This is a genomic window from Paenibacillus sp. CECT 9249, assembly GCF_918697855.1.
Lineage (GTDB): Bacteria > Bacillota > Bacilli > Paenibacillales > Paenibacillaceae > MSJ-34.
This window is the reverse complement of record NZ_CAKKLI010000004.1, coordinates 1-57,671: the sequence shown is the minus strand read 5'-3', so window position 1 is coordinate 57,671 and position 57,671 is coordinate 1. Positions and strand designations below refer to the sequence as shown.

At 50.4% G+C, this 57,671-nt stretch carries 48 protein-coding genes and 2 pseudogenes (1 of these 50 running past the window's edge); 5 read left to right on the top strand and 45 right to left on the bottom strand.

The window, feature by feature from the left end:
- Window positions 1-413 carry the end of a spore photoproduct lyase gene (splB, locus tag LQ229_RS05220; protein ID WP_230191113.1) on the top strand. Its footprint begins 655 nt before the window's first position, so the window shows 413 of its 1,068 coding nt (coding positions 656-1,068); its start codon lies off the left edge, out of view; its stop codon occupies window positions 411-413.
- Here the strand turns inward: splB and LQ229_RS05215 are convergent, their stop codons facing one another.
- The 22 genes from LQ229_RS05215 to adhE form a co-directional block, all read right to left on the bottom strand.
- Entirely contained in the window at window positions 414-1,127 is a 714-nt protein-coding gene (locus LQ229_RS05215; protein WP_216538786.1) for a cytochrome c biogenesis protein CcdA, read from the bottom strand.
- Window positions 1,128-1,182: 55 nt separating this feature from the next.
- Window positions 1,183-1,986 carry a metal ABC transporter permease gene (locus LQ229_RS05210; RefSeq protein ID WP_216538813.1) on the bottom strand — a complete coding sequence of 268 codons (804 nt, stop codon included), beginning with the start codon at window positions 1,984-1,986 and terminating at the stop codon, window positions 1,183-1,185.
- 43 nt (window positions 1,987-2,029) lie between these two features.
- Window positions 2,030-2,797: a metal ABC transporter ATP-binding protein gene (locus tag LQ229_RS05205; RefSeq protein ID WP_230191112.1), complete on the bottom strand. Its 768-nt coding sequence runs from the start codon at window positions 2,795-2,797 to the stop codon at window positions 2,030-2,032.
- Between the two features lie 36 nt (window positions 2,798-2,833).
- On the bottom strand, window positions 2,834-3,874 hold the full coding sequence (locus LQ229_RS05200; protein ID WP_230191111.1) for a metal ABC transporter substrate-binding protein: 1,041 nt from the start codon (window positions 3,872-3,874) through the stop codon (window positions 2,834-2,836).
- 144 nt (window positions 3,875-4,018) lie between these two features.
- Window positions 4,019-6,019, bottom strand: a complete 2,001-nt coding sequence (metG, locus tag LQ229_RS05195; protein ID WP_230191110.1) for a methionine--tRNA ligase — start codon at window positions 6,017-6,019, stop codon at window positions 4,019-4,021.
- Window positions 6,020-6,395: 376 nt separating this feature from the next.
- Window positions 6,396-6,629, bottom strand: coding sequence for a membrane protein insertion efficiency factor YidD (yidD, locus tag LQ229_RS05190; RefSeq protein ID WP_230191109.1), 234 nt, complete (start codon window positions 6,627-6,629; stop codon window positions 6,396-6,398).
- A complete protein-coding gene (locus LQ229_RS05185; protein WP_216538815.1) occupies window positions 6,629-7,039 on the bottom strand; it encodes a Fur family transcriptional regulator in 411 nt (136 codons plus the stop codon). The genes yidD and LQ229_RS05185 overlap by 1 nt, the downstream gene beginning before the upstream one ends.
- A gap of 82 nt (window positions 7,040-7,121) precedes the next feature.
- Window positions 7,122-9,281: a copper amine oxidase N-terminal domain-containing protein gene (locus LQ229_RS05180; protein ID WP_230191108.1), complete on the bottom strand. Its 2,160-nt coding sequence runs from the start codon at window positions 9,279-9,281 to the stop codon at window positions 7,122-7,124.
- A gap of 169 nt (window positions 9,282-9,450) precedes the next feature.
- Complete coding sequence (gene nagZ, locus LQ229_RS05175) at window positions 9,451-11,067, bottom strand: beta-N-acetylhexosaminidase (protein ID WP_230191194.1); 1,617 nt, start codon at window positions 11,065-11,067, stop codon at window positions 9,451-9,453.
- Between the two features lie 14 nt (window positions 11,068-11,081).
- Window positions 11,082-12,677, bottom strand: coding sequence for a response regulator (locus LQ229_RS05170; RefSeq protein WP_230191107.1), 1,596 nt, complete (start codon window positions 12,675-12,677; stop codon window positions 11,082-11,084).
- Complete coding sequence (locus tag LQ229_RS05165; protein ID WP_356709676.1) at window positions 12,646-14,502, bottom strand: sensor histidine kinase; 1,857 nt, start codon at window positions 14,500-14,502, stop codon at window positions 12,646-12,648. Before LQ229_RS05165 ends, LQ229_RS05170 begins: the two co-directional genes overlap by 32 nt.
- 21 nt (window positions 14,503-14,523) lie before the next feature.
- Window positions 14,524-15,351: a carbohydrate ABC transporter permease gene (locus LQ229_RS05160; protein WP_216538792.1), complete on the bottom strand. Its 828-nt coding sequence runs from the start codon at window positions 15,349-15,351 to the stop codon at window positions 14,524-14,526.
- Window positions 15,351-16,235: a sugar ABC transporter permease gene (locus tag LQ229_RS05155; protein ID WP_216538793.1), complete on the bottom strand. Its 885-nt coding sequence runs from the start codon at window positions 16,233-16,235 to the stop codon at window positions 15,351-15,353. The genes LQ229_RS05160 and LQ229_RS05155 overlap by 1 nt, the downstream gene beginning before the upstream one ends.
- A 103-nt stretch (window positions 16,236-16,338) precedes the next feature.
- Complete coding sequence (locus tag LQ229_RS05150) at window positions 16,339-17,754, bottom strand: extracellular solute-binding protein (protein ID WP_230191106.1); 1,416 nt, start codon at window positions 17,752-17,754, stop codon at window positions 16,339-16,341.
- 127 nt (window positions 17,755-17,881) lie between these two features.
- Window positions 17,882-19,642 (bottom strand): ABC transporter ATP-binding protein, encoded by a 1,761-nt coding sequence (locus tag LQ229_RS05145; RefSeq protein ID WP_216538795.1) that lies wholly within the window; start codon window positions 19,640-19,642, stop codon window positions 17,882-17,884.
- A 252-nt stretch (window positions 19,643-19,894) separates the two neighbouring features.
- Window positions 19,895-20,512, bottom strand: coding sequence for a hypothetical protein (locus LQ229_RS05140; RefSeq protein ID WP_216538796.1), 618 nt, complete (start codon window positions 20,510-20,512; stop codon window positions 19,895-19,897).
- A gap of 26 nt (window positions 20,513-20,538) precedes the next feature.
- Window positions 20,539-21,081 (bottom strand): MauE/DoxX family redox-associated membrane protein, encoded by a 543-nt coding sequence (locus LQ229_RS05135; RefSeq protein WP_356709807.1) that lies wholly within the window; start codon window positions 21,079-21,081, stop codon window positions 20,539-20,541.
- Window positions 21,082-21,093: 12 nt separating this feature from the next.
- Complete coding sequence (locus LQ229_RS05130; protein WP_230191104.1) at window positions 21,094-21,297, bottom strand: hypothetical protein; 204 nt, start codon at window positions 21,295-21,297, stop codon at window positions 21,094-21,096.
- A 125-nt stretch (window positions 21,298-21,422) separates the two neighbouring features.
- Window positions 21,423-22,202, bottom strand: a complete 780-nt coding sequence (locus tag LQ229_RS05125) for a response regulator (protein WP_230191103.1) — start codon at window positions 22,200-22,202, stop codon at window positions 21,423-21,425.
- A gap of 832 nt (window positions 22,203-23,034) precedes the next feature.
- On the bottom strand, window positions 23,035-23,769 hold the full coding sequence (pflA, locus tag LQ229_RS05120) for a pyruvate formate-lyase-activating protein (protein ID WP_230191102.1): 735 nt from the start codon (window positions 23,767-23,769) through the stop codon (window positions 23,035-23,037).
- Between the two features lie 78 nt (window positions 23,770-23,847).
- A complete protein-coding gene (gene pflB, locus LQ229_RS05115) occupies window positions 23,848-26,112 on the bottom strand; it encodes a formate C-acetyltransferase (protein WP_216538803.1) in 2,265 nt (754 codons plus the stop codon).
- A 230-nt stretch (window positions 26,113-26,342) separates the two neighbouring features.
- Window positions 26,343-28,958 carry a bifunctional acetaldehyde-CoA/alcohol dehydrogenase gene (adhE, locus tag LQ229_RS05110; protein WP_216538804.1) on the bottom strand — a complete coding sequence of 872 codons (2,616 nt, stop codon included), beginning with the start codon at window positions 28,956-28,958 and terminating at the stop codon, window positions 26,343-26,345.
- Between the two features lie 290 nt (window positions 28,959-29,248).
- On the opposite strand from adhE, the gene LQ229_RS05105 reads away from it, so the two are divergent.
- A complete protein-coding gene (locus LQ229_RS05105) occupies window positions 29,249-29,968 on the top strand; it encodes a Crp/Fnr family transcriptional regulator (RefSeq protein WP_230191191.1) in 720 nt (239 codons plus the stop codon).
- 536 nt (window positions 29,969-30,504) lie between these two features.
- On the opposite strand, the gene LQ229_RS05100 is transcribed toward LQ229_RS05105, so the two are convergent.
- The 14 genes from LQ229_RS05100 to LQ229_RS05035 form a co-directional block, all read right to left on the bottom strand.
- On the bottom strand, window positions 30,505-31,281 hold the full coding sequence (locus tag LQ229_RS05100) for a formate/nitrite transporter family protein (protein WP_216538805.1): 777 nt from the start codon (window positions 31,279-31,281) through the stop codon (window positions 30,505-30,507).
- Window positions 31,282-31,331: 50 nt separating this feature from the next.
- Window positions 31,332-31,703, bottom strand: a complete 372-nt coding sequence (gene nirD, locus LQ229_RS05095; protein ID WP_216538806.1) for a nitrite reductase small subunit NirD — start codon at window positions 31,701-31,703, stop codon at window positions 31,332-31,334.
- A 16-nt stretch (window positions 31,704-31,719) separates the two neighbouring features.
- Window positions 31,720-34,146: a nitrite reductase large subunit NirB gene (gene nirB / locus LQ229_RS05090; protein WP_230191101.1), complete on the bottom strand. Its 2,427-nt coding sequence runs from the start codon at window positions 34,144-34,146 to the stop codon at window positions 31,720-31,722.
- Window positions 34,147-34,349: 203 nt separating this feature from the next.
- Complete coding sequence (locus LQ229_RS05085) at window positions 34,350-34,796, bottom strand: hypothetical protein (protein ID WP_216538808.1); 447 nt, start codon at window positions 34,794-34,796, stop codon at window positions 34,350-34,352.
- A gap of 132 nt (window positions 34,797-34,928) precedes the next feature.
- Window positions 34,929-37,151: a heavy metal translocating P-type ATPase gene (locus LQ229_RS05080; protein WP_230191100.1), complete on the bottom strand. Its 2,223-nt coding sequence runs from the start codon at window positions 37,149-37,151 to the stop codon at window positions 34,929-34,931.
- A gap of 1,225 nt (window positions 37,152-38,376) precedes the next feature.
- Complete coding sequence (locus tag LQ229_RS05075) at window positions 38,377-38,937, bottom strand: FAD-dependent oxidoreductase (RefSeq protein WP_216541109.1); 561 nt, start codon at window positions 38,935-38,937, stop codon at window positions 38,377-38,379.
- A gap of 92 nt (window positions 38,938-39,029) precedes the next feature.
- Window positions 39,030-39,698 (bottom strand): hypothetical protein, encoded by a 669-nt coding sequence (locus LQ229_RS05070; RefSeq protein WP_216541108.1) that lies wholly within the window; start codon window positions 39,696-39,698, stop codon window positions 39,030-39,032.
- A gap of 4 nt (window positions 39,699-39,702) precedes the next feature.
- Window positions 39,703-40,563 carry an inositol monophosphatase gene (locus tag LQ229_RS05065; RefSeq protein ID WP_216541107.1) on the bottom strand — a complete coding sequence of 287 codons (861 nt, stop codon included), beginning with the start codon at window positions 40,561-40,563 and terminating at the stop codon, window positions 39,703-39,705.
- Between the two features lie 51 nt (window positions 40,564-40,614).
- Window positions 40,615-41,415 (bottom strand): GNAT family N-acetyltransferase, encoded by an 801-nt coding sequence (locus tag LQ229_RS05060; protein ID WP_230191099.1) that lies wholly within the window; start codon window positions 41,413-41,415, stop codon window positions 40,615-40,617.
- 18 nt (window positions 41,416-41,433) lie between these two features.
- Window positions 41,434-41,724 carry a hypothetical protein gene (locus tag LQ229_RS05055; protein ID WP_216541105.1) on the bottom strand — a complete coding sequence of 97 codons (291 nt, stop codon included), beginning with the start codon at window positions 41,722-41,724 and terminating at the stop codon, window positions 41,434-41,436.
- A gap of 138 nt (window positions 41,725-41,862) precedes the next feature.
- Window positions 41,863-42,540 carry an HAD family hydrolase gene (locus LQ229_RS05050; protein ID WP_230191098.1) on the bottom strand — a complete coding sequence of 226 codons (678 nt, stop codon included), beginning with the start codon at window positions 42,538-42,540 and terminating at the stop codon, window positions 41,863-41,865.
- 213 nt (window positions 42,541-42,753) lie between these two features.
- On the bottom strand, window positions 42,754-43,011 hold the full coding sequence (locus tag LQ229_RS05045; RefSeq protein WP_216541103.1) for a hypothetical protein: 258 nt from the start codon (window positions 43,009-43,011) through the stop codon (window positions 42,754-42,756).
- Between the two features lie 153 nt (window positions 43,012-43,164).
- Window positions 43,165-44,298 carry a HAMP domain-containing sensor histidine kinase gene (locus LQ229_RS05040; RefSeq protein WP_230191097.1) on the bottom strand — a complete coding sequence of 378 codons (1,134 nt, stop codon included), beginning with the start codon at window positions 44,296-44,298 and terminating at the stop codon, window positions 43,165-43,167.
- Window positions 44,288-44,977 (bottom strand): response regulator transcription factor, encoded by a 690-nt coding sequence (locus tag LQ229_RS05035; protein ID WP_230191096.1) that lies wholly within the window; start codon window positions 44,975-44,977, stop codon window positions 44,288-44,290. The genes LQ229_RS05040 and LQ229_RS05035 overlap by 11 nt, the downstream gene beginning before the upstream one ends.
- 190 nt (window positions 44,978-45,167) lie before the next feature.
- On the opposite strand from LQ229_RS05035, the gene LQ229_RS05030 reads away from it, so the two are divergent.
- On the top strand, window positions 45,168-46,031 hold the full coding sequence (locus LQ229_RS05030; RefSeq protein ID WP_230191095.1) for a transglycosylase domain-containing protein: 864 nt from the start codon (window positions 45,168-45,170) through the stop codon (window positions 46,029-46,031).
- 80 nt (window positions 46,032-46,111) lie between these two features.
- On the opposite strand, the gene nrdF is transcribed toward LQ229_RS05030, so the two are convergent.
- The 6 genes from nrdF to LQ229_RS05000 form a co-directional block, all read right to left on the bottom strand.
- The gene (nrdF, locus tag LQ229_RS05025) at window positions 46,112-47,107 is read right to left on the bottom strand and encodes a class 1b ribonucleoside-diphosphate reductase subunit beta (RefSeq protein ID WP_216541098.1); all 996 of its coding nucleotides are present in this window, start codon (window positions 47,105-47,107) and stop codon (window positions 46,112-46,114) included.
- A 92-nt stretch (window positions 47,108-47,199) separates the two neighbouring features.
- Entirely contained in the window at window positions 47,200-49,254 is a 2,055-nt protein-coding gene (gene nrdE / locus LQ229_RS05020) for a class 1b ribonucleoside-diphosphate reductase subunit alpha (protein WP_230191094.1), read from the bottom strand.
- A 10-nt stretch (window positions 49,255-49,264) separates the two neighbouring features.
- Complete coding sequence (nrdI, locus tag LQ229_RS05015; RefSeq protein ID WP_216541096.1) at window positions 49,265-49,645, bottom strand: class Ib ribonucleoside-diphosphate reductase assembly flavoprotein NrdI; 381 nt, start codon at window positions 49,643-49,645, stop codon at window positions 49,265-49,267.
- Between the two features lie 964 nt (window positions 49,646-50,609).
- Window positions 50,610-51,881, bottom strand: coding sequence for an MFS transporter (locus LQ229_RS05010; RefSeq protein ID WP_230191093.1), 1,272 nt, complete (start codon window positions 51,879-51,881; stop codon window positions 50,610-50,612).
- 406 nt (window positions 51,882-52,287) lie between these two features.
- Complete coding sequence (locus LQ229_RS05005) at window positions 52,288-52,758, bottom strand: GNAT family N-acetyltransferase (protein WP_216541094.1); 471 nt, start codon at window positions 52,756-52,758, stop codon at window positions 52,288-52,290.
- A 35-nt stretch (window positions 52,759-52,793) separates the two neighbouring features.
- Entirely contained in the window at window positions 52,794-53,621 is an 828-nt protein-coding gene (locus LQ229_RS05000; RefSeq protein WP_230191092.1) for a type II CAAX endopeptidase family protein, read from the bottom strand.
- Between the two features lie 239 nt (window positions 53,622-53,860).
- On the opposite strand from LQ229_RS05000, the gene msrA reads away from it, so the two are divergent.
- Window positions 53,861-54,835 carry a peptide-methionine (S)-S-oxide reductase MsrA gene (msrA, locus tag LQ229_RS04995; protein WP_230191091.1) on the top strand — a complete coding sequence of 325 codons (975 nt, stop codon included), beginning with the start codon at window positions 53,861-53,863 and terminating at the stop codon, window positions 54,833-54,835.
- Between the two features lie 222 nt (window positions 54,836-55,057).
- Here the strand turns inward: msrA and LQ229_RS04990 are convergent, their stop codons facing one another.
- The gene (locus tag LQ229_RS04990; protein ID WP_230191090.1) at window positions 55,058-55,357 is read right to left on the bottom strand and encodes a Fe-S cluster assembly protein HesB; all 300 of its coding nucleotides are present in this window, start codon (window positions 55,355-55,357) and stop codon (window positions 55,058-55,060) included.
- Window positions 55,358-55,562: 205 nt separating this feature from the next.
- Between LQ229_RS04990 and LQ229_RS04985 the strand changes: the two genes are divergently transcribed.
- On the top strand, window positions 55,563-56,516 hold the full coding sequence (locus tag LQ229_RS04985; RefSeq protein WP_230191089.1) for an L-lactate dehydrogenase: 954 nt from the start codon (window positions 55,563-55,565) through the stop codon (window positions 56,514-56,516).
- Window positions 56,517-56,651: 135 nt separating this feature from the next.
- Here LQ229_RS04985 and LQ229_RS04980 read toward each other — a convergent pair.
- Together LQ229_RS04980 and LQ229_RS04975 are read right to left on the bottom strand one after the other, a co-directional pair.
- A pseudogene (locus LQ229_RS04980) lies at window positions 56,652-57,257 on the bottom strand (zinc-binding dehydrogenase); the annotation flags it as partial.
- Window positions 57,258-57,341: 84 nt separating this feature from the next.
- Window positions 57,342-57,671 (bottom strand): annotated as a pseudogene (locus LQ229_RS04975) (IS110 family transposase); the annotation flags it as partial.

The window sequence follows — 57,671 nt, the reverse complement described above, 5'->3', positions numbered from 1 at the left end:
TCGAGCCCGGTACGTCGCGCTTTATGGAACGAATCGAAGCGGCGGGGAAAATTGCCAAAGCAGGCTACCCGTTAGGGTTTATTATCGCCCCCATTATTTGGTTTGACGGATGGGAACAAGGCTACGGAGAACTGTTGCAGCGGCTCGGGGAAATATTGCCGCCGGAGGCGGCCCAAGACTTGACGTTTGAGCTCATTCAGCATCGGTTTACAAAAACGGCCAAAAACGTCATCGAACAGCGTTATCCGAAGAGCAAGCTCGAGATGGACATCGCCAAACGCAAATATAAATGGGGGCGCTGGGGGCAGGGCAAATACGTCTATCCGGACGAAAAAGCAAACGCCCTGCGGATGTTTCTCGCAGAGCGGATTTTCGAGCATTTTCCGGCGGCAGCCATCGATTATTTCACGTAATTAAAACTTGAGCCATTCCGGCGTAATGGATTGCAGCCAAATCGTAATTTTGGTCATTTGATCCGTAAATAGCAAAATTCCCATAATAATCATTAAAACGCCGCCGATTTTCATCAGCATGTTCGAATATTTCAAAATCCATTTGGTCGAACCGATGAAAAAAGCGAAAATAAAGAACGGCAGCGCAAAACCGAGCGAATACGCCGTCGTCAAGTTAAACCATGCGGTCGGTTCCGTTGCGGCCAGTCCGATAATGGCCGTTAAGATCGGGCCGATGCATGGGGACCAACCCGCGGAGAAGCCGATGCCGAATACAAAAGAGCCTATGTAACCGGCCGGTTTGAATTTCAGGTTCAGCTTGCGTTCCCTCATCAAAAATTGAGGCTGGAACAAACCGGTCAAGAAAAGACCCATCGCGATAATTAAGACGGCGGCAAGTTGGCGGATCAAGCTTTTGTATTGTACGAACACATCGCCGATGAGGCTTGCGCCGTAGCTTAACGTATAGAACACGACGGAAAAACCTAATATAAAAAAGAATGTATGGGATAGCGTGCGGAACCGCACCTCTCTCTTATTTTGCTCCGTTTTGAGCGTATTGACGGACATGCCCGTAATAAAGGATAAATAAGAAGGATATAACGGCAAGCAGCATGGCGAGATGAAAGAAGCGAGTCCCGCCCAAAAAGCGATCCATATATTTACGTTAGACAAGAATGTTTCCCACCTTTATGCAAAACGAGAGTCTATTTGATGCAACCTCTACTGGTTATATTTTCATACCTCGTTTTACTATAAGTGTAACAATCAAAATCGCGATAAGCAACAACACGATTGTCCCGCCAGGCGCGAGGCTCCATACGCCGGCAATGAGCAGTCCGGCGATCGCCGCGATTTCGGCGATGAGCGCCGCGAAGAAGACGGATTGCTTGAACCCGCGCGCAATAAGCAAGCTGCATGCGACAGGAATCGTCAACAGCGCGGAAATAAGCAGCGCTCCCACAATTTTGATCGAAGCGCTCACCACGAGCGCGGTCAACACCGTAATCAACACATTCAAATACCGTACCGGCAGCCCGTTCACGGCTGCGGCATCCTCGTCGAACGACATCAGGAACAGTTCCTTCCATAACAAAGCAACGACGAGCAGGACAACCGCCGATATGCCGCCCACAACGTAAAGATCGGTGTTCGTAAGCGTATAGATGCTGCCGAATAAATAACTTGAAACGTTCAAGTTATAGCTCATGCCGAGCGTAAACAACAAGGAGGCGAGCGCCACTCCCCCCGACATTATGATGGCGATCGACAACTCCGCATAGGTTTTGTACGCTTTGCGCAATCTTTCGATCGCAAACGACGCGGCGAGCGCAAATAGCAGCCCGACCGCCAGCGGATATACCCCGATGAGAAAACCGAGCGCCACGCCCGCGATCGTCACATGCGCAAGCGTATCGCCGATCATCGACAATCGTCTCAGTACGAGAAACGTTCCCATCAAAGGCGCCATCAGCGCTATCAAAATTCCTCCGGCAAGCGCGCGTTGAAAAAAGCCGCTGGCCAATATATCCATCAACATGTCCGAACGTCTCCCCTTTTACTCCTCAGCGACTCCATTATACAAAACTGTGCCGCAAATCCGTCTGTTCGCAATTTTCCACCTCATGGGAATGCTTGACGTAAAATTTTAATTTGCCGCTTTGCAGCAGCGGTTCTTCGCCGATATATTCCTCCACCATCTCGATATCATGCGTAACCATAACGATCGTCATTCGATGATGCTGGTGCATATGGCGGATTAATTGAAAAAAATTATGCTGCGTTTCCACGTCGATTCCTACGGTCGGTTCGTCGAGAATTAAAAGGTCGGGTTTGTTAATGAGCGCCCGGGCCAAAAAAACGCGCTGTTGCTGCCCCCCGGACAATTGCCCGATCCTCTTGCCGGCCAAATCCTCAATCCGCATGACCTGCATCGCATCTTCCGCCTTGCGCAGATCCTCTCTCCCAATCCGCCGAAACATCTTTCGTTTGTTGTACATTCCCGACATGACGACTTCCTTCACCGTAGCCGGAAAGAGCGGATTGAACGAATTTTTTTGCGGGACATAGCCAATTCGTTCCCAATCGCGGAATTGCGCGATCGGGCTGCCGAACAAGTCGATCCGTCCGGCGCTTGGAGTCAGGAGCCCGACAATCATCCGCATCAACGTCGTTTTGCCGGCGCCGTTCGCCCCGACCAAACCGACAAAATCGCGCTGCTTGACAACGAAATCCAAATTTTGAATGACGATTTGATGTTGGTATGAGAAATTCACTTGTTCCAATGTAATGACAGGATCGTGGCAAGCCGCCGTTCCATCCGTTTGCGCCGTCCGAATCGTCATCCCCACATTCTCCTTCTTGAGCGTTTATCGTATTTTTTATTGTAATGCCTTCATTAAATTTTGCAAATTTTGCTCCATGACCGATACGTAATCTTCCCCGGCGTTCGCTTGCTCTTTCGTCAGGCCTTCCAACGGATTCAGCACCAAAGTCTCCACATTCGTCTCATTGGCCAGCGTACGGGCCAACTGATCGGATACGAGCTCCTCGAAGAAAATATAACGTACATCGTTCTCTTTCACGAAGGCGATCAAGTTCAGCAAATCCTGGCTGCGCGGCTCCGCTTCCGGCGACAAACCCATAATCGCTTTCTGCGTCAGTCCGTAATCCCGGCATAAATATCCGAACGCTTGATGCGATACGACGATCTCCTTCCGGGCGGCGGAAGCAAGGGAGGATCCGAATTCATCGTCCAATTGCCGCAACCGCTGCGCCAACGCTTCGTAATTCGCTTCGTAATCCGCTTGATGCTCCGGGTCGGCCTCGACGTAGCTGCGGTAAATATTGTCCGCCATCTTGAGCGCCGATTTCGGGCTTACCCAAGTATGCGGATCGACATGCAAATCTTCGTGATCGTGCCCGCTGCCCTCATCTTTATGATCCCCATCTTCGCCATGGGCATGTTGCTCGTCTTCATGCTCATGCGCTTCCCCGGTTCCCTCTGGGCCGTGCTCATGCCCGTGGTTATGCCCGTCGTCTTCCGCCGTATACAGCAGTTCGATTCCGCTGCTGACTTCCACCGTCTTCAAGTTCGAGTTTGGATCCAATCCTTGCAGAAACGTAGGCACCCACCCTTCAAAGCCGGCGCCGTTGTACATAAAGAGCTGCGCCTTGGAAGTCACCAGCAGTTCCTGGCTGTTCGGGCTCCATTCATGCGGCTCGACGCCCGCCGGAATCAAATTCATCACGTGAGCGTGCTCTCCCCCGATTTGCCGCGCAAAATCGTAAATCGGATAGAAGGTGGTCACGACATTGATTTTGCCTTCTACAATATTCATTTCGTTCGAGCGGCCGCAGCCTGCAAGTATTACGGAAATGGCCAGCGCAAGCAGCAGCGCCGTCATCGTCATTCTTTTCATGATCTAAAATCCTCCGCTCATTAATCGTAATTATTACAAATAAGATTATAGGAGGTAAATTGCACGATTGTCAACATAAAAAACTTCCAATCGCCAAAAACGCCGTCCTCTTCCTTGAAAGGAAGAAGCGGCGTTGGTATATCGTTATTTCACTTTCGCGCCGTTCGGCATGCCGTCAGGTACGGTAGCGAGCGTCAATTGATCGCCTTGCGACGCAGCCAAAATCATCCCTTGCGACAACTCGCCGCGCAATTTCACCGGCTTCAAATTCGTCACGCAAATGACTTTCCGGCCGACGAGCTGTTCCGGCGTGTAAAATTTGGCGATGCCCGAGACGACTTGCCGTTGCTCGTAACCGAGGTCGAGCTGCAATTTCAACAATTTATCGGCTTTTTTGACCGGTTCTGCGTGAATGACCTGCGCAACGCGCAAATCGACCTTCATAAAATCGTCGATCGAGATTTCTTCCGCTTCCTCCGCTGCCGCCGGAGACGCGCCCGCGGAGCTTGCGGACGTCGATCCCGGCTCGTTCCCCGCCGCGTCAGCGGACGGAGCCGTTCCGGACATCGCCTCTGCGATCGCCGCCACTTCTTGTTCCGCGTCCAGCCTCGGGAAGATCGGCTCCCCTTTGCTCAGCTTCGTTCCCGCCGGAATGATGCCGAAGGTGCGGATGCTGTCCCACGACGTCAATTCCCCGGCGGAGATGCCGAGCTGCGCCCACACTTTCTGCGGCGCTTGCGTCAGGAACGGCTGCAGCATGACCGAGGCAATGCGCAGCGATTCGATCAGATGCGCCATGACCGAGGCTAGTTCGCGGCGCTTCGCTTCGTCTTTGGCGAGAACCCAAGGCTGCGTCTCGTCGATATATTTATTGCTGCGGCTAATAAACTGCCAGATGGCGGATAAGGCGACGGAGAACTCCATCTGCTCCATCGCTTCTTCCATTTTCCGCACCGCCGTCTCCGCCGCCTCGACCAGCGCCGCGTCGTAAGGCGTCACATTCGCCTCGTATTGCGACGTTACGCCGTCGAAATATTTATCAACCATCGCTACCGTCCGATTGAGCAAATTGCCCAGATCGTTGGCCAAATCGGAATTGACCCGGTCGACGAAGCTTTCCGGGGTGAACGTCCCGTCCGCGCCGAACGGCACTTCGCGCAGCAAATAATAGCGCATCGCGTCCAAGCCGTACCGGTCGATCAGCATGACCGGATCGACGACATTGCCTTTCGATTTGGACATTTTGCCGTCCTTCATCAACAGCCAGCCGTGGCCGAATACTTTCTTCGGCAGCGGAAGATCCAATGCCATCAGCATAATCGGCCAATAAATCGTATGGAAACGCACGATTTCCTTGCCTACCAAATGGACGTCCGCCGGCCAATACCGGTCGAACAGCTCCGTGTCGTCCGAGCCGTAGCCGAGCGCCGTAATATAGTTGGACAAAGCGTCGATCCATACGTAGACGACATGCTTCGGATCGCCCTTCACTTTGACGCCCCAATCGAACGTCGTCCGCGATACCGCCAAATCTTCGAGACCCGGCTTGATGAAGTTGTTGATCATTTCGTTCTTCCGCGATTCGGGTTGAATGAAGTCGGGATGTTCTTCGTAATACTGCAGCAAACGGTCGGCGTATTTGCTCATCCGGAAGAAATAGCTCTCCTCTTTCACCCGTTCCACCGGACGGCCGCAATCCGGACAATTTCCGTTCACCAGTTGCCGTTCCAGGAAGAACGATTCGCAAGGCGTACAATACCAGCCTTCGTACGTCCCTTTATAAATATCCCCCTGTTGCAGCAAACGGTCGAAAATGATCTCCACGGCTTTCTTGTGGCGTTCATCCGTCGTACGAATAAAATCGTCATGGGAGATATCGAGCTTGTTCCACAATTGCTTGATGCCCGCGACGATGTCGTCGACGAATTGTTGAGGCGTCTTGCCGCTCTCCTTCGCCTTGCGCTCGATTTTTTGCCCATGCTCGTCCGTCCCGGTTAAATACCGGACATCGTATCCTCGCAGGCGCTTATATCTTGCCATCGCATCCCCGGCCACCGTCGTATAGGCGTGCCCGATATGCAGTTTATCGCTCGGATAATAAATCGGCGTCGTAATGTAAAACGTTTTTTGGCTTTGTGTTGCCATGCCGCTCTTCCTCCTTAAACATAATTAAAATGACAAAAAAACCCCCGTCCCATTATGGGACGAGAGTCTCGCTCACGTGTTACCACCCAAATTCCCGGCATCTTCGCAGATATCGGCTCCGTAAGTCCTTCCTCGGGACTGCCCCGTTAACGCCGGGTCGCGCCGTCCTCTTACGACAGCTTCGGATTCCCGCCGATCGGGCGTATCCATCATGAAGCAAGCCGCTCAAAGACGGTTCCTCCGGGACCATTTTCCAAAGTCATCCTATACCGGTTTGCAGCTCCCCCGGCTCTCTGGACTAGGCTGGCGCTTTGTACTTATCCTTTCACTGGAACGATATATATGAAGATAATATACCGAATCGGGACATCGATTGTCAAGATTCTCCTTCTCCGCGCCGCGGCGGGACCGGATCGAATCCTCCCGGATGGAAAGGATGGCATTTGCAAATCCGCTTGACGGCCAAATAGCTCCCTTTCGCGGCGCCGTGCAGTTCGATCGCTTCCAATGCGTAGGCCGAACAGGTCGGATAGAACCGGCATGTCGGCGGCTTTAACGGCGAAATGCATTTGCGGTAAAAATGAATCAACCCTTTAAACACCGGTTTCATCATCTGCAATCTTTACAATACCCGAATACTTCGAATTTATGTTTGACCACTTCGAACTCGTCCGGCACGTCCGTTAACGGCATCGGACAAAATGTAATCGGATATGTCTTCTCGCATTGCAAGCAAATCATATGGTGATGATGATGGGGTTCCGCACAATGCACTTTGAATTTCACGCCGTCTTCGAAAACGACCTGCTCCAGCACGCCGAGTTGCTGCATGACTCGCAAATTGCGGTATACCGTATCGAAACTCAGGCCCGAATAATGCTTGCCCATGTACTCGTATACGTCCTTCGGGGTTAAATACCCGGACGATTCCGCGAACAGTTTGGCCAACGTTTTCCGTTGATCGGTAATCCGCAATCCTTGATTCGACATAATTTTCGTGATTTGCTCCGTTGTCAACAACATCGTTACCCCCGTCGCAATTGCTCGTTTCTTTTAATAATGCAACAAAACAAATGGGACGTCAAATCGGAGCCCTATTACTCTAGTCTTTTTTGTCAGGCAAAGGATAGAACAATAGATTTACAGGCAAATTGCTGCCGGATGCCGGCGAGAACACAATCGTCACTTTCTCTTCTCTCGATCCGGTGCGGTACAGAACGCTGGCTTCGTCCCGATTGTTCAAATTGCCCGATTCAGGCGCGGGAACCAGCTCCCCGTTCACCATGAATACGCCGGAGTACAAGCCGCCGCGCGGATTGAAGGAGATGAGCGTGTTCGGCGCTACCTTTTCCAAATAAATCGTATAATAGACTCCATAGTTTCCAAGATTTACGCTATCCATGCCGTTCATGAAGTCTCTTCCGACGAGGAACGGATCGTCCGTCTTGTCGGCAAGCATCATGCGGGCCGGTTGATCCCCGATCGTTTCCGCAATGCTGATCGTGCGGTTGGAACCTTGATACGTGCCGCGAATGTGTACGCCGTCGCGGTCAAGCAACGTCAAGTACGGAAGCGAAGCCATGACGTCTTTCGATTCGTCGACCGCAACGACGCGGTAACGAACCGGAGCGTCGGAATACAAATCGGCCATCATGCTGACGACTTGCCCCGGTTTGGCCGCTCTTGCGCTCAAGTCGGTCAAAATGAGCTTGCTTTCGCCCGGAGCTAAATTCACGGTCTGCCGCACGCCGCCTTTTTGCAATGACTCAAAGTAACGTTGCAACGATTTTTGTCCCGTAATCGATTCGAATTCATTCGGACCGGCGAACCCGACATGCTCGATCCCAAAGGCGACGTCAAAATCGTACGGGTTGGTGGCGATCACATAAAACTTCAAATTTTGGTTGGAAATATTTTTATGATGGATCAAGAAGCGCATGTCGCCGTTGATCGTATCGTCGTATACGACTCCTTCGGTCGTTACGCTTTCCGGGCTGTTGCTGCGAAGCAGCACTTTGCCCCAATCCGTGCTTTTGAATTGAATTTTCGGCAATTCGAGCACGCTGCCGCCGTTGAATGTATATTTTTCCCCGACAGGGGTATACAGTTTATTAAAATCGTCTCTTGTGTACAATGTTTCTTCCGTAATGGTAATCGTTTTTTCGTATTCGCTGCTTAAGCCGTATTTATCGGTAACCTTCAATTTAATCGTTTTTTGTCCCGGGGTAAAAAAGGCACGCTCTTTATTTTCCCATTTGCGTTCGACGATCGAATCTTCTTCATCGGTACTTTGATCTTGAATGCTGATCAATTCGCCCATCCGGTACGTATCCTGATTGGTCACGAAACGGGCGACAGGCGGTTGTTTCGCCGGTCTGACATAGACCGTCACGGAATACGGTTTACTCCAAACGCCGTTCTCGTCGCGAACCCAGCGGGTAATCACATGCAAGCCCGGCTCTTGGAAAATCTCTTCTTTCCCTTCCCAGCGTTCTTCGACAATGGCTAAACCGCGCGGGTGGGAAGAGCGGTCCTCGTATTCGACTCTCGTTTGTTCGGCGCGAATATCTTGCGTTTTCACGATAAATTCCGCGCTTGGAGCGGAGTATAAGTTAAGTATAATTTCTTTCGTCTCCGCATTGAACGTAAGCGGAATATTCAACGCTTGCGTAATGGTCGTCAGCGGCACCATAAATATATTATGTTGCGAGTAGGCCGGACCATGCGCTTTTTTCTTCACGCCGTCAACCGTATAAGTTGCGCTGTCCATTTTGAAGCGTATTTCATGGCCCCCGCTTTGCAGCACCGTTTCTTTCGTCGAATTGTCGAACGAAACGTTGATGCCGACACGTTCCGCCAAAGAGCGCAGGGCGACATAAGAATTACCGTCCTTGACCGTTAGCGGCTGAAGCGCGGTATATTCCGTGCCATTATGAATCATTTTATCGCTGTTTGCTTTTAAGATCAGCAGATCTTGCTCCTCTTGCGCTTCGGCCGGATCGACCGTCGCCGAACCGTTCCCCGCCGTTTCCTGCGGATCTGCCGTTTGTTCCGTATCAGGCGCTTCCTCCGTTACCGGCGTTTCCCCCGGTCGTTCCGCTTGTTCTTCCGTCATGTCCGTTTTAGCTTCGTTCTGCGGATTGGCGGTCGTTTGTTCCGCCGCGGATTGCGACGCATCGGCCTGCTCTGCCGAAACGGCGGATGCCATTAATAATTGCGAAATAATTAGTGTAGAAATGAGCATCGTTTTAAATAGTTTCATCATAGACTCCCTCATATCCGTTATCGTGTCAGTGTTGACAATGTATAGACGCAGGAAAGGTCGAAAAGTTTCTTCGCTAGTGCAAATTTCTCAATAAATTCGGGAAACGCGCAAAAAAGCCGGGACGATACGATCGCGCCGGCTAAAGTACGAAATATCTTTGTTCTCGTTACGATTGCAATGTTGCGGAATGCCCGAACGGATACTCGGCTGCAATGGCGACCGGAAGCTTTCCGCGAGCCGGAATGGCGCCTGTCAATACTTTGCCGAGCGCCGCCATCGTCATCGGTCGATTTTCATAACAGCATAAATAAGTCGCAATGTCCGGAAATTGGTTCAAATCGTACGGATTTCTTGTCGAGGCGACGACAAGTTTCACGCCGCTGCGCGCCGCAAGCTCGCGGACGATCTCCACTTGCCCTTCGTGCAGCGTCGATACCGCATTATAGGTGGCGACGACGATTTGCTTATACCCGGCGCAAGCTTCGATCGCATTGCGCACTTCTTCCGGTTCGGGATTCGTTCCGATTCGTAATTCTTGAACGTTCGCCATCGATTCGGATAAAGCGGCAGCCAGCGCATACCTTTGTTCGACCGGTTCGTCGACTTCCGTCCTCTCTTTCACTTCCGGCCAAATGACGATCGTAGGCTCATTCTTGTCCAAAGGCAACTGGCCGTCATCCTTCACAAGCGTGACGCTCTGTTCGCAAATTTGCCGCACGATATCTTTCCTTGCGGTTGTGCCGAAACGAGAGGCAAAGTCGGCCGTTGCCCGGCTAAACCGATCCATTTGGCGCTTGCGTTTCAACTCCATAATTCGCTTGACGGACTCGTCGATTTGCGCTTCCGGCACCCTGCCCGACTCGACGGCGGCGATGACCGCTTCGATGGAAGCGACCTGGCTTTCGAACGTATGGCTGACGAGAACGAGATCGGCGCCCGCCTCGACCGCCATAACCGCTCCTTCGGCAACGCCGAAATGTTGTGATATGGCATGCATCTCCATGCAATCCGTAATGATGACGCCGTTATACTTCAACTCTCCTCGCAGCAAATCCGTCAGCACACGACGCGATAACGTCGCCGGTTTCGATGCGGGTTCGAAGGCGGGAAACATGACATGGGCCGTCATGATCGCATCCACCCCTTCTTCGATAGCCCGTTTAAACGGAACGAGTTCCAGGTTGAATAATCGTTCCCTCTCATGCGGCACTTCGGCCAATCCGTAATGCGTATCGGATTCCGTGTCCCCATGACCCGGAAAATGCTTTGCCGTCGCCGCGATCCCCGCTTCCTGCAAACCCCGAATCGCCGCCGCCCCCATCTCCGCTACCAGATCGGCGCGTTCGCCGTACGACCGGACGCCGATCACCGGATTGAGCGCATTGTTGTTCACATCGACGCTCGGCGCGAAATTGACATTAATACCCAAATCTCGCAGCTCGAGCCCGCATATTCGCGCGGCTTCATAAGCCAGATCGGTATTGCGCGTCGCGCCGATCGCCATATTGCCCGGAACGAGCGTTACTTCATCGCTATCGATTCGCGCCACCATTCCGCCTTCCTGATCGATACTGATCAATAGCGGAATATCCGATTGTTCCTCATTCCACTTCTGCAAATCGTAGGACAGCCCGGCGATCTGCCCGACTTCGCGCACATTTCTGCGGAAATAAATAATGCCGCCCAAATGATAGTTCGCAATCAGCGCCTTAATGTCATCATTCGGGACATAGCCTTCAAAACCGCAAACAAACATTTGGCCTACCTTTTCCGCCAAGGACATGGAATTGATCTGTTTCAAATGCCTGCATCCTTTCTTTCCCGGTATTCTGAAGGTGTCATGCCAGTATATTTTTGAAAGACTTTCGTAAAATACCTTCTCTCCAAGTATCCCACAAGCGAGCCGATTTGGGTAATGCTTTTATCGCTCATCAGCAGGAGAGATTTCGCCAATTCCATTCGTTGTTTCGTTAAATATTCCACGAACGTTTCGCCGAAATGATTTTTGAACAATAAGCTGAAATAGCTGCAACTGATTCCGAGATGATCGGCAATCTCTTCGATGCCGATGTCGGAGGACAGATTGCGCGTAATATAATCTTTGGCGGAAATCATCAGCAGTTCGCTCGATTTTTTGTTCAGCGCCGCGTCGGTCGAACGATGCACAAGTTCCGCGATCATTTGCAGCAAATCTTTCACGCTGACGCTATGCTGCAAATTTTTCCATACGGCTTCTTCTTCCTTCGTCGAGATGACGTCCATCTCCCGCATTTCCCGCAGCAAATGGATGACGACATAATGCAGCAGCCGTTCGGCGCGGACAAGCGACTGCTCCGACATCGCAAGCAAATTCGATTGCAGCGATTGCAGCGTCCGTTCGATTTTCGCGCGGTCGCAATGCCGCAGGCCGGACACGATATCTTCGATTAATTGCCACTCCGAAACGGTCGGATTGGAATGGTCGTGCGACTTGTTTTTGACGGAAATAATCTGTTCGCTAAGCGGATTGACGAGCAGCAAGCGCTGAATGTTTTTGTAAGCTTCCGAGAGTCCGTCCAGCCGGATCGGCCCGTGCTCGATTCCGACGCTAACCGTAAATTTCACATTTTGCTTGACGGCTTCCCGCAGCTTCGCCGCCCAGGACATCGCCTTCTCTTCGCGCAAAGGCAGCATCCCTTTGAAAAACTGGACGATCAAGCACCATTCGCCTTCCCGCGTCTGCAATGCCGCGTATTTAATATGACAATCGTGAAGCGCTTCCTGCAGCACATTATTCACCGCGAAATTCCACAGTTTCCGTTCGTTGTCGTTCCATGCGGTCGACCTTTGCGAATATCCGTCCAAATCGACCAAGAACAGCGCGTATTCCAAATCGTCCACATTCTGGTCCGCTTCCGAAATGACATAACGTTCATTAATTAAGGAATAACCCATCAATTGATCGAACATCATCTTTTCGTACGCCAATCGTACGACCCGGCCCCACCTGCGCTCCGCCACCATCTTTTCCAGCTTATGCGCACGGATCAGGCCGACAATGTTCCGCACCGTTTCTTCCAATTCCTCGTAATTGATCGGTTTCGAGATATAGTCCCGAACGCCGTGCTGCAGCGCGACTCTAGCATATTCGAATTCTTCATAGCCCGTCAGCATAATAATTTCGCAATCCGAATCGATTTTGCGGTATTCCCGCAGAAAAGCCATGCCGTCCATGACGGGCATGCGGATGTCGCATAATATTAAATCCGGGCGCTCGGCGGACGCGAGCTCAAGCGCTTCCATCCCGTTGCGGGCCAAAAATACTTCGATATCCAACTCTTCCCAAGGAATGACTTGTTTCAAATTATTTAAAATATGAACTTCATCGTCGACCAACATCGCTTTCAGATTCATTAATATCACCTAACCCGTACCTAGGGATTATACACTGAATGATTGTTCCTTGATTAACCTCGGAGCAAATAAACAATCCGTATCCCGGACCGTATTGTATGCGTATGCGGTCGGCGACGCTGCGCACGCCTAACCCGCGGCGTTCCGCATTGGCCTCTGCCGGTGCGTCCTTCGATGGATCGTCGCTTTGCAAATAGCGGAAATTTTTGAGCTGCTCGCCCGAGATGCCGATCCCGTTATCTTCCACGAAGATGACGACCTTATTGCCGTCAAGCCGGCCTTTAATATGAATAAACCCTTTATATTGAATCCCTTCAAACCCGTGTTGAATGCAATTCTCAACCAGCGGCTGCAGTGTGAGCTTCAGAATGGTGCATCTCATCACTTCGTCCGGAATGGAAATTTCATAATCGAACAAATCTTCAAAACGAAATTTTTGAATTTCCAAATAACTGCGCAAATGTTCGATCTCTTGTTTTATTGTAATTTCTTCTTTGTCTTGAATGCTGATTCGCAATATATTCCCGAGACGGTGCACCATTTGGCTTACAATACGTCCCTTATTCTGAATCGCCAGCACATTAATGGATTCCAAAGTGTTAAAGAGAAAATGCGGCTTGATTTGCGCCTGGAGCACGCGCATTTCCGCTTTGTTCTTATGGTTTTGCTCCAATTTCACTTGTTCGAGCAACTGATTAACCCGGTCGATCAAGCTGTTGAACCCTTTCGCGAGCAAATGCAATTCGTCGTTCCCTTTCTCATTCACCCGCACTTGCAGATCGCCCGTTTCCACCCGCCGCATAAAACGCACGATGCGGATAATCGATCGGGTGATTCGGTTCATAAATAACAAGAAAAATAGAAATGCGGCCAATAAACTGACGGTTGTTATCGTACCGATCCACTTAATAAACAAAGTGATGTCTTCGGACAATGATTTCCATGAAGTCACGGATACGAGATACCAGTTCAAATCGGGCATCTCGTTGACGGAGATAACGCTTTCCGAATTGTTGAAATTGCCTCGATAGCTTTGGTAACCCGGCGCGAGATTCAAATTGGCCGGAATATATTTTTGCAAATATTGTCCGTCGTCTTGCTGAGAACTGTCATACAATATTAATCCGTGCTTATTGACGAGAAAGAAACGGATTTGCTTCAAATTATCATTATAACGGAAACTATTAAAAATTTTTTCCAGTTCCCAATTTTTAATTTGAACGACCAAAATCCCCATATTTTTGAGCGTCCATAAATCTTTCACGACGCGAATTTGCGTGAAAACAGGTTCGGTACCCGTCAGTTCCGGAAATTCGTTAGGACCGATCCAGAGCGGACTTCCGTTGCGCTCCATCGTTTCCCGGTACATCGGATGATTGTTAAATTCCTCAAAAGGGAGAGCTTTGAAATTTTCCTTTGTAAAAATGGACACAATGTTCGAATTGCTAAAAGCGTATTGATTGAAATTATAGAGGAATGCATAACTGATCGATGGATGGTTGTACAGTAAATTGCGGAAATTCCGCTGCGTTTCGTTCATATTCAACCGGTCCAAATCGGTAATGTTTTGCTTTTTCGGATCTTTCGCATTTAATGCGGATTGAAAGAAAGAGTTTACAATTCCGTTATCCGTTACTTTGTTCATTTCTTTGAAAATGAACTGAATATTTTGACTGACGGCTTTTAATGTTAATTCGGATTGCTGCTTATACTGCTTCTCGATTAAATAAGTGGAAATATAGAACGTAGCGGTCCCCAACGAAAACAAAGGAATAATGATCAGCGCAATAAAAGCGATAAACAATTTTTTACGCAAATTCATCATTCCTCTTGCTCCCTTGGGGCGTTAGCCTTTAATGCTTCCGGCGGTAACGCCTTCGATAATTTTCTCTTGTAAAAAGACGTAAATAATCATGACCGGTACGACGCTATACACAATGCCCGCAGACATCTGGGCATAGTTCGTATAAAACTTGTCGCGGAATCCGACCATCCCGACAGGCAGCGTCTTTAACTCGTCGTTCGAAAGGAAATAGTTTGCAAGTAGAAATTCATTCCAGTTCCCCATAAAGTTTAAGATAAAAACGGTGACTAGGGATGGAACCATAAGCGGTATCATAATTCTAGCAAAAATCCCCTGCGCCCTCAACCCGTCGACAACGGCCGCTTCTTCAATTTCGCTTGGAAAGGAACGCATAAAAGCGGTCAGGATGACGACGGTAATCGGAATCGAATTCGCGATATAAGGGATTATCAAAGCCATATGCGTGTTGAGTACGCCTATTTGTCCCATCAATAAATAGATCGGCAGCAGGAGCGAATTGTTCGGGATCAGAATGCCGACAAGAATCAACGAGTAGACGACGACGCTGATTTTGCCGAATCTCATCCGCGTTACGGCGAACGCCAGCATGGAGCTGATTAAAATCGTCCCGACCGTCGCGATTAAGGCGATGTACAAGCTATTGAAAAAATACGTGCTAATATTCGCGTTGACCCAAGCCCGAACATAGTTCTCAAAAGCGAATTCCGTCGGCAGTCCGAACGGATTCAAGGCAATTTCCGTATTGTTGCGCTTTACGGAAGAAAAAATGACGAATAGAAACGGATATAAAACGATTAGTACATAAGCCAGCAGAAAAAAATGCGGTATTCCCCTCTTTAGCGTTCTCATCAATATTCGACCCTTTCGCTTCGTCTTGCAAAAACCCCTTGATAAATTCCTGTGATAATGAGCGTTAAGATGAAGATTAATACCGTAATTGCGTTGCCGAGGCCGTATTGAAAGCTGGTGATGGCGTGTTTAATCATATAGGTGATCAACACGTCCGTCGTTGACGCAGGCCCCCCTTTAGTCATAACAACGACAATGTCGGCCGCCTTCATCGCACCCGCTACCGACAGCAAGACGACGACGGAGATGACCGGCATAATTAACGGGATCGTAATGCGGGTCGCCCGCTGATACTTCGTAGCTCCGTCGATTAATGCCGCTTCTTCGACTTCTCTCGGAATGCCCAAAATGGCGGCCAGCACTAAGATAATATAGAATCCGGTCCATTGCCAGGCATTCGTGATCAATATCGACAGCATCGCCAGGTTTTGTTCCGCAAGCCAATACAGCGGTTCGATTCCGAACAAGCCCAGCACTTTATTCAGCAAACCGACATCGGGGTTGTAAATAAATCCCCACAGAATACCGATGACTGCCGTCGACATAATGGAAGGCATGAAAACGGCCGACTTGTAAAAGCCTTTCAAACGCTTCACATTCGCGATCAATAAGGAGAAAATAATAATGAGCGGCAATTGAATGAGCAAAGAGAAAGCGATGAAATAAAAGTTGTTTAATGCCGCTTTCCAAAAACTCGGATCCTGCAGCGCTTTGGAAAAATTCTTCATGCCCGCAAACGTATAATTACTGGAAATACCGTTCCAATCGGTAAAACTATAATAAATCGAAGTAATTAAAGGGTATACGAAAAAAGCGACAAATAGCGCTAAAGCCGGCAATATAAAGCAAATATAAATAATCGGACTTCGTAACGCTCTGTTCATAGAAACCTCCAGCACATTATGACATCGATCTGAAGCGAATATTTGGAAAGAAAGGGCCACCCATACCGTTCGATAAGTGGCCCCTTATTTCTTATCTTGCTAATTATTGACCGGTTTCAATTGCAACGTCTTGCGCTTTTTGGATCGCGGCGAGCGCATCTTCCGCCGTTGCCTGACCGCCAATCAGCTTTTGAATTTGCGTCTCTACTTCCGTTCTAACGGAAGGTTGAACCAAAGCGTCGAATGCGTTGAAAGAGCTTTGAACTTTAGACAACGTACCTGTAATTTCTTTCATGATCGGCTCCGTAGCCAATTCCTGATATTTCTGCTCATCTACTTTCATGGAAGGAAGTACGCCGTCTTCTTTAAATCCGCGAAGCTGCATTTCTTCGTTATACAAGTTTTTAATAAATGCTTTGACAGCATTTAATTTTCTTTCATCCTTAGCGACTTCGGCAGAGAAACCGTATCCGTTGTTCATATCTTGCATCAACGCGGTTTGATCTCCAGGACCTCCGGCAAGAGGCGGCATATTGAAGAATCCTACCTTGTCTCTCATATCTTCGGCCATATTCGGCTCTTGGCCTTCTTCAGCTTTCTTGAAAATCGACGAGCGCCATGTTCCTTCGAACATCATGACGGCTTCTCCGGTCGTAAACTGCGTTGTCATATCGGCATAATCCAACGCGAGTTCGCCCTTCTTGAAGTAGCCTTTATCTACCCATTCCTTATGCTTCGCCCAAGCTTTGATCATATTCGGGTCGTCCCATTTCGTCTTGCCGCTCGCAAAGCCTGCTGTAATTTCCGGTCCCGCATAACGCGCCCACAGCTGGTTCGTCATCATCAAAGGAACCCACGATGCTTGCGATGCTGCCGCGATCGGAACTTTGCCGTCCGCTTTAATCTTGGCGAGCAATTCTTCCAATTCTTCGAACGTTGTCGGCACTTTAAGGCCTTTTTGCTCGAAATATTCTTTGTTGTAGAAGAATGCTTCCGCCGATCCGCCTACAGGCAATCCGTACACTTTACCGTCATCCGACGTCCACGATTTCAAGTCGAAAAACTTGTCCTTAATCCCCAATTCCTCGATAATCGGTGTAATATCGAGCATTTTGCCTTCTTTGTAGTACAAATATGCGTCAAATCTGCCAAACGTATCGAAGATTTCCGGCGGATTTCCTGCCGCCATCTCTCCTCTCAGTTTCTCGTTCCGGTTCACGGCATCTTGAACCCCGTCAAGCTTCAATGTTAGTCCTGGAACTTCCTCCTCTGTTTTCTTGGCGACGTCTTGCAGGATTTTCAAGCGGTTCTTGGAGGATTCGGCGACTTGCGTATGCCGAATCGTCATTTCGAACGGCTCCACCTTCTCCGGTTCTTCCTTAGGCGGTTCCGCCTCTTTCGTTCCTTCGCTGCCCTGAGTGTTCGCCGGCGGCGGATCAGCCGATTTGCTGCCGCAACCGGCTAGTCCCATTGTTAAGACGATTACCAGAGTCATTAGCAATAATAAACTCTTCTTCATCCTTGTAAGACCCTCCCATTGAATAGTTATTTTGTACTACGTGTTCATTATAAAATGGATGTTTTTTTTTGGTAAGGATGACATTTCGATTATGGAGGGATAAAATCGTCTAATGATTGCAAACGATTCAGAAAGGAACGGGATATAAATCGCCTTCTTTCGCGTGAACGTACCATTTCGCTTGAGTTTCATACATCCGTTTATAGTATCCTCCCCGACTCATTAACCGGTCGTGCGATCCCATCTCCACGACCTCTCCGCCGTCCATGACGATAATTTTATCCGCTTGCCGACATATTCCAAGCCGATGCGTCAAAATGAGCGCCGTTTTATTTTGCAGATGCGCAAGCATCCCTTCAAACAACCGGTCTTCCGATAAAGGGTCGATCGCTGCCGTCGGTTCGTCCAGAATGACAATATCCGAATTTTTATAATAGGCCCGCGCCAAACCAATCTTTTGCCATTGTCCGCCGGATAAATCGACGCCATCGCCGAATACGGGATTCAGCGGCGTTTCGATTCCGTTCGGCAACCCGTCTGCAAAGCCGCTTGCGTCGCTGAGACGAACGGCTTCAAGCAGACGGTCGGCATGTCCGCCGCCTTCCCCGTCATGAAGCGAAATATTGTCCCGAAGCGACAACGGGTACTTCCCAAAATGCTGCAGCAGCACGGAAAGATGCGCCCGAACCGATTTTTTGTCATAATGGCGCATCGGTATTCCATCGAGAAATATTTCTCCTTCGTAATGATCGTATATTCCAAGCAAACATTTCACCAACGTCGTTTTGCCCGAACCGTTATGCCCTACAATGGCCACTTTTTCCCCGGCTTTGATTTCAATGTTGATTTGCTTTAATGCGTAGGATGCGGCATTAGGATACCGAAACGAAACGTTCTCTAATTTGATTTCGCGCTTCAATCCTTGAAAGGGGAGCAGCCGCTCGTCTTGTTCCTCCTCTTCCAGTTCCATCACCTTGAAAAACGAAGGCAAATATACCGACGTTTCCTGCAGCCGATTGACCGATTCCACCAATTCGTGCGCCATATTTTGCAATTGCAGCAAACCTTGCGTCACCATCAAATAAGTTCCGACCGTAAAGGACGTAAACAGAACAAGGATGAGCAGCATCATAAATTGCAGCGCTTGGCTTATCATTTGCAGCGAGCCGAGCAATAGATCCTGTTTATTCGTTAACCGGACTTGCATCTTTTCGATATGAAAAAACAAAGACTTCCATTTGGATAGAATAAAGCTGTTTAATTGAAACGTGCGCACTTCGCCCACAAGTTCGCGATCGATCAGCAAGCCGGCATAATATTTCGCTTTTCTTGAGGGCTCGCTCGTTTGCATATAAATTTCCATCTGTTTCCGAAAATATTTGCGAATCGCAAACACATGCAAAAAGCTTACCGTAACGATAATCGCAAGCACCGACCAATGAACGTTCCGCATGACATACAGCATCACCGCAATCGTCAGCGACGATTTCGCAAATTGAATCAAATGCTTCAAGAGCGGAAAGCCCAAATGCTGGAGCGTATTGGATAGCGCCATAATCTGGTTGTGCGTCTCCGACCGTTCCAGCAGCGTAATTTTCACATTGGACAATTTGGTATGGACTTTTTCCTCCAACAAGCATTTATATTGGCTGCTCAACTGCGTCTCCAATATTTTATTGAGCGCAATGCATAATTGAATGAGAGCGAAGATCCCGGCTTGCACAGCCAATAATGCGATCAATTTGTCAAATTGCCGATGTTCGATCGCCGCGGGCAGCGAATTGCCGATGTATTCCGTAATCATTAATTGCGCATTAGGCAAAATGACGAGAACGCCCGCAAGAACGACAAAGCAATACAATTTCCATGAAAATGTTCGTTTTAGCACCGAAAGCATGTCCATCCAATTTCGTATATTTGTGTTGTTCATTTTCGATAACCCCAATTGGTATGATTTAAAAAAAGAGGAGAAACTCAAGATTGAGTCTTCTCCCCTTGTTACTTCATTGGCATTAGCAGCAGCCGCCCGAATACCATTGCCCGTCGCTGCCTTTTAAAATTTCCCTATGATAGCTGTACGTACAGGACGAATCAAAGTTACAAACACGCATGATCTCACCTCCTTTCATGCTTCCGCCGGTTAGGAAGCGATTCTTGCCGCCGGGTATTCTTGAAAATAGAGATGCAATTTCTCCGAATCGACCGTATACGTTCCAATCACTTTCCCGTCCGAAGCGATATGCATCATGGACGGAAACGAGGTAATATCCAATTGTTTCATTTCCGGCGCGGCTACGCTATATATTCGATCCAGAGAAAGCGCATGCAGAAATTGGCGATGCTTGGCCATCTTATCTTCCGCATCGGATACTCCCGGATAAGTATAGGTCAGTACGATCAAATCAAACTGAAACGCGCTGAAATTATACATTTTCATTTTCTCTAACGTTTCTTCGCATGGCTTGCAGCCCGGCAGCGCAAACAAAATATACGTGTCCTTCGTGCCGCTCAGTTGTAACGCCGACATCTGTCCGGTCGTCATATCTTTGACTTGAATCGTTGGAAAAAGAGCTTCTTTTGCTAAACCGTAATGAGCCGGAACAAGGGCGCTATCATGATCCTGATGCCTTGAAGCCAGCAGAGACTCCAGCCTTTCGAAGACCATTTTTTGATGCTTTGCCAGCTTCAGCCCTAAAAACAGGCTGCAAAAAAAGAACAACGACGAAATCGTAATATGCAGCAGCATCAATCGTTCCATTTCCGTTTACACCACTCTTCGTTCGATTATTGCGATGAAGCATTCTCTTTCATAAGCGCATTGACTTTTTGGATGAAATAATAAGCCGTCAACAAACATAGAACGAGCAGTTCGGTTAACGCCAACATTTGCCATTGCTCCGCATGTTTCAATCGCTCGACTACAGACGGTGATGCGGGGGCTACAATCGTCCAGCCCAGACCGATGAACAAGAGCGCGTTGCGAATCGGAATGCCGACGCCGATCGGTTCGTTTCCGAGCAGTCCGCCGCAGTGGCATGTCAGCTTCGTTTTTTTGAAGAGATGATACGTTATCAGGATGGAAAAGAACAGCAGCATAGCCATTAAGACGATCTCCGGTATATGGTACGGAACGATCGGTACCAATAATAGAACGGCGCAACCGATTTCCAAAGCCACCGTCGTTGCCGATAATATCCGTACCGCCAACGCGTTGCGAATCGATGTAAATCGAACGATCGCTTCTTCAAAGGAAGACATGGCGAACAACTTCGAAATTCCGGTGCTCACAAAAACGGTGCAAACCAGCAATTGGATCGGCATCGTCATATCCAAGACGCGTCACCTCCGGTCGGAATGCCTGAGCCAACGGATCTGCCAAGGCGGTTGAGACGGTCTGATTCGATTATGGAAAAGCCCTGTATCCGAAAAGTCGAACTGCGGATACGGCATTTCCGCGAAATCTTGCAACGGCGACAACAGATGATGGCGGTACTGCCCCATGCTCTTCCCTCCATTCGTTTTTTCTTTTCTATCAATCTCCATATCTGTAATATAAAGAAATCTATCCTTTGAAGGAATGAGTTAGGATGAAAGGGCGATAGATTCGGCCCAAACGGCGCGATGTTTGTCCTCAGCGGATAGAGAAGCGGACAAATCGGATTCGTATTCTAGAACGCTTCGGTTATTTTGAGCTTGTGCACAAGCCGTAAAAAATGATCGTAGTTCCGGCGAGTCAGCGGTATGTTCTGATTGATGTGAGGGTAGACAATAAGATAATTGCCCTGGATGATGGGGTCGGGTATGACCGTTTCAATATGTTTGATATTGGCGAGATAACTGCGGTGAGGCGTCATGATCCATTCCGAACAGCGATCCTGAATCCGTTCCAGATTCGTGCTGGTCTCCATGATCGTTCCGTCGGTTAAATGGATTTCAAATCGCCTTTTGTCCACTTTTTCTACAAAGACGATGGACTTTTCGGCAACGTTGACCGTGCGGTATTTATGCTTCACTTGAATGTAGTTTTGAGCGTCTTGCTGCAAGAGCGACAATGTTTTATGCTGTTCGATCCGATGCTTCGCCTTCGCAACGGCTTTGGCAAAACGATCGTAAGGAATGGGCAAATTGATATAATCGATAGAATTCAACTCGAAACCCGCCGAATAATGACGAGGTTCGGTGGAGCGCGACACGATGATGACAGGCGGAGCGAAGCCTTGTCTTTGAATATGTTTGCAAGCGGTAATGCCGTCCATTCTATCCAACAAAATATCGGTAATAATAAGGTCGGGCATAAATTTGAACACGGCGTCAATTAAAGCGTTGCCGCTGCCCGGCGTATCTACGACGCGCAATCCCAGCTTCGTGGCATATTGAATCAACGTATTGCGGCAACGAGGATGATCTTCGGCAATAATGCAAGAGTACTCGGGTTTCATAACAAACATCGACTCTCCTTGTTCTATGAAATTGGTTCGCATTTGCATGAACGCGCGTAGTCTCCATCCCTCCCTGAACGGAAAATTTTGTAACATTTTGTAATTTACACAATTATTGTAGCTCTAGTTACATATTTTGTAATAGGATAGAATTAAATAATTTAGGGATAAAATTATCTACAAGCAAATCGTAGACTAGCGTTATATCGTCACCCTGCTCCAAGTTCGCGGACATAGGAGACGCTAATTGTGACAAACGGCCGGGTTTCAGACAGTTTGCGGACATACGATCCGTTATTCGCGCCAAAAGGGTCCCCGAGGCAACGCCAGTCCGTTGCAAGACCGAAAACGGAAGCTTTTCGCATTAGCGTTGCATCGAGTATTGCTGCTCTTCAAGCCCGAGGAAGCGTTTCTGTCGGCCCTCCTCTGTGAAAATCCCCCTCGTTCAGATGCTAGAAAGCCCGGGCGGGCTAACGAAACTTATAAACCCTAATAGCCTGTAAATCACCATGTTGCAATGTCTAACGAAACTCAAACACGCTAATGAGGGGAAAAAGGCGGTACAATCGCCGATTTCCAATGAATAACGATGCGTACTTTCGCTAGAATGGGGACGTCTTCATTTTGAGCCTAATAAGAATTGTCAGTTTCGTTAGCGTCAAATGCGCAATAAAGCCAGTACCATCAACGGTGGCGAAAGGTGAAGCAGACTCCAATTGCGGGTTTTCGAGGCTATCAGCTTCTCGATGCAACACTAGTGAGGTTTCGTAGCGGATCATCAAAAACAGCATAAAAAAACCGGAATCCGCTTAATAGATTCCGGTCCGGTATTTCGTAACTATTATATCGTCTTCACTGCCTGTCTTCCTTGCTCGATCAGGCGGTACGCCCGCGCGATTTCTTCATCGGCCGGCGAAGGCACTCCTGCGAGCGGATAAGCTTTGCCAAGCTGTTCCCACTTATATACGCCCATTTGATGATAGGGCAATATCTCGAATTTCTCGATTCCGTTCAGCGTGCCGAGCAATTCGCCGTATGCGATTAAATCGCGCTCGTCGTTATGGATGCCCGGTACGTACACGAGACGAATCCACATCTTCTTGCCGCTTTCCGACAACCGCCGGGCGAATTTCAACGTCCTGTCGATCTTTTGCCCCGTTAAGGCAAGATGTTTGTTCGGATCGATATGCTTAATGTCAAGCAGCACCAAATCGGTTGCATCCAGCAGTTCTTCCGCTCGCTCCGCCTCGCAAAATCCGTTCGTATCGAGCGTCGTATGCATTCCCCAGCGCCGCTTGACCTCGCGGAACAGTTCGGCGACGAATGGGGCTTGCAGCGTCGGTTCGCCGCCGGAAACGGTCAAGCCTCCGCCGGAAGCATTGTAATAAGAGAGATACGGTTCGATCTCCGCCGCCACTTCCTCGACGGACATGCTGGTCCCTTTCGTCGTGTCCCATGTATCGGGATTGTGGCAGTATTGGCATTGCAGGGCGCAGCCCTGCATGAAAAGCACGAAGCGTATGCCGGGTCCGTCAACGGTGCCGAACGTCTCTAATGAATGGATTCGACCGTTCATTTTTTTCACGCATCCTTTCTGCAGCACTGCGCCTTATTGTTCCAACATGCAGCGAATGCCTTGCAATTTGATCTTCCGTTACATCATGCCATGGAACGTACGGTTGATCACGTCCAATTGCTGTTCTTTCGTCAGCTTAATGAAGTTGACGGCATATCCGGAGACGCGGATCGTCAATTGCGGATAATTCTCCGGATGCTCCATCGCGTCGATCAGTTGCTCGCGGTCGAATACGTTGACGTTCAGATGATGGGCTCCGCTTCCGAAGTAGCCGTCCATCATCGCCACAAGGTTGGATTTGCGGACTTGATCTTCCTTGCCGAGCGCTTTCGGCACGATGGAGAACGTGTTGGAGATACCGTCCAGACTATGCTCGTATGGCAGCTTCGCAACGGAGCTAAGCGATGCGAGCGCCCCTTTCTTGTCGCGCCCGTGCATCGGATTGGCTCCCGGAGCGAAAGGCTCGCCCGCCTTGCGGCCGTCCGGCGTCGTGCCCGTCTTCTTCCCGTATACGACATTGGACGTAATCGTTAATACGGATTGAGTCGGGAGCGCGTTGCGGTACGCTTTATGCTTGCGCAGCATACCCATGAACTTTTCGACCAATTGAACGGCGATACGGTCGACGCGATCGTCGTTATTGCCGTAGCAAGGATAATCTCCCTCGATTTCGAAATCGACGGCAATTCCTTGCTCGTTGCGGATCGGCCGAACTTTCGCGTATTTAATCGCGCTCAAGGAATCGGCCGCGACGGACAATCCTGCGATACCGCATGCCATGGTGCGCAAAATGTCCTTGTCGTGCAGCGCCATCTCGATTCTTTCATAGCAATATTTATCATGCATAAAGTGAATGACGTTGAGCGTGTTCATATACAGCTTCGCAAGCCATTCCATCATCGCCGTGAAGCGTGCCGTCACTTCCTCGTAATCGAGCACTTCGGACGTGATGCGCGGATATTCGGGACCGACCTGCTTGCCGGATTTCTCGTCGACGCCGCCGTTGATGGCATACAGCAAACATTTGGCGAGATTGGCGCGTGCGCCGAAGAACTGCATCTGTTTCCCGATCCGCATAGCGGATACGCAGCAGGCGATTCCGTAATCGTCGCCGAAGTGCGGGCGCATTATATCGTCGTTCTCGTATTGGATGGAACTGGTCTCGATCGACACCTTGGCGCAATATTTCTTGAAAGCTTCTGGCAATTTCGTCGACCAGAGCACCGTTAAGTTCGGTTCGGGCGCCGGCCCCAAATTGTATAACGTATGCAGGAAACGGTAGCTGTTGCGCGTAACCCGCGTTTCGCCGTTCAGGCCCATGCCGCCGATCGACTCGGTAACCCACGTCGGGTCGCCGCTGAACAATTCGTTGTAATCCGGCGTACGCAAAAATTTCACGATACGCAGCTTCATGACGAAATGGTCGACCAGTTCTTGCGCCTGCTCCTCGGTTAGCGTTCCTTCTTGCAAGTCGCGCTCGATATAGATGTCCAGGAACGAGGACACTCTTCCCAAGGACATCGCCGCGCCGTTCTGTTCCTTAATGGCGGCCAAATAGCCGAAATACAGCCATTGGAACGCTTCCTTCGCATTAACGGCCGGTTTGGAAATGTCGAACCCATGCATGGCGGCCATAGACTTCAGTTCGCCCAGTGCGCGGATTTGCTCGGAGATTTCCTCGCGGTCCCGAATCGTATCGGCGTCCAGCGCGTCCAATTCCAGGTTCAGCAAATCTTTCTTCTTCTCTTCGACCAGGAAATCGATTCCGTACAGAGCTACCCGGCGATAATCGCCAATAATGCGTCCGCGTCCGTAAGCATCCGGCAGTCCGGTAATAATGCCGGCGGAACGGGCTTTCCTCATTTCCGTCGTATAGGCGTCGAATACCCCTTGGTTATGGGTCTTGCGGATCGTCGTAAACATATCGACGATTTGCTGCGGCATCTCGAAGCCATACGCTTTGCAGGCGTCGATCATCATGCGGATGCCGCCGAAAGGTTGAATCGAACGTTTAAAAGGCTCATCGGTTTGCAACCCGACGATTTGCTCTTTCTCTTGATCCAAATAGCCTGGTCCGTGCGAAGTGATCGTCGATGGCGTGTTGACATCGACATCCAAAACGCCGCCGTTGTCGCGCTCTTTTTTCGTTAAGTCGGACACGATTTGCCATAGGGCTGTCGTTCTGTCCGTCGGACCGGCGAGGAATGACTCGTCTCCGTAATACGGCTTCAAGTTCGCTCCGATAAAGCTGTTCACATCCACCGTTTTCGTCCATTTTCCTTGTTTGAATCCGCGCCAACCTTGTTCCGCCTGTTTCATCACGTCTTGTTCAATCACCGACATCGTAATCCCTCCATTTTCTGTACTACATATTCAGGATATCTGTTTATTGATTTCTCCATTTCCTGAAATATAGGATTTGTCTTATCGTTTACACTTTAATTGTACAATTAGAAAGAGATTAAAGTTGTGACAAAAATCACATTCGGATGATTTTGCCACAACTTTTCTCAACTGTTATATTAATTATTCAATCTGTTATATATATTTCGTTTTATCGGTTTGAAACTGTATTATTCAAACTTGCCGTAAAACGCGTTCCGATATATTTCGGCAAGTTCTGTAACGAGCGGAAGCTTCGGATTCGCCGTCGTACATTGATCTTCGAAGGCGCGATCCGCCAAATAATCGACTTTCGCTTCAAATTCTTTGGCATCGAACCCGAGCTCTTGGAACGACTCCGGAATGCCGAGCGCCTTGTTCAGCTTGCGGATCGCCGCGATCAAGCTGCTTACGCCTTCTTCCACCGTGCGCGCCGGCAGCCCGAGAATGCGCGCGATTTCCGCATAACGCTGATCCGCGATAAAATGATCGTATTTCGGGAACGATTGGAATTTCGTCGGTTTTTTCGCATTGTAACGGATCACATGCGGCATAAGAATCGCATTGGTGCGGCCGTGCGCCGTATGATATTCCCCGCCCCATTTATGCGCCAAGCTATGGTTGATGCCAAGGAACGCATTGGCGAATGCCATACCGGCCAGCGTCGAAGCGTTATGCATTTTCTCGCGTGCGACCGGATCGCCGGTTAAGGCCGACTTTTCCAAATATTCGAATACCAATTGAATTGCTTTGATCGCAAGCCCGTCCGTATAATCGTTCGCCATGACCGAAACGTACGCTTCGATCGCATGCGTCAATACGTCCATGCCTGTATCCGCTACGGCCACTTTCGGCAAGCTATAGACGAAATCCGGGTCGATAATCGCCACGTCCGGCGTCAGCTCGTAATCGGCCAGCGGATATTTCGTATTGCCGCGCTCCTTGTCGGTAATGACAGCGAACGAAGTAACTTCCGATCCCGTACCCGAAGTTGTCGGAATCGCTACGAATTTCGCTTTTTGGCCGAGACGAGGGTACTTGTACGTCCGTTTGCGGATATCGAGAAATTTTTGTTTCAAGTTGTTGAAATCCGTGTCCGGATATTCGTAGAACAGCCACATCGCTTTGGCGGCGTCCATCGGGGAACCTCCGCCGAGCGCGATAATGCAGTCCGGCTTGAACTGATTCATCATCGCCACGCCGCGATCCACCGTCGCCGTCGACGGATCCGGTTCAACCTCGGAGAAGATTTCGACGGCTACCGGAGTCAGCCGTTGCCGCAAGTAATGCTCCACCTTCTCCACATAACCCAATTTGACCATCATCGGGTCGGTCACGATCATGACGCGGTTAATATCGCGCATTTTGGCCAAATATTGCGTCGCGCCTTTTTCGAAATATATTTTGCCCGGAACTTTAAACCATTGCATATTCACCGTGCGGCGCGCCACCCTTTTCACATTGATTAAATTGACCGCAGTTACGTTCTGCGAGGTCGAATTCCGTCCGTACGAACCGCAGCCGAGCGTTAGGGACGGCAAGTTCGTATTGTAAATGTCGCCGATCGCGCCATGCGTCGACGGGGAATTGACGATGATGCGGCCGGTTTGCAGCCGGTCTGCGAATTTTTGGATCACTTCGTCGTCGTTCGAATGAATGACCGAGGAATGTCCCATGCCGCCGAATGCCACCATTTCGGTCGCGCGCTCGATGCCCTCGTCCGCGTTTTTCACTTTGTAGCACGCCAGCACAGGGCTTAATTTTTCCGCAGACAATGGATAGTTCGGACCGACTCCCTCGAGCTCCGCAATCAATATTTTCGTATCCTGCGGAACTTTCAAACCGAACATTTCGGCGATTTTCGCCGCAGGCTGGCCGACGATATTCGGATTGACCGCGCATGTGCCTTCCTTCATCGCTTTGCCGGACAGAATCGCCGTTTCTTCTTTCGTTAAGAAGTAGCATCCATGGGCAATGAGCAATTTTTTCACTTTGTCGTAAATCGGCTCTTCAATGATCACTGCTTGCTCGGACGCGCAAATCATGCCGTTGTCGAACGTTTTGGAAAGGATCAGATCCGTAACCGCCTGTTCGATATGGGCCGACTTCTCGATAAAGCAAGGAACGTTGCCGGGACCGACGCCGAGCGCCGGTTTGCCTGCGCTGTAAGCCGCCTTGACCATGCCCGCGCCGCCTGTCGCCAATATTAAAGCGACGTCCGGATGGTTCATAAGCGCGTTGGTCGCTTCCATCGACGGCGTCTCGATCCACTGGATGCAATCTTTCGGCGCGCCTTTGGCGACAGCCGCATCGCGTAAAATCCTCGCCGCTTCGGCGCTGCATTTTTGCGCGGAAGGATGGAAAGCAAATACGATCGGATTGCGCGTTTTGATGCTTATAAGCGCCTTGAACATCGTCGTCGACGTCGGATTCGTCACCGGGGTAATGCCCATGACGACCCCGACCGGTTCCGCGATTTTTTGGCAATTTTCATACGGATTGTCTTCGATGACGCCGACGGTTTTATCGTATTTAATGCTGTGGTAAATGTACTCCGTTGCGAAAATGTTCTTCGTAATTTTGTCTTCGTACACGCCGCGGCCCGTTTCCTCCACCGCGAGCTTGGCCAAAGCCATATGTTTGTCCAAGCCGGCAAGCGCCATCGCCTGCACGATTTCATCCACTTGCTCCTGATTGAGCGCCATGAACGCTTCTTGCGCCTTGCGCGCTTTGCGCATGACCGCATCGATTTGCTCCTGAACGGTTTGCGTCGTTTTTTCGGCTTTCAACTCGTTTTTCACTGCCATCCCAACCATCCTCCACTTCCCTAATTTCTTTTTTTGTCTGTGACACTTTTAGCATACAACAAATCATTGTCTTTGTCTCGTGAAAAAATTCACAAAGTTTGAAAATTGTTTGAATTTTCATCAGCGTGAAAAAAAGAACTGCAATTTTAACTAATTATTCATAATTGTCGACGCTTATGGGTGTTCCCTTGCGGCAATACATGTTAAAATAAGTATGTGATAATTTGCACAAACCAAATTGCAACTTCTGAACTTTAGCAAAACAAATGACGGGAGAGAGGGGAATGGGCATGGCACAATTCCAATTGAACGAACAAGCAGTAGCAGGAAATACAAGCTGTTTCTCGGAACAAAATTTGAATAGATTGTTAGAAGCGATGAAAGAACGCGTTTTTTCCAACGATACTCATCTGTTCTGGGAAGGAGACGAGGCGGATAAGCTTTATTATTTGAAAAGCGGGCGCGTGAAAATTACGAAATCGACGGACGAAGGAAAAGAACTGATCCTCTATATGTACCGGCCGGGCGATCTGATCGGCCATGTCGATCCGTTCAACCAATCGAGACACGGCTTCACCGCCGAAGTGTTGGAGCAATCCGTCGTCGGCGTCGTGGAACAAAAAGATTTGGAACTGCTCATTTGCCAATATGCCGATTTCTCCATCGATTTTATGAAGTGGATGGGCATCCATCATCGGCTGACGCAAACGAAATTCCGCGATCTAATGCTTTACGGCAAGCCGGGCGCGTTATGTTCGACCTTAATCCGGCTAGGCAACACGTATGGGGAGAAAACCGATAAAGGCATCCTGATTAACAAAAAAATTACGCATACCGATCTGTCCAACATGATCGGAGCGACGCGCGAGAGCGTCAACCGGATGTTAAGCGATCTGCGCAAAAAAGAGGCGATCGATTACGATAACGGACTTATCGTCATTCAAGATTTGCAGCAATTGCGGGAAATTTGCCATTGCGAAATGTGTCCGAACGAGATTTGCCGGATTTGATTTCCTTGCTCTCCCCTTCCCCTTCGCCGGCTGCTTCGTAGATGGCGGATAGCCGCGCAGCGAAATACCGCTGGCGGCTGACGGCGCCAGCGGGCGGGCTAACGAAACGTATACACTGCGGATGTTAACGTAACTGTATCACGCTAATGAGGGGAAAAGGGCGGTAAAACCGCCGATTTCCAATGAATAAGGATACGTAGTTTCGCTAAAATGGGGACGTCTTCATTTTGAGTCGAATAAGAATTGCTAGTTTCGTTAGTGCCAAACAAGGAGCGTAGGTCCGCGCGCATCGCCTTTGGAATGAAGCGAGGTATCCGCTTCTGTATGCGCGATAAAGCGGCGGCGATTTATGAAATTGACTCTCTTCACAGGAATAGTAAAATGGCATTCAACCCGGCGACGGATTGGATGTCATTTTTATTTTTGTTTACTTTCTTCTCGGGCCGAAATCAGCGCTTCTTGTCTGTTCAAGGGAGATTTATGCCTAAAAAAACAAATGAACCGAAATCAATCGGCCCATTTGCGCTAAAATACAATTATTTGCTTTTATTTGAGACAAACCAATACATCATTCCCATAAACAAAGCGCCGCCGACAATATTGCCGAGCGTTGCCGGTATCATATTATGAAACCAGCCGGCAATCGATACCGTCTCCGGATGCGTCGGCAGCATAACCGCCAAGCTGAGCACCGTCATATTGGCGACACTATGCTCGTAGCCGGATGAGATAAAGGCGTACAGGCACCACCAGATCAGAATGAGCTTTGCCGTATCTTCCTTCGCCCTGCTCGCGGTCCAGATGGATAAGCAGACAAGCCAATTACATAAAATGCCGCGGCAAAATATTTCCAATGCGCTTAAATTCATTTTTTTCGAGGCGACCGTAAATAATAGATGATCCGGAGGAATGTCTTTAAATATGCCTCCTCCAACGACTAAAGCGCACAGGATGAGCGCTCCGACCAAATTGCCGAGCCATACGGTCCCCCAATTTTTCAACAAATCTCCGACGGACGTTCTTCGCTCCAACGTACTGATCGCGAAATACATATTCGCTCCGGTAAACAATTCCGCTCCGGCGAATATGACGAGCGTCAGCGCAATGCCGAACGATACCCCCATCACCAAATTGTAGGCGGGCGAATGTTCCGCGAAGAACGGCGCTCCGACGATATTGATCAATACGATCCCGATGCCGACATACGCTCCGGCCAGCCATGAGGACATGAAATACCGCAGCCAGCTTTGCCGCATCGCTTCTTTCTTGGATAAAGCGGTATGAACCATAGACTCTACGCTCGTTTTGTACATCTGGCCCACTCCTCTCCTTGCAGTCTCAGGCAGTCATCCGCATCCGCTTCTCATTCCCGGAATGAAGGAGTCATTCCGATTTGAACCTCTCCGCCATCGGTAACGCGCACGCGAAAGGTTTGCACGCTCCCTGTGTCCGGCGCCTGCACTAACCCGTCCGCCATATCGATTTTCCAATCGTGCAGCGGTTCGTACAAATATCGGCCCGAAACGATTCCTTCCGCAAGGGGCCCGCCTTTCGGATGAGGGCTCTTGTTCTCCAAGGCGAACACATCGCCTTCTTCCGAACGGAATACCGCGATCTCCTTCCCCCGAAGATGAACGACCCGCCCGATTCGGACGATAAATTCGTTTATGTTTCCAACGGTGTAATACGTCAGCTTCTTATCGCTTGAAGATTGATGCGCTTGTACCGATTTCATCGCATTCCCCTCCTTTTTACGCTTGAATATCCTCATACAACGCGCTGCGGACAGACGCATCGTTCAACACTTTGCGCCACGGATCTTCCGTTTGCTGCAATGCCAACTCCATCCGTTCGACGAGGGCGCGACGCGATTCCATATTGTCAACCGCCGCATTCTTGACCGCATCCAAACCGATTCGTTCCACCCACTCCGACGTCCGTTCCAAATATGTGCCGGTTTCACGATAAAACTGCATCACGGCGGCGGTAATTTCGATTAACTCCTCATCCGTCTTAACCTTCGTCAGCAGATCGGCCAGACGCGGCTTAATTCCGCCGTTGCCGCCGACATATATTTCCCAGCCGCCTTCGTTGCCCACAATTCCGATATCTTTCGTACAAGATTCCGCACAGTTGCGCGGGCAGCCGTTGACGGCCATTTTGAATTTCGCCGGGAAGTCGAGCCGTTCGAATTTGCGTTCGAGCAGCGCGCCCATGCCCATGGAGTCTTGCGTGCCGAAACGGCAGAATGAAGAACCGACGCATGTTTTGACAGTACGGAGCGATTTGGCGTACGCATAGCCGGACGGCATGTCAAGCTCCTCCCATACTTTCGGCAAATCCTGTTTCTTGACGCCGATTAAGTCAAGCCGTTGTCCGCCCGTCATTTTGACGACCTTCACATCGTATTTCACGGCCACCTCGGCGATTTTTTTCAATTCCTCCGGCGTCGTAACGCCGCCGTACATGCGCGGCACAACAGTATAGGTACCGTCCTTTTGGATGTTGGCGTTCATCCGTTCGTTGACGAAACGGGACGATTTGTCATCTTCATATTGGACAGGGCGGATCATGCCTAAATAGTAATTCAGCGCGGGACGGCATTTCGAACAGCCCTCCAAATTGCGCCAACCGAGCACATGCATCGTTTCTTTAATCGTTCCGAGTCCCTTCTCGCGAATCGCCGCCACAATCTCGTCACGGCTGAGCGCCGTACAACCGCAAATGCCCTGCTTGCTCGCAACGGCATCGTATCGCTCGCCTAATTCCAGCTGCAATAGTTGTTCAACCAACGGTTTGCATCCGCCGCAAGAACGCGTCGCCCCCGTTTGGGCTTTAATTTCGTCGACCGTCGTCAAACCTTGCTCTCTTATAGCGTCGACGATCGCTTTCTTGTTCACTCCGTTGCAGCCGCATATGATTTCGTCGTCGGCCATCTCGGCGGCCGCGTTGCTCTTTTCCGCACCTCCGCAGCAACCTGTTCCCATGATGGAAGCATACATCTCTTTCGTCATTTCTTTGCCCGTTTTAATCCACTGCTGCAGGCGGGACGATTCGGATACGTCCCCGAACAGCACGGCGCCTACGACGCGGTTGCCGCGCAGCAATATTTTTTTGTACGTATTGTTCCAATCGTCCTGCGTTCGAATCACTTGCAGATCCGGCCTGTTCTCGAATTCCCCGGTAGAAAAAACGTCGACGCCGGAAATTTTCAATTTCGTCGACAGCACCGACCCTTCGTACGGCTTCGTCTCCACACCGCATATATGTTTGGCAAGCACCATGCCCTGCTCGAACAACGGCGCGACCAAACCGTAACTGACGCCGCGATGCTCGCAGCATTCTCCGACCGCATATACGTCCGGAGCGGACGTTTGCATGAAATCGTTGACGATAATCCCCCGATTGAAGTTGATTCCGCTTGTTTTGGCCAGTTCGGCATTCGGACGAATGCCTACCGACATGACGACGAAATCCGTCTCGAGTTCCGTGCCGTCGTCAAACCGCAATCCGCTTACTCTTTGGTCCCCCGCTATTTCCACCGTTCGCTTGCCCATTGCGAATTTCAAGCCTTGCCGTTCCAATTCGCGCTTCAACATGGCCGCCGCCTCGTCATCCAACTGGCGTTCCATCAATCTGTCTTCCAGATGAACGACGGTTACGTCCATGCCTAGCCCGAGCAATCCTTTGGCGGCCTCCAAGCCAAGCAATCCGCCGCCGATTACCGCCGCTTTCTTGAATGTGCGCGCGGCTTCGATCATCCGGCTGCAGTCTGCAATGTCTCGGAACGAGACGATTCCCTCCTTATCGATTCCGGGAATAGGAAGCATGACCGGATTCGAACCTGTTGCGATAATACATTTGTCGTATGCGACCGAGACGCCCTTGTCCGTGTGCACCGTTTTGTTTGCCGTATCGATATGAGTCACGGTTGTTCCGGTATGAAGCGTAATATTATTTTCCCTATACCAATTCCAGTCGTTTAAAATAATATCGGAAATCGATTTGCTTCCCTCAAGTACATAGGACAGCATAATCCGGTTATAGTTCGGATGCGGCTCACTGCCGAATACGGTAATATCGAACGATGAAGACAGCTTCATTACTTGCTCCAGCGCACTGACGCCCGCCATTCCGTTTCCGATCAATACAAGCTTCTCGCGCTCTTGGCTTCGCATATCGAATACCTCCCCTGTGTACGAAGTAATTCGAGTATACATTCAACGGTTTTCGAACGATGTGATAAATTTCACAGCGCAGAATGCCAAGTTTGAACGATAATGCAAAGACCGGATCCATTGCGCGCTCGTCGCGCTTTAGATCCGGTCTTCGCCGTATGTATGCCGCTATTCCATTGTAATTATGTATGCAAATCGAATTTTTATTTGATAAGGTTGGAGGACGGGTCGACTTCCGTCGTTTTCACGAAAATTTCAACCCGGTCATTTTCATTCAGCATATGATTTAACGGTTCTGCGGATACTTCCTTATCATTCACTTTAATCCCCCACTCCATCGTCGGATCGAGGGCAACATCGTTGACGGACACGATCGATTCGCCGTCTTCGGAAACCTTGACGATCCCGCTTCCTTCCAGAATGTCGCGTACTTTAATGCCTTCCTTAAAGTCGGCGATGATCGTATTCGTCAAGTTTGGCACAATTTTCCCGCCGTTGATTTCGAGCGTCGTCGTCGGCACTTTCTCCGTTTTCAATTCGGACTCCATTCGAGGTGCTTCCGTCTGAAGCGCTTCCTTCGGCGAGCACGCGCTTCCGGTAATCAGCAATAGCGCCGTGCCAGCTCCGAATATGAGCTTCGTCAACTTCATAACTACACTCGCTTTCTAGTTGTAATCGTACTTAATAGATTCATTATGCAACAAGATAAGCGCGAAAAAGTTTCAAAGAGATGACAATTTCGTTGGAAACAAGCGAATGCGCGTGCAGATCCGCTCCGGCGATTAGCGCAATTTCGCTTTTTGCAGCCTTAGCGCATTGACGATGACGGACAGCGAACTAAGCGCCATCGCCGCCCCCGCAACCCACGGGGCAAGCAAGCCGGCGGCGGCAATCGGAATGCCGATCGCATGATACGCCAGCGCCAGGAACAAATTCTGTTTCATATTGTTCATCGTTTTATGGCTTAAGTGGATCGCGTCGGGAATGCTGTTCAAATCTCCCCGAAGCAGCGCGACATCCGCGGCTTCCATCGCAATCTCGGATCCGTTGCCGATCGCGATGCCAATATCGGCCGCGGCCAATGCCGAAGCGTCTTTGATGCCGTCTCCGATCATCGCCACTTGATGGCCTTGTACCTGCAGCTTGCGTACCGCTTCCGCCCTGTCTTGCGGCAGAATTTCCGCAAGCACGTGCACGATTCCGGCCTGATTGGCGATCGTTCGGGCCGTGCCGCGGCTGTCGCCGGTCAGCATAATGACTTCGATGCCCATCTGTTTCAGGCGCAGAATGGCGGCAGAGGCCGTTTCTTTCAGCGCATCGGATACGGCGGCGATCCCTGCGTATTTCCGGTCGACGGCAATGAGCATCGCCGTTCTCCCTTGCGCTTCCATACGCCCAAGTTCCCGTTCCGCTCCCGAAATATCGATTCGATGCTCATGCATCAACCGCCGATTGCCGACCAGCACTTGACGGCCTTCCACGTCGGCTGCGACGCCGAGTCCGGCTTGCGCTTCAAAGTGCCGCACGCAATCCTGGCTTCCCGCAAAATCGATATCCGCGCGCTGCGCGATTCCGTGAAAGATCGCCTTCCCGAGCGGATGGTCGGATTGCTTCTCCGCGAGCGCCGCTAAGCGCAGCACCGTCTGTTCGTCCCAATCGCCGGGAATGACGACCGTTTCCCGCAGCAGCGGCTTTCCTTGCGTAATCGTGCCTGTCTTATCGAAGACGATGATGTCCACTTCATGCGTAGTTTCCAGAAACTGGGCGCCTTTAAACAAAATGCCGAGCGCCGCGGCGCGGCCCGAACCGGTCATCACCGAAATCGGGGTCGCGAGGCCAAGCGCGCACGGACAAGCGATGACCAGCACCGCTATGCCGGCCTCCAGCGCCGCCGCGAAATTGCCCGATTGAACAAACATATACCAAATGATCGAAGTCACGACCGCAAACGTGACGACGATCGGAACGAAGACGCCGGCCACGGCGTCGGCCACCCGTTGAATCGGGAGCGGTTTCGCGCTTTGCGCTTGGGCAACCGCTCTTACGATTTGCGACAGGGCCGTATGTTTCCCGATTCGCGCGGCCCGCACGAGCAAACGGCCCGATTCGTTCATCGTGGCGCCGAACACGGTGTCGCCAGGTTGTTTCATCACAGGCGCGCTGTTGCCTGTCAGCATGGATTCGTCAACGTCGGAAGCGCCTTCAACGACTTCGCCGTCGGCCGGAATCGGCGCGCCGGGTCTGACCAGCAATAGATCTCCGACCGCGACATCGGCCGCCGGCACTTCCGTTTCCTCGCCGTCCTTGACAAGGATTGCCGTCTTCGGCTGCAATTCGACGAGCGATTTGAGTTCCGCCGACGTTCTCCCTTTCACTACCGCTTCGAGCAGTTTCCCGAATACGACCAGCGTAATCAAGATCGCGCTGGTTTCGTAATAAATGCCCGGCATTTGGTGAAATTGTCCGACCCAGCGCAGCGTCGCCGCCAAGCTGAACATATAAGCCGATGTCGTTCCAAGCGCGACGAGAACGTCCAAATTGGCGCTCCCGCCCTTTAACGCCCGATATGCGCCGACATAAAACGGTTTGCCGATCCAGAACTGCACCGGCGTGGCCAGCGCGAACTGAACCCACGGATGTTTCAGAAATTCCGGCACGTATATCCAGGACAGCCATGAGAAATGGCTTGCCATCACCCACAACAGGGGAAAAGAAAGCAGGGCCGAGACGATCAACCGTTTCTGTTGGAACCGGATTTCCATTTGCCGCTCCGTTTCGCCGGAGTTCGCTTCTTCTTCGACAATCGCCTCGTATCCGAGCTCTTCCACCTTCTCGATAATATCGAATACCGACAATTCGGCCGGATCGTATTCGACGCGCGCCGATTCGAGCATCGCATTTACATTCGTTTGTTGTACGCCCGGAAGATCGTTCAAGCCTCGTTCGATCGCGGCGGAGCATGCCGCGCAAGTCATGCCTCGGATGCGAAAGTCTTTCGTCTCCATCGCTATCGACCTGCCGATATACTGCCTGTGGTTTGATTTCTTTGGGCTTGGTTGCTTGTTGTTTGCATGACCGTCAACTCCTTATAACTTCAATGACCGCTCTTGCCGAAAGACGAGCCTTCGAATCTAATTTTACTTTCTATCATAATCATACCCCTGTCCTATGGCAATATCAAACGCAAGCGAGAGGAACGGATGGAAGGCGCAAGATCGGGCTGGATCGCAAGTTGCCTTCGCGTTATAATACAAGGCAAGAGACGAAGAACGTCCCGATCCATTTCCGTTATGAATGGAACCGGGACGTTTTTATTTTTTACTGGAGGGATGTTTTAGGTGGGGAATTTCGAAATGGAGCTCGCAGCGTTTATCTAATATCATTTGCAGCAAAGATCAGGGGAACAATGGCCTATCGATGCGGCAACTCATTTGAGCATCAATCATCGTTCCGCCGTTCGAACATTGCAATCCCTTGGCGCAAAGGGCTGGTTTGCTCCCGCAACCGGCGCGGAAGGAAAACATGTTGTGCGGTACGAACTTCAACGAGGTGCGAAAATCGGTATCTAATCAGCCTTCAATCGATCCGCCCCAGCGGAAAAGAAAGCCAGACCATGAAGGCCCTTCATTCGGAAAAACTCTCGCTTCGATGGATTATAGAATCGTTAGGGGTGGAATTCCTGTATATTCGCAGGCTTTTTACCGCATTTCCCACCGGCGTTGCATTCACTTTTTTCAACATTCCAGGATCGCGGACACAGGGGACGCTAATTGTGACAAAAGGCCCGATTTGGAACAGTTTGCGGACATACGATCCTTTATTCGCGCTAAAAGCGTAAAATAAGCCCTTCAACGAAGGAATAACGGAACCAATGTCCGCCGAAACAGCGAATAAGCGGTTTTGACGCGAAATAACGGCCCTGCGGTCCGGATAACAATTTCCCGATGCAACGCTAGTCTCATTTCCTGTTTCGATGGGGGAACAACTGTATTTTTGCAGGAAATCCGTCTTCACCACGGTAAGTTGCAGGTCAATCAAGCATGACAACTTCCATCCGCAGCCTGATTTTTGTTCCAATCCAGGGCTTTCTGAACAAAGGGGATATCGACAAAAGCAAGTAAAAAGCAACATGCGAAAGGGTGACGACATTCGACGCTTACCTCGAACACTTCCCCCGAAAACGAATCAAAAAAGCGCAACCGAAACGGTTGCGCCCCTCGCGTATCCCTCTTATTTTAACAAATCATGATCGACATACCGCTCGCCGTTCAACTCGCTGATCACGTTGATCGCGACCTTCGCGCCGTCGCCCGCCGTGATGATCGTGTGAACGCTTACGCCGGCAACCGTTCCGGCCGCCCATACGCCCCGCACATTCGTTTTGCCTTGCGCGTCGACATCGATCACCGTTTTGATCCGCGGTTCCGTGCCGTCTTTCACCTTGACGCCGCTTTGGCCCGCCACTTCGGCCGTCGCGCCTGTCGCCAGAATAACATGCTTCGCTTCATATTGCGCCGTTTCGGTATGTACGACCACGCCTTGATCGGAAGAGGCCAGGCCCGTTACCTTCTCTTCTTTCCATTCGGCGCCGAAATGCTCGGCTTGTTCCCGGCCGATGCGAATCAAATCCGGACCGGTAATTTCCTTGATTCCGTAATGATTGTAAAGCATCGCCCGCTTCGTCATGCTTGCGTTGCCGTCCAGCACGAGCGTCTTTTTGCCTGCTTTGGCTGCGTATAAGGCCGCGCTTCCGCCCGCCGTACCTCCGCCTACGATGATGATATCGTACATCCTCTTCTCTCCTTTTCATTCAATATCGTTATTATGCTTACAAAAAATAAGCACATTACAATTGTATCATACTCTCGCGCATTTCCCAATATTTACAGCTCGCGCGTCTTCCCATTGCCGGATATTCGAATGTTGATGCCGGAGAACGATCCGGAAATGACCGAAGCGTCAAACGACGGCGGAATTTCCGTTTCAAACGGGATATCGACCGTTCTGCTCTGCTTCGGAAGCATCCTCACTTCCGCGCCATCGACCAGTTTGAGCTCTTCGATAAGGAGTATGGCTTCAATCGGATCTTCCGGAGGCAACATCGATAATTCGAAGGATACCTCCCGGCCGCTCATATTTCTTACATGGAATTGGCACGTTCCTGCCATTAGCCGCTCCTCGCTGATTTCGTAACGGCATTGGCTCTTCCGGGGTTCGTACGCAATCGCGTCGATGCCCGCTGCAACATACGTTTGATATTGGGTTATAAACCAGGAAGGGACAAACGACGTCGCCAAAATAACGCCCAGTACAACCAAACCCGGGCTGGGCGACTTCAACGATTTCGCCAGCAGCACTCCGCCCGCCACCAAAATGGCAAGCGCAATAATGCCGCCATAACTGATTCCGCTGTTCCCGTGGGACCAGAAAGGGATGCCCGCGGCCTTCATCCCTTTCTCCAATAAGCTGAAACGGTCCGGATATTTGGCAGTAACGGCCCATAACATCAAGATAAGCGCAGCCGAGCCGATCACCGCTAACTTGCTTTTCATCGGTCTACCCCTCTTCCATCATACGATTCGGTACGCGAACATCCGGTTCCAGGTCCGGCATTCCGTCGCGCACCAGCTTCAGAAACGTCTCCGCATGCTGCGGACGGCATGCGATGATGTACGGCTCGCTGTTCATGCCGGCGAAAGGCTCGCCGCTGAAATCCATTACGGCGACGCCCGCCTCTTTCGCCAGCAGCACGCCGGCGTACAAATCGTCCCCTTCGGAGTTGTACAGGACGATTCCGTCGATATCGCCGCGCGCCAGCATGCACCATAGCATCGTCGGCGCCCATAGGCGCAGCACCCTCTTGCAGCTCGCATCCAGAACCGTCCTCAAACGAAGCGCTCCCGCCTCCTTCTGTACTTGGTGGCCTTGAATCCAGCCGACGGTCATTTTGCGCAAATCCGCTCTTGCCGTCGGTCGGACGGCGAACCGCATGCCGCCCGATTCGGCGCCTTTGCCCGCTTCGGCAACGTACAGGCGCTCCATCGCCGAATCCACGATAACGCCCAACACCGGTTCCTTGCGGTATAACAACGTAATCGACACGCCGAACACCGGCAATCCGATGGCGTAATTGTTCGTGCCGTCCAGCGGATCGACGAGCCACAACCAATCTCCTTCCGCGCCCGTCCATCCCGTTTCTTCGCTCGATATTTGATGATCCGGATAATATTCCCGAATGCGCCGCAATATTTCGGCCTCCGCCAAATGATCGACTTCCGTCACGATATCGCCGTACTCGCCTTTTTCCTCCATGCGCAGCGCGGTGCCGAACTTCTCCCTGGCGATTCGAGCGGCGGCCAAAGCCGCCTCGATTGCGATTTTTTTGGCATGCGACAATAAGTCCTCGTCTAGCTTCATCGATACCGCCCCTTCCGTCCGATTCGATCCCGGTCGCCTATGCGGCTTCCATTAGCCGAACGAGCCGTGAATCCGGCAATAGATTCGCTCGGGCTTCCAAGCAATGTCGGCGCCGAGCACCATCCGTGCCAACGTCTCTTCATGGCGTACGCACCAACGGCTCAAAATCCGGCTTGCCGCCTCGTTTGCTTCCGGAATAACGCTTCTGGTCCCGTTCAAGCTATGTTTGTAATGCAGCAGCAGCGAGCCCGCCTCTTCATCGGCGGCGACGACCGCCCCGTTTCCTAGCTGCGGAGCGTAGTATCCTCGCGGACTCCCCTTCTCGCCAACCACCCATAGCCGATCCTGATGCTCATCGAGCAAGTACGAACGATCTTCTCCCGTCGCATCGCGATCCAATTGCAGCACGGCCTCATAATCGGCAGCTTCTGCAAGTCTGATCCCTTCCTGCTGCGGAGCGCCCGCCGGCTCTTCGTTGCTGAAAAACACATATTGATCCGCTTCGCGAAACCCGAGCTTCCGGTAGAGCGGCTCTCCGTCCTTCGAAGCGATCAAAGCGATCGTACGACAGCCCGATTGTTTCATTCGATCGATCATGAACAGGACCAGTCGCTTGCCAATCCCTCGCCCCCGGTATGCGGGCGACACGATGACATGTCCGAGCCATCCGACGTCTCCTTGACGGGAACCGTTGGCCACTCCGACAATTTCGCCATCCTCAACGGCAACGAACGGCATGCATGAAGGCTGCCTCAAATAAATACCAAAATAAGGCTTAATATCCGACCATGCCGGCGGTTTCAGTTGTACGACACGCTCCAATTCATCGGCCGACATTTCGCGAATGAGCATCCCGAATTCCCTCCTTTGTTACCCTTGGCTAAGGACCGTGAAGGCCAACCACCCGATTACGCCGTACACGGGTACCGACGCCAGCAGGGAAAGCCGCGGCCGATTGTTGCGAAGCGCAAGGGCGGAACCGATATAGCAGAGCGGGAAGACAAGTCCCCACCCCATAAACAACGGCGTTGCAGCCAAATAAAGCGACATCGGTACGATGAGCGCGGCGGAAACGTATAAAAATTGGTGCCGCAAAAATACGATGCCGATCAAAGAGAGCACGACAGAGGCGATCATGCAAGGCCAGAACAAAATCGCCATCAGCCTGCACCTGTATGCCGCCGGGCTTCGCTTCGGTCAGCCAATTTCCTTGCCGCCGTGTGCGGGACGTCTTCCCTACCCGCCGCTTCGATATCGGTGACTCTATCGTCGATAAGGATCTTAACCGCCCCCTTGCCGCTATTTTTCCAAAGCGCTTACCTTTTCCAACTTCTCTATCATATCCGTCAGCTTCATGTCGGCCATCGAACCGATCTTCATATCATAGTTGTCAAATGGGAAATGGATCGTTAACCGATTCGGCACGACAACGCAATACATGCCTGCCGCTTTGGCCGCCCGCAAGCCGTGCAAAGAATCCTCGAACGCGATCGCCTCCGGCCCTTCCACGCCCAAACTGTTCAAAGCGAGCAAATACAAGGCGGGATTCGGCTTTACTTCCTCCACATGATCCGCCGTATGAATGCAATCGAAATATTCGAAGATCCCGTGCTTCTTCAATAACGGTATGACCCAACTGCCGGTAGAACTCGAGGCCAAACCGATCTTCAATCCTAACGATTGGGCAGTATCCAAATAAGAAAGCACGCCCGGGCGCAGCTTCTCGTTCTGCATCATTTCTTGGTGTCTTGCTTGGCATAGCTTGCTGATTTCGTCGCGGGTCATCGCTTTATCGATCGCTTGCTCCAAATGAGAGTAGGGATCGAATTGCGCCAAGCTCGATCCTACGCATTGCGCGTATTGCTCGATCGGCAGTTCCAATCCGTGCTCCCCGTATAAGTTGTTAATTGCGTCATACCAAGGCGTCTCCGTGTCCAAGATTAATCCGTCAAAATCAAATACGATCGCTTTTATCATGGAAGATCTCCTTTCGCCTATCCGAAACTTATTTTTTTAGATACATGTCGCGACCAATGCAACGACTTGCCTGATCTTTACATTCTATCACAATTAATGCGCAAAAGGCGCGATGACGCGCCCGAAAAAAAACGCATATTCATATAAAAAACAATTGCCCGCCGGCAATTGCTTATCCCGATCGGGCGGGCCGAAGTTCCGAACGGCTTACCGTCACGCCGGATTTCCTCCGTAGTGCGACAAGGAAAACCGTATCGCCATGCTGCGGATGTTTCGCAACCGTTCCGCATCGTCGCCGTTGAAAAACGAAACTTCGCCGAACAAATGCTTCATGCATGCCGTCGCCGCTTGCAATGCCTTCTCTTCATTGCGAAGCAGGTAGTAACAAACTTGGTAACAATGACATTCATATTGCTTTAATACCGCCGCTCTGCGCTGCAATTCGCCGCGGCGTAATTCGTATGTTTTCAATGTAAAACCCTCCCGTCCGGGAAACAAAAATACTGCTAACGGAATGTCGGACCGGCAGCGGCCCTTCCTCTCTCCCGGTATCGCTTAAGCCATGCTCTTGGCCATTATAGCCGATATAGCTTAAGGGCTATATAATAATTTCTTAAGAATTGCTTAAGATGGATTCGGTATGGCCGGTTTCGCGCCCCGGGATGCGGAATTCGCCACGGGCAGCCTTACTTCAAACACGGTTCGGTCCGCATCGCTCGCGACCGAGATCGAACCGTGATGCAATTCCACGATGCTTTTCGCAATGGCGAGCCCCAGACCTGTGCCGCCGGTTTCGTCCGAACGCGACTTGTCTACGCGATAGAAACGGTCGAATATATGCGGCAAATCGACCGCAGGAATCGGCGGGCCGTAATTGACGATGCGGATCACGGCGCTGCCGGCTTCTTTGCCGACCTCGATCTCGATCTTCTTCCCGGCTTTCCCGTATTTGATCGCGTTCGACACCAAATTTTCGAAGACGCGCATCAATTTATCCCCGTCTGCCATGATGACGATCTTATCCGCGCCGAATTTCGCGCGGATGTCGAGGTTTTCGTCCCGGCATTGGAGGGAAACTTCCGTCGTTAACTGGCCGAGCAATTCCACGATATTGATCTCCGTAAAAGCAAGCTTGGCGCCGCCATAGCTCATTCTCGTATACTCGAACAAATCGTTCACCAACCGCTCTAAACGGCGGGATTTTTCGTAAGCGACGTTGATATAATACCGAAGTTCCACTTCATCCTTGTAGCGGTCGTCCTCTACCAGGCGCAAGTAGCCGATCACCGACGTGAGCGGCGTACGCAAATCATGGGATACATTGGTGATGAGCTCGTTTTTCGTTTGAACCGCGATCCGTTCTTCCGTGATCGATTGATGGAGCTGTCTGGACATCAAGTTGATATTGTCGGCCAAATCGCCAAGCTCGTCTCGGGTTTTGACAGGAATCTCCATCTCGAACTTCCCCTTCGCCAATTGCTGCACCGCTTTCGTTATTTGAAGGAGATACAGCACGCTTCCCCGGCTCAACACAATCACGTAAAAGACGAAAAAGACAACCCCGGCCAAGGTCGTTACGATGGGTATACCGAACAAATTATACAATGCGGCGAGTATGGACCGAAGCATCGAAGAATAATCCGACAGAATGGCCGCGGCGATGTACAAAAGGGATACCGTGCACACGGACAGGACGATACTGAAAAAAAACAGCAGCACCATTTTGAATCGAATCGGATATACGACATTACGCTTCAATTTTATAGCCTACCCCCCATACCGTTTGCACAAGCTTGTAGCCGATTTCCTTCTCCAACTTGTCGCGAAGGTTGCAAATATGCACCATAACGGTATTGTTGGAGGCGAAATATTTTTCTTTCCATACCAATTGGAAAATTTCTTCGGCGCTGAACACCCTGCCGGTATGGCTCGCCAGCAAATGCAAGATATCGAATTCCCGCGAAGTAAGCGCGATCGGCCGCCCTTCCACCGTCACGGTATGCGTTTTACGGCTAATTTCGACCGAATGAATTTTGAGCACGTCTTCCGCCTGGTTTTTCGACTCGGCGTTGTATTGAATGGAGCGGCGAAGCAACGACTTCACTCTGGCGATCAATTCCAGCGGATTGAACGGCTTGATCATATAATCGTCCGCACCTGTCATCAATCCGAGCACTTTGTCCATATCTTCCGCTTTGGCGCTCAGCATCAAAATCGGAATCGTCGAATGTTCCCGCACCCTTCGGCATACTTCCATCCCGTCCAATTCGGGCATCATCACGTCGAGCACGATCAAGCTCACTTCTTCCTCCGCGAGCAGACGCAGCGCTTCCGCCCCGTTATGCGCCCGCAAAACGCGATAGCCTTCGTTTTTTAAATATAATGAAATTAAATTCGCTATCTCTTTATCGTCATCAACGACCAAAATATGAATCATATCGCACCTTCCCATTGCCATTTCTCTTATAGACGCTCTAACAGGTATCATACCATAATCGCGCCTTAACGACATGGATGAGCCGATTACACTTTCCTTACAGTATTGTAAGACAGATTGAAAGGCTATCCGATAGGAGGCGCGGCGGCTTTCCCCATATAATGAAAGCAAGACATAGATTTAGTGCAACTTGAGCAGAAATGGGGTTGAAACGATGCGGCGGACCGCTTCATCCTTGCCGGAGCGGCAGGCGAACCAATCCGGCAAACCTTCACCTAAACATCGGACATTCGCCGTTTTCGCAAGACGGCTCATTATTTTAGCGGTTATCGCGTCTTTGCTGGCGGCGGGTTGGTTCGCCCTCCTCCGGGCGGGCAAATCGATGGTCGACGAACAAGAGCTAGCCCCGTTCCTTGCCGCGGGCGCAGCTTCGGACGGCCATGCGGCCGGACATGCGGAGGAATCGCTTATGACCGTACGAATCGACGACATGCCGGATTACGTATGGCAAGCTTTCGTCGCGATCGAAGATCACCGGTTCTTCCGGCATCCCGGCGTCGATATTCGCTCGCTTGCACGCTCGGTATGGGTCAACGCCATCGCCAATGAAACAGTTCAAGGCGGCAGCACGATAACGATGCAGCTCGCGCGCAATGTGTTTCTGACGCAGGACAAAACATTGGTTCGCAAATTGAAAGAGATGGCGATCGCCCTTTATTTGGAGCGAACGTATACGAAAGAACAACTGCTAACCATGTATTTGAACGCGATTTATTTCGGCCACGGCCAATACGGCATCGAAGCGGCGGCCGATTACTATTTCGGCAAGACGGCAAACGGGCATGACCCGCATAAAACGGTCATGCGGCTAAGCGAAGCCGCTCTGCTCGCCGGCATGCTCAAAGCGCCGGAGCATTACTCGCCGTTGAAAGATTGGAACCGGTCGAAGGAGAGGCAATCCGTTGTGTTGGAGCGAATGGAACGGCTTGGCATGATTACGGAGGAAGAAAAGCTTGCGGCCATGCAGGAGAAGATCGAATTAACGCGGAAATAGCGGATGATATAGCCAATAAGAAGAACCGTCAGGCGAGATTGCCCTGACGGTTCGTTTTAACTTTACAATTCGATGCCAGACTACGCAAATTGCGATTCTTGCACTCTTTGGTTTAAGAACACGAAGTCGTCGTCGTGAAGCGGCTCCACTTTCCCCTTCTGATACCCTTTGCCTTTCGTGGAGAAGAAATCATGCGTGCTTGTTTCGGTGCGAATCCCGTTCAGCACGACGGGGTTGACTTCCTCTTCCGGATAATACGGTTCAAGCCCTAAATTCATCAACGCTTTATTGCCGTTGTATCGAATGTACTTTTTCACTTCATGCGTAAGCCCGATCGAGTCGTACAGCTTTTCCGTATACTCCAGCTCGTTATGATAGAGCTTGTCCAATAGCTCGTATACGAACGCCGAAGCGATCCGTTGTTCTTCCTGGCTCAAGCCGGCGAACGCTTCCTGCGCCAGCAAGCCGACGAATACGCCGTGCACGCTCTCGTCGCGAATGATCAGCTTGATAATTTCGCCGCTCGCCACCATTTTGCCTTGTCCGGCAAGGAATAAAGGATAGAAGAAGCCGGAGTAGAATAAGAAGCTCTCCAGGAAGACGGAGGCTACCATCGCCTTGTAAAGGCTTAGACCGTCCCCGTCTTGAATCGATTTATACAACTCGTCGATAACCGCCGTTTTGTATTGCAAATTTTTGTCCTCTTTCACCCAGTCGAACGTTTCGCGGATCAATTCCGAGCTGGCCACGGTCGTGAAGATCGTGCTGTAGCTTTTCGCATGAATTTCTTCCATCGCCGCCTGAAAAATCAAAATCGCCTTTTTCTGCTTGTCTTCCACATGCTGAGCGATGAGCGGCATGCCTACGTTTCCTTGTTCCGTATCCAGCAGCGTCAGCCCGCCCAGCACTTTCATATAAGCCGATCGTTCGCTGTCGTTCAGCTTCGACCACGATTTCAAATCTTTCGAGATCGGGATTTCGGTATCCAGCCAAAATTGCGACGTGTTCTGCGTCCATAATAGTTCGGTGTAATCCGTTTCCGGCGAATTCCAGTTCACTGCTTCGAATCTTTTCAATTGGTGGACCTCCTACAACGTTTGTGAGCGATGCTTCCTCGGCCTAACCGCGTAACAAGGCTTGCTTTGGAAGCATACGCTTATTAGTTCTATTACACGACGCAGCTGACGCACTCGTCGATCGTTTTCTTCTTCGTTCTTGTATAATAGAGCGTCTTCAGCCCTTTTTTCTGCGCATAAATATAATACATCGCCAAATCTCTCGTCGTTAAGTCGTCTTTGACATATAAAATAGTCGATATCGCTTGATCGATATGTACTTGGACTTCCGCCACCAGGTCGATCAGATTGAACATATCCATATCGTACGCTTCTTTATAGAAGAAAAAATTTTCTTCGCTTAAGAAAGGCATCGGATAAATCGTCTTGGAATCGCCGTATTCCCGTTCCTCGATCTTCTGCGTAATCGGCGCGATCGACGCGGTGGACGATTGCAGATAGGAGATCGAACCCGTCGGCGCGATCGCCAGACGATAAGCGTGATACACGCCATGTTCCCGCACTTGCTCTTTCAGCCGCTGCCAATCGTCCTTCGTCGGAATTTCCTGGCCTTCGAACAACTCCTTCACCTTGTCGGTAACCGGCGAATAATCGTTGTTCAAATAGCGGTCGAAATAATTGCCGTTCGCGTATTCGCTTTTGTCGAAATCTTTGAATGTAATTCCCCGTTCCTTGGCGATCAGCATCGACCGCTCCAAAGAGTAGAAATTGAGCATCATGAAGAACGTTCTTACAAAATCTTTCGCTTCCTTCGATTCGTAAGCGATTTTGTTCTTCGCCAGAAATCCGTGCAAATTCATCGCCCCGAGTCCGACGGAATGCAATTCGCTGTTCGCTTTGGCGACGGAAGGAACGATTTGAATGTTGGACCGGTCCGTCACTTCCGTGAGCGCGTCCATCGAACGATGAACCGTTTCCCTCATCCGCTTGTTCTTCATCACGTTCACCACGTTTAAGGAACCGAGGTTGCATGAAATATCCCGATTAATGACGTCCGGCTCGTTATAATCGTTAATGGTCGATACTTCGCTCAATTGCGCGATTTCGCTGCACAAGTTCGAAAATTTGACCCGGCCGATCTCTTTCAACGCATGGTATTCGTTTGCGTTATCGACAAACATAATGTACGGATAACCCGATTCCATTTGAATTTGGGCGATTTTCAAAATCAAGTCCCGCGCGACCACTTTTTTCTTGCGGATGTTCGGGTTCTCGACCAGTTCGTCGTACATCGCCGTCAAATCCATGTCGTCCATATGTTTGCCGTATTCTTTATAGATGGTGTGCGGATAGAACAGGTACATGTCCTTGTCTTTTTCCACCAGTTCGAAAAACTTGTTCGGCGCGACGACCCCGAGCGACAGCGTCTTGATCCGGATCTTCTCGTCGCTGTTAATTTTTTTCGTATCGAGAAACTCGTGAATGTCGGCATGGAACACGTTCAAGTATACGACGCCGCTGCCGTCGCGTTGGCCTAATTGGTTGGCGTAGGAGAACGCGTCCTCGAACAGCTTCATGACAGGCAATACGCCGCTCGCTTTGCCGTCCAGCCCTTTAATCTGTTCGTCCGCCGCGCGGATTTTGCTCAGGTTCAGGCTGACGCCGCCGCCGATTTTGCTTAATTGCAGCGCCGAGTTGATCGCAAAGCCGATCGAGTTCATCGAATCGTCCACTTCCAGCAGGAAGCAGCTGACGAGCTCGCCCCGGCGTTTTTTGCCCGCATTGAGAAACGTCGGCGTTGCCGGCTGGTATTCTTGCGAGATTAACAGATCCGCGTATTCCCGCGCCTTGTTCATATCCCCGTCGCCCAAAAATAAAGAAACGACCGCGATCCGATCCTCGTACCGTTCCAGAAACTTGCTGCCGTCATTCGTTTTCATCGCATAGTTGTTATAAAACTTGAACGCGCTCATAAACGATGGAAATCTGAATTTTTTCTTGTACAAATCGTCGTAGAGCTGTTTGACTTCCTTGAAATCGTATTTATCGAACAATTCCTTCTCATAATATTCCTGCTCGATAAGATAATCGATTTTTTCTTTCAGATCGTGGAAAAACACTGTATTCTGATTGACATAGTCGACAAAATAGCTGCGGGCCGCCTCCCGGTCTTTTTCAAATTGGAAGTTTCCATTTTTGCGGACCATTATTTCGTTGTTAAGCTGTATCCATTTTGGTATTTGCAATGACAATGTTATTAACCTCCCGCTTCATTCGTTCTACATCGTTATTCGTACCGCTCAGCTCGAACTTCATTAGAATCGGCACGTTGTAAGCGTCCGATATTCGGTCCGCAGCGAGCCCAAATCTTGCCCCCCAATTCATATTGCCGCTTACGGCGACCCCTTGAAGCCATTCCCCGTTCTCTTCGAGGAAATCGGCCGTCGACTTCGGCACTTGGCCGAATCCGGTCGTAAATGTAATCAGGACGAACGGACGGTTCACCTTCAGCCCGTCAACAATTTGTGCGGATTCGAGCCCGAGTTTCCCGACAAACCGCTTCACGTTTCCCGTCTTTGAATCGAATACGATCAGCACACCCGCTATACCTCCGATGCTAGATTCATAGAATCAATATGTACGCAGTGAAAAAACCCATCGCAAAGGATGGGCAGGAAATGGAGACAGAAAAACATATCGTAGGAACCAATTTTGTTCATACTGTCATTGCAATCGTCCATCCCTGTGCTCTGCACCTAAATCCTTTGGCGCCGGGCATTTCGACACCAAATATGAATCCGATAGGGCACACCACCCACATATAGTACGTAGCGTACAATCGAGACACTAAATATAGGTTCATTTTGTAGCATACCTATTTTTCCGTGAAGAAGCAAGCTATATTTTTCTGCTTTTTCCCGCATAATTCGACATGGATTTGACATAGCGAGAGCCTATTCTCACGAAAACGGACGATTGCGTATATTTTCACTTTGGGGTAGCGTCGGGAAAATGCGAATTTACAACGTTATGGTACCATTGAAAGGTTGGCTCTAACTTATCTTCTTTACATACGAGGCGGGATTGGATTGCTGCATGCAGTCCTGAACGATCATTTGCCGCAGAGGTTATGGAAGCTGTACAGCGTGCTGGCAAGCGATTCCCGTGGGGTAAAAAGGTAAAGCCTGCGATCAGGATCCACTCCATCATACCGCTGGCGGCTAGACGATCCGCCCGAGCGGGCTAACGAAACTGAAACACGCTAATCGCCTGTAAATCATCATGTTGCAATGTCTAACGAAACACAAACACGCTAATGTGGGGAAAAAGGCGGTAAAACCGCCGATTTCCAATGAATAAGGATGCGTACTTTCGCTAGAATGGGGACGTCTTCATTTTGGGCCTAATAAGAATTGCTAGTTTCGTTAGCGCCAAACAAGGAGCGCAGGTCCGCGCGATCGCCTTCGAAATGCAGGGAGGCATCCCCTTCTATATGCTCAATAAAAGCCAGTGCCATCAACGGTGGCGGATTATGAAGTTGACTCTGTTACACCCTTTATCATCAATGTTTACATGTATCCTTAGAAAAGGCGTGTTTGAATTTCACCGTCGGCGCATCGACATAGGCGTTGCGGCCGGCGCCAAATCCTGCGGCAAGAAGCAGAAAGGCTATCACGATGAGCATGATCAGCGGAACGGTCCAAGCATGCGTCGCATCATGCATAAAGCCGAACACCGTCGGTCCGACGGCGGCCAGCAAATAACCGACGGACTGCGCCATTCCCGACAGTTCCGCCGCTTGGCTTGCGTGATGCGCGCGCAGCGCGAAGAACATGACGGCCAGACTAAAGCCCGCCCCGCCGGCGATGCCGATCATTATAATCCACAGCAGCGCGAGCGTGTTGCCGCCCCAGAGCAGACCGGCGTATCCGATCAGGAACAGGGCCGCGATAGTTACCACAAGCCCCCGCTGATTGGAACTTCGGCCGGCGAGCACCGGCATAATAAACGTGGACGGAAGGCTGACAAACTGCATGATGGACAGCATCCAACCCGCCGATGCATGGCTCATCCCCCTTGATACGAGGATTTCCGGAATCCACGCGATATTAACGTAAAATAAAAAAGATTGCAAGCCCATAAACAACGTTACCTGCCAAGCGAGGCTCGAGCTCCAAAGCTTGCCGGCAGGGGCGCCTGCCGCTTGCGAAAGGGCCTGTCCGCGGTCGCGGCGCACTTGCGGCAGCCAAACGGCCAGCGCAATCAGCGAAAGAACAGCCCAGATCGCCAGCGTTCCGCGCCAACCTAGCCCCATTCCTTGCGCGACCGGAATGCTGACGCCCGATGCGACCGCCGCCCACATGTTCATGACAACAGAGTACAGCCCTGTCATTAAGCCGACCTTTGCGGGGTAATCCCGCTTGATTAGACTCGGCAGCAGCACATTGGAAACCGCGATGGCCATCCCAAGCAGCGCCGTCCCCGCGAACAGGGCCGGAACGGACGGAATCGAACGCAATGCAATGCCGGCGGTCAAGACGGCCAGACCGATCAGGAGCGATCGGTTCGTTCCGATGCGCCGAGCCATCCTGGGCGCCAGCGGCGACACGAGAGCGAACGCTAATAGCGGCAACGTCGTCAACATGCCCGCAAGCGTGTTGGAAATGTCCGTGTCGTCGCGAATGTCGCCCACAATCGGACCGAGGACGGTAATCGGCGCGCGCAGCGTGGACGCAATCAGCAATATTCCGATAAATAACCAAATACCTGTACGCGCGATCGGACTCACCTGCTCTTGTTGTTTCATTGTTGCTATGCCTTGATTGGATTTCATTGTTATTCGCCTTCTTCTTATCGTATTGTTTTTCGTCATCGAACGATTTAATCATCCAAACATAGGATGTTTAACATATATGTAAATCTAGCATATTTGCATTTCGAACTCAAGAGAAAAATGCAGTATGTCGGCGGAAGGCAATGTACGGGATTACATTCTAAATAAGTCCAAAATCCGGCGTTAATTTGTAGCTTTACCATGGAATCGCCGCATTACCGCCAAAAACTACCGCTAATTTATGGAACATCGATACATCCGCCTGACCTGCGAATTGTAACTCCATGAAATACCGCTAATTCTCTCTCACTGATCGATATCAACAAATGAACTCCGGATTGCCCCTTTTTTCGTAGAAAGAAATAAGAGGCCGTCTCGTCGACGGCCGCTCATTGATTAAGGACGGTCAGTCCATCACCTTTTCGTAAATCATGATCGGGATATTTGTTTTGTAGAACGCTTTTTTCACTTCGACAAACCCTTGTTTTTTCCAAAAACGATGAGCCGGTTCGTTCTCCGCAATCACGCCGATTCGAAAAGTGCGGATCTGTTTCTCCTTTAGGAATTGATAGAACAAATGCAGCGTCTTCGTCCCGTAACCGAGAGACTGAAACTCCTTTTTGATCAGCAAAAGGCCGAGCCAAGTGCATTGATCCGACGGATTGAGCGGCAAATATTCGACTACGCCGACATACGCTTGTCCGTCTTGTACGAGGAATCGTTCGGCGCCGGCTTGCTTCGCTTCATCGATTTCAGTGCGGACTTCTTCCGGCGATAAGCGTTCCTTATTCGCGGATATCCGGTTAAAGAACGGGTCCGAATTCATAATGTCCAGATCAATATGGAAAAGTTCATCTGTTGCGGGAATCAATTTCATGTTCAATTACCTCCTGAAGTCTCGCCCCGCTACAGTCAACCGGCCAGATCCTTCGCCGTCCGCCCCGTTTGGGCGCGCACCAAATTGCTGCCGTACGTTAGCGCAACGATGCCAGCGGTTATCCATAACGCGATCGTAAAATATAAAAATCCGGCATAACTTCCGTCCTTCTCCATATCGATCAGCGGGAAGCCGGAGAACGACAATACAAGCAGCGTATGAAAGAGAATCGTAATCCATAAGCTTTCGCCCGCGTTGTTGTAAAGCCATGCGAACAAAACGGACAGCGCGACGATCGCGGCGGCAAACAGCCAGAACGGGATATAGCTTTGGATCGTTCCGGAAATAAAAGATAGCGGAACATGCCATACGCTCCAGAGCAATCCGAGAACGAGACTTGAGCGGAGGGCGCTCCATTTGCGCTGCAAGCGCGGCAGCAAATATCCCCGCCAGCCGAATTCCTGTTGCAGCGAGCCGCCAAGCAGCAACGAATAGATAAAGAACGGTACGATCAGCCTCGGCTCCGAAATCAACTCGCTCGTATAAAATTTCCCGTGCGCCAAATAATAGACACCGTATGCCAATACAAACAATAACGGCAGGAGCAGCAAAGCGAGCAAATGCCACCCCACCCTTACTTTAAATCGAGCCGCCTTGCGCAGCAGATCCATTACGCCTTGTTTCCCTTCGTACAGATAGGACAGCAATATCGAAGCGAAGCTCGGTCCGAATGCGCCCAGCACGACAAACGGTTCCGTAGGCAGAATGATTTTGATCGCCCCGACCGAGGATAAGAGGGCTGGCGCCCAGAGCAGCCAAGAGATCGCAAAGGCAATGATCAGAAACAAGATGCTTTTCGACAAAATGTCCCCCAACCTTTCAAATCGGTCACATTCACCATGAACAAGCTGCATGTTGCCGGTTACCTAAAGAAAGCGATGTCAACAGTATACCATTTTTTCTCTCGATGTTCATATGCAAATCCTCATAGACCGGGGAAGCGGGGCTCACGGACGGGGAAACTTGTATCGCAACGTTCCTTGCATTATGATGAAAGTAATGTGATTAGCGAAACGACACTACATTAGGAGTGATGCCACTTATGAACGATATACGCAATACGCAATACGAGGTTGCGACATTCGCCGGCGGCTGCTTCTGGTGCATGGTTTCTCCTTTCGAGGAAATGCCGGGCATCGAGCGCGTCGTCTCCGGATATACCGGGGGCGTTACGGAACATCCGACCTACGAGGAAGTATGCTCCGATACCACCGGACATTATGAAGCGGTGCAAATTACCTTCGATCCCGAAATATTCCCATATGAAAAGCTGCTCGACATTTATTGGCGGCAAATCGATCCGACCGACAGCGGCGGACAATTCTACGATCGGGGCGACTCGTACCGAACGGCGATCTTCTATCATAACGAGCGGCAGAAAGAGGCGGCCGAAGCGTCCAAGCAGGCTCTCGCCGCAAGCGGACGTTTCGACAAGCCGATCGTAACGCCGATTCTGCCCGCCCAAACGTTCTACGAGGCCGAAGAGTACCATCAAGAGTACCATAAGAAAAATCCGTCGCATTACAAGCGGTACCGTACCGGTTCCGGCCGCGACGCGTTCATCGCGCGCCATTGGAGCGTAAACCGCGATCAAGAACGGCTCAAACGGCATTTGACCGAAATGCAGTACGAAGTCACGCAGAATAACGCTACCGAACCGCCGTTTCGCAATGAATTCTGGGACCATGACGAGGAAGGAATCTATGTCGACGTCGTCTCCGGCGAACCGCTGTTCAGCTCGCGCGACAAATTCGACGCCGGTTGCGGCTGGCCGAGCTTCACGCGCCCGATTCGCTCGTACCATATCGTGGAAAAAACGGATACGAGCCATTTTATGATCCGGACGGAAGTTCGCAGCCGGGAAGGCGATTCTCATCTCGGCCATGTTTTCGCCGACGGCCCGGCGCCCACCGGATTGCGTTACTGCATTAATTCGGCGGCATTGCGCTTCATCCCGAAAGACAAACTGGCCGAAGAAGGCTATGGCGAATATCTCAAACTGTTCGAGGAGTCGTAGCCGATCGACGGCCCGCCTCGGGGCATTCACATATTTTCCAACTTTTATCCAATATGAGATGCCTTTTTTACAAATTGTCTTGACATGGAACACTTTCCATGTAGTAAACTAAATACAAGCTGCCGGCGGCGGTCGGCGTGGCCGATCAGGGCGTTACGACCGCTCGGCAACAAACAAGGTAAGCCATGCGGCGCATACTTGCGCCCGGCTTACCTTGTCTCGTTATGATCCGTTTTGAGTTCCGCAAATGCGAAATACGATATCTTCCCCTTCACAATCGATGTGCAAATCTTCTCCTTCGGTATACCAAATGTCGTTCTGTTCCATATAAAACGTAATTTGCTCTGCAATGGTCGAAGCCGCTGCCTGGATGGGCGTGTCGCTTATGATGCCTAATGAAAATGGTCCTTGCGGGCTCATACCGCCGCTGTATCTGACGAATATTCGAATCGAATCCCCTTCGCGGAACCCCCATTCTTTTTTGAAACAAGATACTGCGGCAGGCGTGACGATCAATTTCATTGCACAACACCCCTTCTCAATAGGTTATTTCATTATATTCGCCGCGCGCTTTCCAAAATCCTACAATTACTTGCCGATCATCGAGCTTTTCGCAAACGCCTTCGGCAGCCGTGCCGCTTTCGGCCCGATTTACTCTTGCGCCGGTAAATAGTACAATACATTTCATGTACGGTTTCAAAATAATAAAGGTGTAAGGGGTTAGCCAATGAATGCAATGACTAAGGAAGTTACGAGAATCGCATTGATCGGCTCCGGGTTCGTCGGGGCCAGTTACGCGTTTGCCTTGCTCAATCAAGGCATCGCTTCGGAACTCGTCATCATCGATAAAAACGGGCAAAAGGCGGAAGGCGACGCGATGGATTTAAGCCACGGGCTGCCGTTCGCGCCATCGATGAGAGTATGGGCCGGCGATTACGCCGATTGCAAAGACGCCGATCTCGTCGTCATTACGGCAGGGGCCAATCAAGCGCCGGGCGAAACGCGGCTCGATCTGATCGACAAGAACGCCCGCATCTTCAAGAGCATCGTTGCCGACGTCATGAAAAGCGGATTTCAAGGCATATTCGTCGTCGCGACCAATCCGGTCGATGTGCTGACGTATGCCACCTGGAAATATTCCGGCTTGCCGGCGCAGCAGGTCATCGGCTCGGGCACGATTCTCGACAGCGCCAGATTGAAATATTTGCTGGGCGAATATTTCCAGCTCGATTCGCGCAATGTGCACGCGTACGTGATGGGCGAGCATGGCGACACCGAATTGCCGGTATGGAGCAACACATCGATCGGCGGGCGCTCTCTGCACGATTACCGCGAACAATACGGCAAACCGACGCAGGAGGAACTCGACCGTATCTTCGGCAATGTGCGCGACGCCGCGTACCATATCATCGAACGGAAAGGCGCGACGTATTACGGCATCGCCATGGGCCTTGCCCGCTTGACGAAAGCGATCCTATGGAACGAAAATTCGATTCTTTCCGTATCCGCCTTGCTTACGGGCCAATATGGGCTCGACGGCGTATATATCGGCGTTCCGGCCGTCATTAACCGCGCCGGCATACGGGAAATCGTGGAATTGAAACTGTCGGACGACGAAATGCGGAAATTGCATGCCTCGGCCGACGTATTGAAAAAGGCGATACATACGATAATGAAGTAACCGCCCGCAAACATCCCTCCGCCCTTCGCAGTCGAGGCGATTATGCCGCCCACAGTAGAATGGTCGAAAAAGGCGTTTATCATATTCAACATGTTATATTGATATGATAAACGCCTTCCATCTTTGGAGCATTTGTCAGTTCTCCACATATAACAAAACTTTGCCTGTGCTGTCTCTGCTTTCAACGAATTGATGGGCTAATGAAGCTTCTTTTAGCGGCAATCTTTCACTAATTTTAATGTCTAACTGCCCGCTTTCTAACAAACGGAATACTTGAACTGCCGTTTCCTTTAATATTTCAGGACGTTCTCTCCTGGTTGTTCCGAAACTAAATCCAAGAACCGAGCGGCAACTTGCATGAAGGTCATTGGTTTGTACTTGTCCATATTGCCCGCTTGAATTTCCAAATGCAACCAAACGTCCAAAGTCGGCAAGGCACTTGAAACTTTGTTTAGTTATATCCCCGCCAATAGAATCCAAGATGACGTCTACGCCTTTTCCATCGGTTAATTCATTCACTTTATCAGCAAAGTTACCCTGTTCGTAACAAATCGTATGGTTTGCCCCTGCACTTAATGCCATAGGGATTTTCCTTTCATTTCCTACGGTTCCAATTATATTTTTTGCACCTAACGCTTTTGCTATTTGTATTGCAGTCGTTCCTACCCCGCCGGAAGCGGAGTGAATGAGAACATTTTCTCCTTTTTGCAATTTAGCGATATCAGCAAGAAGTTTGTACGAAAATAAACTATTTAACATTAAAGCGCTAAAGTCCCTTGGACCGAAAAGGTTTCCTAAGCAACATTAATATCCATAAAGTTACAGTTATGCTGGGACTATCTCACGTAGCTCTACTTCATAACCCATTTGTTGAATTTTACGGACCCAATAATCGATATTTCTTTCTCGCGAACCTAAATAATCTGCACCCAGCTCTTGATACGGAACCTTGTCGCGCAAGACGACATAGATAATTCGCAATAGTAAATGGGCAACGGCCATAATTGCTTTTTGTTTACCCATACGTTTAACTAATCTGAAATATACGGCCGGGATTCGCGAATCTTTCACTTTTATAGCGGACCAGCCACATTGAATAAGGAGGGTTTTCAGTCCCTTATTTCCTCGGTAGTTTTTCTTTCGTTTTTTTTTACC

What these genes read in the sequence shown, in the direction of transcription:
- LQ229_RS05210 (WP_216538813.1), bottom strand. Translation starts at nt 1,986, where the DNA reads ATGGATATATTGGCCAGCGGCTTTTTTCAACGCGCGCTTGCCGGAGGA.
- pflB (WP_216538803.1), bottom strand. Translation starts at nt 26,112, where the DNA reads ATGTCGGTGATTGAACAAGACGTGATGAAACAGGCGGAACAAGGTTGG.
- LQ229_RS05200 (WP_230191111.1), bottom strand. Translation starts at nt 3,874, where the DNA reads ATGAAAAGAATGACGATGACGGCGCTGCTGCTTGCGCTGGCCATTTCC.
- LQ229_RS04990 (WP_230191090.1), bottom strand. Translation starts at nt 55,357, where the DNA reads ATGAAATTGATCGTCACGCCTGCCGCAGTATCTTGTTTCAAAAAAGAA.
- LQ229_RS05100 (WP_216538805.1), bottom strand. Translation starts at nt 31,281, where the DNA reads ATGTACAAAACGAGCGTAGAGTCTATGGTTCATACCGCTTTATCCAAG.
- LQ229_RS05065 (WP_216541107.1), bottom strand. Translation starts at nt 40,563, where the DNA reads ATGAAGCTAGACGAGGACTTATTGTCGCATGCCAAAAAAATCGCAATC.
- LQ229_RS05010 (WP_230191093.1), bottom strand. Translation starts at nt 51,881, where the DNA reads ATGAAATCCAATCAAGGCATAGCAACAATGAAACAACAAGAGCAGGTG.
- LQ229_RS05105 (WP_230191191.1), top strand. Translation starts at nt 29,249, where the DNA reads ATGGCACAATTCCAATTGAACGAACAAGCAGTAGCAGGAAATACAAGC.
- LQ229_RS05170 (WP_230191107.1), bottom strand. Translation starts at nt 12,677, where the DNA reads ATGAATCTGAAAGCGATGTTGGTCGACGATGAAGTTCATATTTTAAAT.
- LQ229_RS05075 (WP_216541109.1), bottom strand. Translation starts at nt 38,937, where the DNA reads ATGTACGATATCATCATCGTAGGCGGAGGTACGGCGGGCGGAAGCGCG.
- LQ229_RS05080 (WP_230191100.1), bottom strand. Translation starts at nt 37,151, where the DNA reads ATGGAGACGAAAGACTTTCGCATCCGAGGCATGACTTGCGCGGCATGC.
- LQ229_RS05085 (WP_216538808.1), bottom strand. Translation starts at nt 34,796, where the DNA reads ATGAAGTTGACGAAGCTCATATTCGGAGCTGGCACGGCGCTATTGCTG.
- LQ229_RS05135 (WP_356709807.1), bottom strand. Translation starts at nt 21,081, where the DNA reads ATGACGATGCCGATCCAATTGCTGGTTTGCACCGTTTTTGTGAGCACC.
- metG (WP_230191110.1), bottom strand. Translation starts at nt 6,019, where the DNA reads ATGGCAACACAAAGCCAAAAAACGTTTTACATTACGACGCCGATTTAT.
- LQ229_RS05150 (WP_230191106.1), bottom strand. Translation starts at nt 17,754, where the DNA reads ATGAAGAAGAGTTTATTATTGCTAATGACTCTGGTAATCGTCTTAACA.
- LQ229_RS05035 (WP_230191096.1), bottom strand. Translation starts at nt 44,977, where the DNA reads ATGATTCATATTTTGGTCGTTGATGACGATAAAGAGATAGCGAATTTA.
- LQ229_RS05060 (WP_230191099.1), bottom strand. Translation starts at nt 41,415, where the DNA reads ATGCTCATTCGCGAAATGTCGGCCGATGAATTGGAGCGTGTCGTACAA.
- LQ229_RS05205 (WP_230191112.1), bottom strand. Translation starts at nt 2,797, where the DNA reads ATGACGATTCGGACGGCGCAAACGGATGGAACGGCGGCTTGCCACGAT.
- LQ229_RS05055 (WP_216541105.1), bottom strand. Translation starts at nt 41,724, where the DNA reads ATGGCGATTTTGTTCTGGCCTTGCATGATCGCCTCTGTCGTGCTCTCT.
- nirD (WP_216538806.1), bottom strand. Translation starts at nt 31,703, where the DNA reads ATGAAATCGGTACAAGCGCATCAATCTTCAAGCGATAAGAAGCTGACG.
- pflA (WP_230191102.1), bottom strand. Translation starts at nt 23,769, where the DNA reads ATGAACGGTCGAATCCATTCATTAGAGACGTTCGGCACCGTTGACGGA.
- LQ229_RS05165 (WP_356709676.1), bottom strand. Translation starts at nt 14,502, where the DNA reads ATGATGAATTTGCGTAAAAAATTGTTTATCGCTTTTATTGCGCTGATC.
- LQ229_RS05050 (WP_230191098.1), bottom strand. Translation starts at nt 42,540, where the DNA reads ATGATAAAAGCGATCGTATTTGATTTTGACGGATTAATCTTGGACACG.
- LQ229_RS05155 (WP_216538793.1), bottom strand. Translation starts at nt 16,235, where the DNA reads ATGAACAGAGCGTTACGAAGTCCGATTATTTATATTTGCTTTATATTG.
- LQ229_RS05070 (WP_216541108.1), bottom strand. Translation starts at nt 39,698, where the DNA reads ATGAAAAGCAAGTTAGCGGTGATCGGCTCGGCTGCGCTTATCTTGATG.
- LQ229_RS05160 (WP_216538792.1), bottom strand. Translation starts at nt 15,351, where the DNA reads ATGAGAACGCTAAAGAGGGGAATACCGCATTTTTTTCTGCTGGCTTAT.
- nirB (WP_230191101.1), bottom strand. Translation starts at nt 34,146, where the DNA reads ATGCGAAGCCAAGAGCGCGAGAAGCTTGTATTGATCGGAAACGGAATG.
- msrA (WP_230191091.1), top strand. Translation starts at nt 53,861, where the DNA reads ATGAACGATATACGCAATACGCAATACGAGGTTGCGACATTCGCCGGC.
- nagZ (WP_230191194.1), bottom strand. Translation starts at nt 11,067, where the DNA reads ATGTCCTTGGCGGAAAAGGTAGGCCAAATGTTTGTTTGCGGTTTTGAA.
- adhE (WP_216538804.1), bottom strand. Translation starts at nt 28,958, where the DNA reads ATGGCAGTGAAAAACGAGTTGAAAGCCGAAAAAACGACGCAAACCGTT.
- LQ229_RS05130 (WP_230191104.1), bottom strand. Translation starts at nt 21,297, where the DNA reads ATGGAGATTGATAGAAAAGAAAAAACGAATGGAGGGAAGAGCATGGGG.
- LQ229_RS05180 (WP_230191108.1), bottom strand. Translation starts at nt 9,281, where the DNA reads ATGAAACTATTTAAAACGATGCTCATTTCTACACTAATTATTTCGCAA.
- LQ229_RS05125 (WP_230191103.1), bottom strand. Translation starts at nt 22,202, where the DNA reads ATGTTTGTTATGAAACCCGAGTACTCTTGCATTATTGCCGAAGATCAT.
- LQ229_RS04985 (WP_230191089.1), top strand. Translation starts at nt 55,563, where the DNA reads ATGAATGCAATGACTAAGGAAGTTACGAGAATCGCATTGATCGGCTCC.
- LQ229_RS05005 (WP_216541094.1), bottom strand. Translation starts at nt 52,758, where the DNA reads ATGAAATTGATTCCCGCAACAGATGAACTTTTCCATATTGATCTGGAC.
- LQ229_RS05140 (WP_216538796.1), bottom strand. Translation starts at nt 20,512, where the DNA reads ATGGAACGATTGATGCTGCTGCATATTACGATTTCGTCGTTGTTCTTT.
- nrdE (WP_230191094.1), bottom strand. Translation starts at nt 49,254, where the DNA reads ATGGTCCGCAAAAATGGAAACTTCCAATTTGAAAAAGACCGGGAGGCG.
- yidD (WP_230191109.1), bottom strand. Translation starts at nt 6,629, where the DNA reads ATGAAACCGGTGTTTAAAGGGTTGATTCATTTTTACCGCAAATGCATT.